Source organism: Streptomyces sp. NPDC058457 (assembly GCF_042720695.1).
In the GTDB taxonomy this organism is placed as follows: Bacteria; Actinomycetota; Actinomycetes; order Streptomycetales; family Streptomycetaceae; genus Streptomyces.
Genome location: NZ_JBHXLU010000045.1, coordinates 1 through 56745 on the forward strand (window position 1 = coordinate 1; position 56745 = coordinate 56745).

Sequence of the window (56745 nt, forward strand, 5' to 3'; positions counted from 1 at the left end):
GCTGACGGGACGCCGTCATAATGCGGGGGTGACTCACCCCTCCCCCCACACCAACTCCCCTTCCGAAGAACGCCGTACGGTCGTCGTCGTGGGCGCCGGGCCCGCGGGGCTGACCGTCGGCAACATCCTGCGGGCCGCCGATGTCGACTGTGTGGTCCTGGAGACCGAGAGCAGGGAGTTCATCGAGACCCGGCCACGGGCCGGGGTCATCGAGGAATGGGCGGTGCGCGGGCTTCAACGGCGCGGCCTGGCCGACAGCCTGGTGGCCCGGGCACAGGTGCACAGCGAGTGCGAGTTCCGCTTCTCCGGCGACCGGTTCCGGTTCGACTACAGCGAACTGACGGATCATCATCACTACGTCTATCCACAGCCGTTGCTGGTGACGGACCTGGTACGGGAGTACGCCGACGTACGCGGCGGGGACATCAGGTTCGGGGTGCGGGACGTCACCCTGCACGGCCTGGAGACGGACCGGCCCGCCGTGTCGTACCTCGACCCCGCCACCGGCGAACGACACCTCCTGCACTGCGAGTTCGTGGCGGGCTGCGACGGTGCGCGCGGGGTGACCCGGGACGCGATACCGGACGGGCGGGTACGGATCGCCCGGCAGGACTACGGCATAGCGTGGCTGGCCCTGCTCGCCGAGGCGCCGCCGTCCTCGGACTGCGTGGTGTTCGGCGTCCATCCGAACGGTTTCGCCGGGCACATGGCGCGCAGCCCCGAGATCACCCGCTACTACCTGCAGTGCCCGCCGGGCGACGATCCGGAGAACTGGTCGCACGACCGGATCTGGGACGAGCTGCGCGAACGCCTCGGCGCGGCCGGGGCGCCGCCGCTCAACGAGGGGCCGCTGATCGAGAAGCGCGTGCTGGACATGCACGACTACGTGGTCGAACCGCTGGTGTACGGCCGCCTCTTCCTCGCCGGTGACGCCGGTCACCTGACCGCGCCGATCGCCGCCAAGGGCATGAACCTCGCCCTGCACGACGCCTTCCTGCTGGGCGACGCGCTCGCCGCACACGCCACGAAGGACGACGACACCGGCCTGGAGGGCTACTCCCACGCCTGTCTGCGCCGGGTCTGGGACTACCAGGAGTTCTCGCGGTTCCTGTCCGGCATCTACCACGGCACGGCCTCCGGCGATCCGTTCCTCGCGGGCACCAGCCTGGCCCGGCTGCGCAGGCTGTTCACCTCGCGCGCGGCGGCGACGGCGTTCGCCGAGCAGTACCTCGGTTCGGCCGCGGCCTTCTGAGCGCCGATCAGGCGGCCACGGCAACCGGGGTACCGGCCCGGGCCGTGAACAGCGCCGTACCGGCGAGGGCGAGCAGGGTGGCCGGCGGCGCGGGCACGTGCCCCATCGCCTCGGTGGAGAGCGGGGCGATCATGCAGCCGGTGCCGAGGCCCATGAACATCAGCGGCACGGTGAAGACCGGCGCCGAGGCCGAGCCCTGTGCGAGCAGGATCACCGTAAGCAGACCGGCGCAGAAGGACAGCAGTCCGGCCAGCAGTACCCGGCGGCCGCCGATCCGGTCGCCGAGGCGTCCGGCGAACGGGGAGACGAGGAGGGAGACCAGCGGGGAGGGCGCCCACACCGCACTGGCCGCCGTGAACACCGCGACGCCGGCCGCGAACAGCGTCCGCCGCCCCCTCATGTCACCGAGCCGGGCGGCCGTCACCAGCAGCGCGGCCAGGACGAGCGTGTCACCGCCGACGGTCCACATGACCTGGTCGAGCCCGGTGTGCAGGTCGCTCGTGGTCGCCGAGCAGGGCGAGGACCTCGGCGGCCGGCGCGAACGGGCTCCTCGCCGGGGGTGCGCGGATGCGCATGATGCGCAGGTGATAGGTGCATGCGTGCGCTCATACGCACATAATGGCGTCGTGGGCGTCGGATGTCCACGTCCCGCGCACCGGAGAGGGGAGCCGCATGAGCGACCGGCACCACCACGAACACGCGACCGCGGACGACCGCCACCCCCACGAACACACCCACACCCCCGACCGGCACGGCGAGCCCGCTCACGGCCATGCCCATGCCCATGCCGATGCCCATGTCCATGCCGATGCCCATGAACACGGCCACGGCCACGACCACCACGGCCACCCGGACTCCAAGTCCCACTCCCACCCCGCGTCCGCCGGCCTCCGCCACCGCCTCACCCACCTCCTGACGCCCCACTCCCACGAGACGGCGGACAAGCTCGACCCCGCGCTGGAGTCCTCGGCACGGGGCATGCGTGCGCTCTGGGTCTCACTGGCCGTGCTCGGCGCCACGGCGCTCGTGCAGGCGGTCGTGGTGGTCCTGTCCGGCTCCGTCGCCCTGCTCGGGGACACCGTGCACAACGCGGCGGACGCACTGACCGCCGTACCGCTGGGGATCGCCTTCGTGCTCGGGCGCCGCGCGGCGAACCGCCGCTTCACCTACGGCTACGGGCGGGCCGAGGATCTCGCGGGGATCGCGATCGTGCTGACGATCACCGCGTCGGCCGCCTTCGCCGCGTGGACGGCCGTCGACCGGCTGCTGGATCCGCGCCCGGTAACACACCTCCCGGCGGTCGCGGTGGCCGCGCTCGCCGGGTTCGCCGGGAACGAGTGGGTGGCCCGGTACCGGATCCGGGTGGGCCGGGAGATCGGCTCGGCCGCGCTGGTGGCCGACGGGCTGCACGCCCGTACCGACGGATTCACCTCACTGGCCGTGCTGCTGGGGGCCGGCGGCTCGGCCCTCGGCTGGCAACTCGCCGATCCGCTGGTGGGGTTGGCGATCACCGCGGCGATCGTGCTGGTGCTGCGGGACGCGGCGCGCGAGGTGTTCCGGCGGGTGATGGACGCCGTGGACCCGGAGTTGACGGACCGGGCCGAGCGGGCGCTGCGCGAGGTGCCGGGGGTGCGTGCGGTGGGTGAGCTGCGGCTGCGGTGGATCGGGCACCGGCTGCGCGCCGAGGTGGCCGTCGTGGTCGACGGCGAGGCGACCGTACGGCAGGCCCACGCGATCACCGTCGGGGCCGAGCACGCGCTGCTGCACGCCGTACCGAGGCTGACGGCGGCCCTGGTGCACGCCGATCCGGCGCCGGCGCCGGGCCAGGCGGACCCGCATCTGGCGCTGGCGCATCACGCCGGGTCCTAGACCCCGAGCCCCTCCAGCACCACCGCGCCCGGCAGCTCGGCGAAGGCCTTCCCGGGGACGAGGAGTTTGCCGCGCCGACGGCCGCTGCCGACCAGGACGTAGGGCAGGTCGACCACGGCCGAGTCCACCAACAGCGGCCAGTCGTGCGGGAGTCCGATCGGGGTGATGCCGCCGTACTCCATGCCGGTGGCGCCGGTCGCGGTGTCCATCGACGCGAAGGAGGCCTTGCGGGCGCCGAGTTGGCGGCGCACCACGCCGTTGACGTCCACCTTGGTCGTGGACAGCACCAGACAGGCCGCCAGGGTGGTCTCGCCGCCGCGCTTGCCCGCCACCACCACGCAGTTGGCCGACCGCTCCAGCAGGTCGTGCCCGTAGTGCTCGACGAAGACCGCGGTGTCCGCCCACCGCGGGTCGGTCTCGACGTAGACGATCCGGTCGGCGGGCACTGCGCCGGTCCAGCGGCGTACGGCGTCGGCGACCGGCGTGGTCAGCTCGTCGAGGCAGTCGGGGGCGGGGACGGCGGTGTCGAAGTCTCCGATGGGTGCGCGCATGTCCGCACGCTAACAGCCCGGTCCGGGAGGCTCAGGACACGGGCGGCACGGAGACCGTCATCACCATCACCATCGGCACGTCCCCGGTGTTGCCGTACACATGGGCCGTGTTGGCCTCGAAGGAGGCGCTGGCACCCGTCGGCACGCGGTACTCGGTCCCGTCGACGGTGAGGGTGAGTTCACCGGCGGTGACATGGACGATCTCCACCGTGCCGGTCGGGTGGGGTTCCGACGGGCTGCTCTCACCCGGCATCAGGTGCCAGTCCCACATCTCCAGCGGGCCGGGCGCCTCGGTGCCGGCGAGAAGCCGGTTGAAGCTGCCGGCCTCGGTGTGCCACAGCCGTACGGCCTTGTCGGCGGGGATGATCTGGACCTTCGGGCCCTGTTCGTAGTCGAGCAGGGTCGTGATGCTGATGCCGAGCGCGTCACCGATCTTGACGACCGTGCCGATGCTCGGGTTGGTGCGGGCCTGCTCGATCTGGATCAGCATGCCGCGGCTGACCCCGGCCCGGGCCGCGAGCACGTCCAGGGTGAAGCCGCGCACCGCCCGCCAGTGCTTGACGTTGCGGGCCAGGGACTGGGTCAGCAGGTCGAGGTCCGACACGTTCCGTCCATCGTGGAGAGCAATGTGAAGAGCATTGCGGAGGTCATTGCGGAGAGCATCGTGGTCCAATATTTTGGATGACACAGTTCACCTTGATGAACTACGGTGGGGTGCACCTGATCGTTCACCGAACTGTACTGCGAGGCGGGTCGTGACAGCATTCTTCGCCCTGACCACCAGTCTCCTGTGGGGACTGGCCGACTTCGGCGGCGGGCTGCTCACGCGACGCGCCCCGGCGCTCACGGTGGTCGTCGTGTCGCAGGGCCTGGCGGCGGCGGTCCTGGGCGTGATCGTGGTCGCCACCGGCGGCTGGGGCGAGGCCGGGCCGCGGCTGTGGTTCGCGGTCGCGGCGGGCCTGGTCGGTCCGGTCGCGCTGTTCTCCTTCTACAAGGCCCTGGCGCTCGGCCCGATGGGGGTGGTCTCCCCGCTGGCCACGCTGAGCGTCGCCGTCCCGGTCGGGGTCGGGCTGTTCCTCGGCGAACGCCCGGGGCTGCTCCAGGTCGCGGGCATCGCGGTCGCCGTCACCGGAGTCGTCCTGGCCGGCGGACCGCAACTGCGCGGCGCACCCGTCCAGCGCCGGACGATCCTGCTCACCCTGGTCGCGGCGGCCGGCTTCGGCACCGTGTTCGCACTGATCACGGAGGCGTCCACCACGGTCACCGGGCTCTTCCTGGCCCTCTTCGTGCAGCGGCTGACCAGTGTCGCGACCGGCGGCGCCGCCCTGTGGCTGTCCGTGCGGCGGGGCGCGCCCGCGCTGCCGGAGGGCGGCTTCGCCCTCTCCGCACTCCCGGCGCTGGGCTTCGTCGGTCTCGCCGACGTCGCGGCCAACGGCACGTACTCGGTCGCCGCCCAGCACGGCCCGATCACCGTCGCCGCGGTGCTCGCCTCGCTCTACCCGGTGGTCACCGCGCTCGCGGCCCGCGGCTTCCTCAGCGAACGGCTGCGCGCGATCCAGGCGGCGGGCGCCGGGCTGGCGCTGGTGGGGACACTACTGCTGGCCACCGGCTGAACCGGCGGCCGACGGCCCGGCCGGTGGCTGCTCAGCTCTCGGTCTCCAGTGCGGCGAGCCGCGCCACGTCCTCCTCGTCCAGCTCCGCGAGCGCGCGCAGCTGCTCCGGTGTGGTGCCCGCCGGGATCGGCACCGGCGGGGGTGTGCGCAGCGGCGGCTGCCAGCCGGTCTCGGGCGTCCATCGGCGTACGACCCGGGCGGGCGCGCCGGCCACCACGGCGTGGTCGGGCACCGCACCCCGGACCACCGCGCCGGCGGCCACCACCACGTTCCGGCCGATCCGCGCGCCCGGCAGGATCACCGCGCCGGTGCCGATCCAGCAGCCCGGGCCGATCTCCACGGGCTCCATGCGGGGCCACTGCCTGCCGATGGGCTCGTGCGGGTCGTCGTAGGAGTGGTTGGTGGAGGTGACGTAGACGTACGGGCCGAAGTAGCAGTCGCTGCCGATGGTGACCGTCGTGTCCGCGATGACGTGGCTGCCGCGGCCGAGGACCACCCCGTCGCCGATGCGCAGGATCGGGTCGGGGCCGAGGTCGAGGTCGGGCATCAGGCCCGCGGTGAGGGTGACCTGTTCGCCGACGATGCAGTGCGAGCCGAGGTGGATCCACGGTTCACCGAAGACCGTGCCGAGCGGGAAGGCGAGGCGGGTGGCTTCGCCGAGGGCGCCGAATCGGAAACGGCCGGGGTGGTCGGCCGTGACGGATCCCGTGCGCTGCGCCCAGGCCCAGGCCGCGTGCACTGCGCGTTGGGCGAGGTGGCGGCGCCAGGACGAGAACGTGTTCTTGGGCTTCGGCACGCAGTCACGCTACTCAGCGGGCGCCGACTTAAAGAGGGTGGGCTGCTGTGATCTTCGCCCCAAGCGGTGGCGTAGGTTTCCGGGGAATCGATGACGACGGGAGACGGTGATGACTCAGCAGGCTCTGATCGTGGGGATCGGGGGGCGCGAGCCGAAGGTCGAGGCCGACGTGTTCGTGGCGCCGACGGCCTCGGTGATCGGGGACGTGACGCTGCGGGCCGGGGCCAGTGTCTGGTACGGCGCGGTGGTGCGGGGGGACGTGGAGAAGATCGTCGTGGGGGCGCAGGCGAACGTCCAGGACAATGTGACATTGCACGCGGATCCGGGGTTTCCCGTGACCGTCGGGGAACGGGTGTCGATCGGACACAACGCGGTCGTACATGGGGCGACCGTGGAGGACGACTGCCTGATCGGGATGGGGGCGACCGTGCTGAACGGCGCCGTGATCGGGGCGGGGTCGTTGGTTGCGGCGCAGGCTCTGGTGCCGCAGGGGATGGTGGTGCCGCCGGGGTCGTTGGTGGCGGGGGTGCCGGCCAAAGTGCGGCGCGAGCTCAGCCAAGAAGAGCGGGAGGGGGTGACCCTTAACGGGACCTTCTATGCGGAGTTGGCCAAGGCGCATCGCGGGGTGCACGAGTAGGTCGTCGGGCGAGTGCGGCGGAGTGGGGGCTGATCGCGCCCACGCGGCGGAGCCGCAAATTGATACAGCCCCGCGCCCCTAAAGATATTTACTCGCCGGCGTTTACCGGTTCGGCTTCCTTCTGAGTGACCTGGACCTTCTTCGCCTTGCGGCGGACGATCAGCATCGAGGCCAGGCCGAAGAGGACCGCTGCCGCCAGGCCCACGTACGAGAACCGCTTCAGCCAGTCCTCCGCGACGATGCCGACGTAGTAGACGACCGCCGTCGTGCCGCCCGCCCAGCAGATGCCGCCGAGGAGGTTGGCGGTCAGGAACTTCCAGTAGGGCATCTGGAGGACGCCGGCCAGCGGGCCCGCGAAGATACGGAGGAGGGCGATGAAGCGGCCGACGAAGACCGCCCACATGCCCCACTTCTCGAAGGAGCGCTCGGCGGTGGCGACGTGGCCCTCGCTGAAGTGGCTCGGGAACTTCTTCCCCAGCCAGGCCAGCAGGGGGCGGCCGCCCTTGCGGCCGATTGCGTAGCCGATGGAGTCGCCGATGACCGCGCCCGCGGTCGCGCAGGCGCCGAGGACGAACGGGTTGACGCCCGAGTGCTGGGAGGAGAGCAGCGCGGCGGAGACCAGGACGATCTCGCCCGGCAGCGGGATGCCCAGGCTCTCCAGCCCGATGACCAGCGCCACCACGGCGTAGACGGCGACCGCCGGTACCGAGTCGAGCCATTCCTGGACGTGCACGGCCGGATCCTCCCCTGTCGTGTGCTCCTTCCCCAGGAAGGCTACCGGGTCGCCGGGGTACGGCAGCGCCCGTGGCACCCACCCGCCCTCCCGCCTTCGGTTTTCGGACATCCGGGTGTCATTCGGAACGGGAAGGCTCCCCGCGGTCCCGCTCGCCCACGGCTCCCCACCGTGAGCACCCCCGTGGAAGGACAACGTCCCCGTGTCCTCTCTGTCCTCGCTCCGCTCCGACGCTCCCGTGCGTCCGCTGCCGACCCCCTCGATGGCGGGCCGGCCGCTCCGGCTGGCCCTGTGCCTGTCCCCGCTGCTCATCGCCGCGGTCTGGGGGCTGACCAACCAGTCGCTGCTGTACGAGGGCGTCACCCGGCTCGCCCGCGCCGAACCGGCGTGGCTGCTGGCCGCGGGCGGTTTCACCTGCCTGACCTGGGTGGTGGCCTCCTGCATGCGGCAGGGTGCCGTGCCCGACCGGCTGCCGCCGGGGCTGCTGCTGGCCTCCCAGTTCGCCGCCGGCGCCGCCAACCACGCGCTGCCCGCCGGACTGGGCGCGCACGCCGTCACCGTCCGCTTCCTGCGCACCCGCGGCGTCCCCCTGGAGCGGGCCACCTCCTCGATCGCGCTGTACTCGGTGGCCAAGTCGGGCGCGAAGACGGTCGTGCTGATCGGGTTCCTGCTCTCCTCGTCCGCCTGGCGGCGGCTGGGCGAGCTGGTCCCGGACGGCGTGGTGCTGATCCCGGTCGCCGCGGTGCTCACTCTGGTGGGCGTGGCGACGGCCGTCGTACGACCGCTGCGGCGGCCGGTCACCGGGCTGGTGCGCACCGCGCTCACCGACGCCCGCACGGTTCACGCGCAACCCTCCCGGGTGCTGGCCCTGTGGGGCGGGGCCACGGCGATGCCGCTGGTGCAGGCGAGTGTGCTGGCCTGCACCGGGGAGGCGCTCGGGCTCGGGCTGTCGTGGGGCACCGTGATCTTCGCGTACCTGGCGGCGGGCACGGCGGGGGGCGCCGTGCCGGTGCCCGGCGGGGTCGCGGTGGACGCGGCGCTGGTGATCACGCTGGTCGCGTTCGGCTCCCCGGTCGCGGTGGCCACCGCGACCGTGATCGGCTACCGCGTCCTGACCGACTGGGTGCCGCTGCTGCCGGGCGCCCTGGTGCTGTCGGCGATGATCCGCGCGAAGGCGCTGTGAGCCGTCCTCAGTCGCGGCGGGCCACGATCCGGTAGGCGTTGGAGACGCGGAGCCGGTGCGAGCGCGGCCGTACGGCGAAGCGGTCCAGGAGGGTGCCGGCGATCAGGGCCGGGATGCCCGCGAGGAGCAGGGCGGCGCGCAGGGTCTTCTGGAGTGCGCCGGGCGGTGTCGGCAGCCAGGGGGCGTCCTCGCGCGGGGCGGTGTGGTCCAGGGCGAGCCAGACGGCGGCCAGCAGGTCGACGGGGTCGTGGGCCTCGGCGTGCTGTTCGGCGACGACCGTGAAGCCCAGGTCGGCAAGGCGTGCGCGGAGGTTGGCGACCGGGATGAAGTGCAGGTGCTGCGGCTGGAGCCAGGGCAGCCACCAGCGGCCCAGCAGCCGGGCGTAGCGGCTCTCGGGGTCGGGGACCTCGATGAGGAGGTGGCCGCCGGGGCGTACCGTCTCGTGGGCGGCGCGCAGTTCGCGGTCGGGGTCGGTGCTGTGTTCCAGGTAGTGGAACATGCTGACGACGTCGTAGCGGGCGGTGAGGTCGGAGGCCAGGTCGGGGAAGGCGCCGTGGTAGGCGCGCTCCACGCGGCCCTCGCGGGCGGCGAGTTCGACGCCGTCGGTGAAGTCGAGGCCGTCGAAGGCGGTGCCGGGCAGTACCTCGCGGGCGGCCTCGCAGAAGTGGCCGTGGCCGGTGCCGACGTCGAGCCAGTTCTTGGGGGTCGGGTCGTGCGGGACCATGGACCGGGCGCGGCCCTGGTACATCTTGGTGCGGCCGCCGAAGGTGCCGCTCATCTTCTGCTCGCCGAGGCCGTCGTAGAAGTCCCGGTAGTAGAACTCCAGGCCGGTGTCGTTCAGGCGCGGGTTCTGGAAGGTGTGGCCGCAGTCCTGGCAGCGGTCGAGGACGAAGGCGCCGGGCTTGTGCTGGAGCAGGTCGGTGGTGCGCAGCCGGGTGGTCAGCCGGTCCGAGTCGCACCAGGGGCAGGTGGTGCGCCGGGGTTCGAAGAAGCGGTCGGTGCCCTCGGCGAGGTCCTTCTGATAGGCGGAGCGCAGCGCCTCGATCTCACTCTGCTTGCTCATCGGCTCTCCTTGGGTGCGGGTCGGCTGCGAGGCGTTCGAGGTGGGTCGCGGCGGCCGGCGCACCGCCGGCCGCGCGGAACGCGGTGCGGATCCGGGCGGCTGCCGTGCGCGGACCGGGTTCGTACAGGACGGTGTCGAGGGCCTCGCCCAGCCGTGGGGCGGTGACCCGGCCGAACCTGACCCGGACGCCCGCGCCGGCGTCGACGACCTGTCCGGCGATCACCGGTTGGTCGTCGCGGATGGGGGCGACGACCAGCGGGACACCGTGCCACAGGGCCTCGCACACGGTGTTGTGCCCGGCGTGGCAGACGACCGCGTCGACCCGCTCCAGGAGCGGGAGTTGGGGCAGGGAGGGCAGGATCAGGACGTCCTTGTCATCGAACGCGGGGGGCAGGGTGGAGCCCGGGTCGGCCACCAACGCCTGTACCCGGTGGGCCCGTTCGCGTACGGCGGCCACGCACTCGGCGAGGAACCGCCCGCCCACGTCCGCGTTGGCGGTGCCCAGGGAGACGAGGACCCGCTCCCGGCCCGGGTCCAGCCAGTCCCAGGGGAAGCCGTCGGCGACCGGCCGCTCGGAGATCGACGGGCCCACGTAACGGACCGCCGGCCGGTCGGTGGCACCCGCCAGTTCGGGGGTGGTGAAGGCGAGCGTCAGCAGGGGTGAGAAGCGCGGGTCGGCGGTGCCCGCCGGGTCGCCGATGCGGTCCCGTAGTTCCGTGAGCCGGTCCCGGAGCCACTCGGCGACCTTGGGGATGCCGTCGTAGGCGCCGCCGAACTCGGCCGAGGTGGTCGCGGAGGTCGCCCACGGGAGACCGAGCCGCTCGGCCACCAGGGCGCCGGCGAAGGCCTGTTGGTCGGCGACCACCACGTCGGGGCGGAAGTCGTCGACGGCCGCCCGCACGCCGGGCGCCATGGCGTCCGCCAGCGGCACCAGGAACCACTCCCAGAGGAACTTCAGCGCCTCCGCGCCGCGCAGGTCGGCGGGCCGCTCCCCCTCGGCGGTCCCCGCGCACCGGAACACCCGCGCCTGCGGCCCCGCCAGCCGGCGCACCAGCCCGGCGTCCGCGCAGACCCAGGCCACCCGGTGCCCGCGCGCGGCGAGCTCGGCCGCGACGCCGACGGCCGGGTTGATGTGCCCGACCAGGGGCGGTACGACGAACAGGAAGCCGCTCACCGGACCCCGGCCGCCCGCGCCCCGCCGACCGAGTGGATCAGCTCCAGGATGTGTCCGCCGACCGTGCCGGCCGCCTCGACCAGCACGGAGTGCTCATGCCCCGGCAGCACCACCGCCCGGTAGTCCGCCAGCAGGGCCTCCTTCAGCGGGACCACCCCGACCAGGTCGGAGTCACCGCCGTACACCCCGAGGACCGGGCAGCGTACGGCACTGATCTGGTCCTCGCTCAGGACCCGGCTGGCCGGGATGTCCCGGCCGAGGCTGGTCTCGCGGGCGAGCCGGGCCGCGCCCTTGGCGAGGCGGGCGGTGTTGTGGCTGCGGTTGGCGGTGATCCAGGCGATCGCGTCCGGCTCGTTGTGGGCGAGTTCGGTGACGACCCGGTGCAGGATGCCGCCGATCTTCGACGCCCAGGCGGCGGTCGCCGGTTCGGACTCGATGAGGGTCAGGCTGGCCGTGCGCTCCGGGTGGCGGGCGGCGTAGCCGAAGGCGATGGTGCCGCCGTAGGAGTTGCCCACGAGGTGGACCGGGCCGGTGATCGACAGCCGATCGAGCAGGGCCTCCAGGTCGTCGATGTTGTGGTCGAGGGTGTAGCCGCCGGTGGGGCGGCCGCTGCGGCCGTGGCCGCGCAGGTCGTACATGACCACGTCGAGGCCGGAGGCCGCGAAGGCGGGGCCCACGGTGAAGTAGTAGCTGGCGAGGCTGTCGGTGAGCAGCCCGTGGACGAGGACCACGGTGGCGACCGGGATCCGGCCCTCCCCCGGGCCCATTCTCTGCACGTGCAGCCGGACGTCTCCGGTGTCGATGATCGCCATGGCTCAGCCCGCCTCCGTGGCCTTCAGGCTCCACACCACGTACTCGACGAGCCGGCCGACGGTCAGCCCGATGATCTCGTCGAACTCCATCCCGGCCAGGAACTCGGCGAAGTTGACCCGCTTCCCGTACCGCTCCTCCAGGAGCCCGGCCAGGGTGACCAGGTCGATGCTCTCCAGCTCCAGGTCGCGGTTGAAGGTGGTGCTCATGCCGATCTCGGCGTCGTCGTCGCCGTACTCCTCCAGGAGGGTGCGGAGCATCCGCGCGAGGTCGGCGAGGACCGCCTCCTCGTCGGCTCGGACTTCGGGCTCGGTGGGATTCATCGCGGGTCCTCCTCGGGGTCTGCTGCTGCCGGTCCGGTCGTCCAGGCCACGACGTAGTCGCGGTCCGGCAGTGCGGGGGGATTGCGGACCGGCGCGCAGTGCACCGGGTAGGCGCGTTCCAGCCGGCCGGAGACCAGCAGCCGGCTGCCGTCCGGGGCCGCCTCCAGGACGGTGAAGTCCCGTGGCCGGCCGTCGAATCCGGTGCCCTCCGCCTTGGCGACGGCCTCCTTGGCCGCCCAGAACCGGGTGAACCACAGGGACCGGGAGCCGTCTTCGGAAAGGGCGTGCAGCAGCCGGAGTTCGTCGGCGCCGAGCGCGGCCTGCATGGCGGCCGGGTCGCGTTCGGTGACCTCTTCGAGGTCGATGCCCGGCCCGGGTCCGGGGGTGTGCGGCCGTACGATCGCCACCGCCGCCTCGGCCCGGTGGGCGAGGGAGACGTCCAGCGCGGGCAGCGTGCGGCCCTGCACGCCGACCACGTAAGGGCGGCCCAACGCGTCGTTGCGGACCCGGAGTTCGGCCGGGAACACCGGCCCCTCGCCGTGCTCCCAGAGCCACTGCCGTACCGCGTCCTTGGCGGCGATCCGGCCCAGCAACCACTGTCTGCGGCCGCGCGGCGGGCGCGCGGCGTACTCCGAACGCTCGGCTCCGCCGAGGGAGTTGCGCATGATCAGCTCGCGGGAGGCCAGGTCCGGCCAGCGTTCGTGGAGCAGGGTCCAGCCGCCGGGCCGGGCCTCGGAGAGGGTGTTGCGCTCCGGGAAGCGCTCGACGGGGCGGGTGTGCGGGTCGTTGTCGAAGCGGCGGTCCTGCCAGCCGTCGATCCGGGCCCAGACCCGGTCGCCGACGGTCAGCTCCACGTCCGCCTCGAGCACGGTGTCGGTGAGCGAGGTGATCCGCACCAGGCAGCCGACCTCGGTGCCGGGGGCGGGATGCGGGCCGTGGAAGCGCATCTCCCGCATCTGCACCGGGAAGACGACGGTCCGCTCGGTGCGGGTGGACATGATCCAGTAGCCGAGGATCTGCCCGACGTTGTCGAGGAGTGCGCCCGGGGCGGTGGGCGTGGTGATCACGCCGCGGACGTGCCGGTCGCCGATCGCGGTGAGTTCGGTGACGCCCTGGAACGCAGGGCCGTGGAACATCCAGCGCTCGGAGTACAGCTCGGCCGCGGTGTGGTCGGGGGTGCGTTCGGGGGCCGGGGGGTGCCCGGGTGCGCCGGGGGGTGCGGAGTGGTGGCGGGCGAGTTCGATCACCGCGCGGGCGGTGGGGCCGAAGGTGACCGAGACGCGGCCGGGCCCCTCGGAGGTGACGGTGACCGGGACGTCGACGGGGGGTGTGGCGGTGAGCCAGCGGTCGAAGCGGGCTCCGTGCACGGCGACCGCCCGCAGTCCGGTGGCGTCCTCGGCCGCGTCCATCATGTGCTGGACGATCGTGGTGGCCGGCACCACCGGCCAACGGTCCTCGGTGTCGGGCCAGTCGGGGCGTTGCGGGAAGAAGCAGTGGTCGAGGAGGTGGGGCATCGCCTCGGGGGACACCTGGAGGGTGGTGGTGCGGGAGTCGGGGGGCGGCGGTGTCACGGCGGCGGGGACGGGCGGCGCGGGACGGGGTGCGGTGGGCTGAGGTGCTGTGCGCTGGGGTGTCGTGCGCTGAGATCCCGTGCGATGAGGTCCGGTGGGCGCCGGGACGCGGGGCAGGGCCCGGGCGGCGGCGGGGGCCGCGGTGCCGGACGGGGTGCGGAGCGCGGTGAGGACGGCCGCTGCCGTGTCGGCCGTCTCCCGGAGCAGCGCGTCGAGTTCGGCGGCGGCCGGGATGCGGGTGGCGAGGTCGTCCAGCGGGGACGGCCCGGCGGGTGTCCGCCGGCTGCCGAGCGCCGCGCGGAGTTCGTGCAGTTCCGGGCCGTCCAGGGACACCAGTGCGCCGCCCAGGTCGAGCCGGACGGGCTGCCGCTGCCGAGAGGGCGCGGCGGTGCCGCCCGCCGTCGGGACGGCCGGTGCGACGGAGGCACCCGCCGTCCACAACGCGGTCGCCACGCGCCGGAGTTGGGCCATCCCCGAGCGGTGCGGGGAATTGGCGGCGACGGCGAGGTGGTCGCGGTCGCCGAGGGTGTCGCCGATCAGGGAGGCCAGCTGGCCGGGGCCGGTCTGGACGAAGACCCGGTGCCCGGCGGCGTACAGGCCTTCCACCAGCTGCCGGAACCGGACCGGCTCCAGCAGGTGCCGGACGAACAGCTCGCGTACCTCCGCCTCGGCCGCCGGGAAGGGGGCCGCGGTGGTGCCGGACCAGACCGGGACCGTCGGCCGGTGCAGCCGGAAGCGCTCGGCGGCCTCCTTGATGGGGGTCAGGTACGGCTCCAGCATCGGGGTGTGGAAACCGGACCGGAACGGCAGTACCTGGCACAGCACGCCGTCGGCCCGGAAGGCCCGGACGAAGTCCGCCACCGTCCGGTCCGGGCCGCAGACCATCGACTGGTTCGGCGCGTTGTCGTGGGAGAGGACGATCCCGGCGTCCGCCCAGTCCTCGTGGAGCGCGGCGAGGACGCGGTCGGCGGAGGCGCCGACAGCGGCGAAGGCGAGGCCCGGGACGGTGACCGCGTCGGGGTCGAAGTCGGCCATGAACGCGTCGACCTGGTCACCCGAGTAGAGCCCGGCGGCCGTCATCGCCGTCCACTCGCCGACGCTGTGCCCGGCGACCGCGTCCGGCACCACGCCCATCCGGCGCAGCGCCGAGTCGAGCAGCCGCCCCACGCCGACGACACCGAACCCATGACGGCCTACGTCCCCGACCCGCACGGCGTCCGTGGCCGGGCCGGTGACGGTGGGGAGGCCGAAATGCGCGGCGATGTCGTCGACGCGGGGAGTGAACTCGCCTTCCAGGCCCGGGAAGACGAAGGCCAGCCGGCCGGTCCGCAGCAGGGCGGCGGGCCGGAACCACACGTCGTTGCGGCCCTGCCAGGCGCGGCCCCTGCCGACCGCGCGCCGGGCGAGGGCGAGCCGTTTGGCGGTGGGGTCGACGATGCCCAGCCGGGCCGGACCCGCCTGCGGATGGGTCCCCTCGGGCGCGAGACCGGCGGCGAGGACGGCGGAGTCGTCGGCGGCGAGGGCGGCGGCCAGCTGTTCGGGGGTCTCGGCGGCTAGCAGGAGGATGCGCTCGGGTTCGGCGACCTCTGCGACGCGGGGTGCGGTGACCGATGTGCCGCGGGGTTCCGCGACCTCTGCGACGCGCGGTGCGGTGACTGACGTGCCGCGGGGTGCGGTGAGCCCTGTGCCGCGGCCGACGGCGGTGGCGCGGTTGCCGGGGGCCTCCTCCAGCACCACGTGGGCGTTGATCCCGCCGAAGCCGAAGGCGTTCACGCCGGCTCTGCGGACCGGCTGTCCGGGAGCGGTCTCCCAGGGCGCGGCCCGGTCCAGGGTGCGGAAGCGGGTGGCGGCGAGCGCCGGGTTCGGGTCGTCGCAGTGCAGGGTGGGCAGCAGGGTGGCGTGATGCAGCGCGAGGGCGGCCTTGACCAGCCCCGCGACTCCGGCGGCCGGCATGGTGTGGCCGATCATCGACTTCACCGAGCCCAGCACGGCCCGCTCGTCGCTGATCCCGCTGGGTCCGAAGACCTCGGCCAACGTGGTCAGTTCGGCCGCGTCGCCGGCCGGGGTGGCGGTCCCGTGCGCCTCCAGGAGGCCGACCGAGTGCGGTGCGGCTGGGTCGAGTCCTGCGGCCCGCCAGGCCTGGCGTACGGCGTGGGTCTGGCCGCCGGGGTCGGGGTTGACGAGTCCGGCGGTACGGCCGTCGCTGGCCACGCCGGTGCCGCGGATCACGGCGTAGACGCGGTCGCCGTCGCGTTCGGCGTCGGCGAGGCGTTTGAGGACGACGACTCCGGTGCCCTCGCCGATGAGGATGCCGTCGGCGTCGCGGTGGAAGGGGCGGATGCGCTGGCTCGGGGAGAGCGCGCGCAGCTGGGAGAAGACGCTCCACAGGGTGATGTCGTGGCAGTGGTGCACTCCCCCGGCGAGCATCAGGTCGCAGCGCCCGGCGGTGAGTTCGGTGACGGCCTGGTCGACGGCGACCAGGGAGGAGGCGCAGGCCGCGTCCACGGTGTAGGCGGGGCCGCGCAGGTCGAGGCGGTTGGCGATCCGGGAGGCGGCGAGGTTGGGCACCAGGCCGATCGCGTGCTCGGGGCTGGCGGGGCCGAGCCGCTCGGTGAACGCCTCGCGTACCCGGGCCAGTTGACCGGGCGTGAGGTCGGGCACCAACTCGCCCAGGGTGCGCACGAGTTGCCCCGCGGTGCGGACCCGCTGGTCGAGCCGGACCAGGCCGGGGGTGAGATAGCCGCCCCGGCCCAGGACCACCCCGATCCGGTGCCGGTCGGGCAGCCGGTCCGCGCCGCCCGCGTCGGCGATCGCGGCGGCGGCCACGTCGAGGGCGATCAGCTGGTCGGGTTCGGTGCCGGACACGGAGCTCGGCATGATCCCGTACCGGGTGACCTCCACCTCGGCCAGTCCGTCCACGAAGCCGCCGCGCCGGCAGTAGACCTGGTCGGGGACGGCGGGCCCGGTGGCCGAGCCCGGCCGGTAGTAGTCCGCGTCCCAGCGCCCTTCGGGCACCTCGCCGATCGCGTCCACGCCGTCGCGCAGGTTTCTCCAGTAGGCGTCGAGGCCTGCGGCGCCGGGCAGCAGCACCGCCATGCCCACGATCGCGACCGGTGTCTGACGGTCGTCGGTCATGTCACCAGCCCGAGGCGGTGTAGACGACGGCCCGCACGGACTCCTCGCCCCAGGCGAGCTCGCGCAGCAGGGCGGCGGTGCCCTCGTCGGGGTCGATCAGCTTCACCCCGCGCCGGGCGTACTCGCGCCCGAGTTCCGGGCTGACCATGCCGGTGTGGCCGCCGGTCGGCGCCCACGGTCCCCAGTGCACGGTCAGCGCCCGGTTCCCGGTGCGCTCCGCCCAGCCGGCGCCGAGGCTCTCCAGGGCGTCGTTGGCGGCGGCGTAGTCGGCCTGGCCGCGGTTGCCGAGGACGGCCGAGATGCTGCCGAACAGCACCGCGAAACCGGGCCCGTTGGGCAGTTCCTCCAGGGCGGCGAGCAGGGTGGCCGCGCCGGTCGTCTTCGTCCCGTACACCCGCTGGAAGGACTCCGGGGTCTTCTCGGCGATCAGCCGGTCCTCGATCACCCCGGCGGCGAAGACGACCCCGTCCAGGCGGCCGTGGTCGGCATGGATCTCCTTGACGGCCTGGAGTGCGGCGTCGCGGTCGCGGAAGTCGACGGCGTGGTAGCGCGCCTCGCTGCCGAGCGCGGCGAGTTCGTCCAGGGTGGCGGTGATCTCCCGCTGGGCCAGGATCAGTTCGGCCTCGCGGTTGATCTCGGCGGGCTTCAGGCCGCCGCGGGCGGCGAGGGCGGCGCGGAGTCCGGCCGGGGTGTCGGCGGCGGCGGTGTCCGGGGACTCCGGGCCGGTGGGCGCGGGGGTCCGGCCGAGCAGCTCGATCCGGCAGCGGCAGGCGGCGGCGAGGGTGGCCGCGAACTTCGCGGTGATGCCCCTGGCCCCGCCGACCAGCAGCACCACCGAGTCCCGGTCGAGGCCGAGGGCGGCGGCCTCGGCGGCCCCCTCCCCGGCCGGTCCGGCCCCGGTGCCGGCGAGCGCGCCGGGCGCCACCTCGACCAGTTCGAGGCCCTGCCGGCCGGCGGCCGTGCGCAGCACGACCGGAGCCGGTTCCGGTGCGAGCAGCTCGGCGACGAGGGCGTCGGCGACCGCCTCCGGTGCGGTGTCCCCGAGGGTCACCACCCGGGCGACGGTGTCCGGGTACTCCCGGGCCACGGTACGGAACAGCCCGTGCAGCCCGGCCGAGCGTGCCGCGTCCGCGCCGTCGGCGGGGCGGGCGGCCAGCAGCCAGCGTGGGCTCCTGGCCAGGGCCGCCCGCAGGACCGGGAAGGCGTCGGGCAGCACGGGTGCGTCGCTGCCCGGCAGCGCGCCCAGGTACAGCACGCCGTCCACGGCGCCGTCCGCCTCCCCGAGCAGGTGGTCCGCGCCGACGTTGACGGCCTCGGCGCCGTACCCGGCGAGCCGTGCGGCCACCTGCGCGCCGTCCCCGAGGACGAGGAACCGCCTGCCCGCCAGCACGGTGGCCGCATCGGCCAGGGCGTCCGGCTGTGGCAGGGCCACGGGCCGCATCTCGAACCGCTTCGGCGCCTCGCCCGAGGGGACCTCGTCGGCCGCGGCGGGCCGGGACGCCGGTACGCCCGCGCCGGGCGCCGTCGCCGGCAGGGCAGCGGTCGCGGCCAGTCCCCCGGACCCGGCGGCGGTCGCGGCCACCGGTTCGGGCGCGGCGGTCGTCCGATCGGTCGTGTCCGGGGCCGGTCCCGTCGGAGCCGGGGCCGTCTCCTGCTCGCCCGGGCCGACCCGCGCCCTCAGCCATCCGGTGACGGCCGCCGCCGTCCGCGCCTTGGCCAGGTCCTCCAGTTCGGCGTCGTCCAGGGTCTCCGCGCCGCCCGCGATGCCGAGTCGCTTCGCCAGCTCCCCCGCGATCTCGGCCCGTTTGATCGAGTCGATGCTCAGGTCCGCCTCCAGGTCGAGGTCGGGCTCGATCATGTCCACGGGATAGCCGGTGCGTTCGCTGATGATCTCCAGAACGACCCGCTCGACGTCGGCCGCAGCCTCGGGCTCGGCCGCCACCGGGGCGGGCGCGGGTGCCAGTGCGAGTGCGGGCTCCGCCGACTGCGGCTGTGCCACGACCACTTCGGCGGGCACCAGCTGCTGGAGCACCGGCGCGGCCGGCACCTGCACCTGGGTCGCACCGAAGTAGGTGAGCAGTACGTCGCGCTGGGCCGCGATCATCTCCCGGCTGGTGCGCAGGAACTCGGAGATCAGCGCGTCCCGGTCGGCCGGGGCGCCGTGCGGCTGGTTCGTCGTCACAGTCGTCGTCTCCACGACTCGTCGGGCCGGTGCGAGGGCACCGGGCAGGAGGTCTCCGGCGGCGGTGCGCACGAGCTGTCCGTCTACCGTCCAGCCCGGCCGCTTCGGCACCGGGGTGCGGACCGCGTCCACGGCGTCACGGCCGCGCAGCAGCCAGGCGGTGCGTACCGGGGCGCCGGCCACGGCCAGCCGGGCGAGCGCGTCGAGCCAGCCGCGCAGTCCGCTGCCGGCACGCGGCTCACAGGCCACGGTGGTGTGCGGGCGGTCGCCGAGGATCTGCCCGACGAGCCGGGTGAGGACGGTCCCGGGCCCGGCCTCCACGAAGACACGGGCCCCGGCCTCGTACATCGCCTCGATCTGGGCGGCGAAGGCGACGGGCGAGCCGATCTGGGCGGCGAGTTCGGCGCGTACGGCGTCGGCGTCGGGCCGGTAGGGGGCCGCGGTGCGGTTGGACCACACGGGGAACTCGGGCGGTCGTACGGCCGTGTCCGCGAGGACTTCCGCGAACCGGTCGCCCGCCCCGGCCACGACCGGGCTGTGGAAGGCGCAGGCCACCGGGATCCGCTTGGCGCCGAGGCCGGCCTCGCGCAACAGCCGTACGGTTTCGGTCACTTCTTCGGTCGGGCCGGAGACGACCGTCTGCCGGGGCGAGTTGTGGTTGGCCACGACCACGGAGGGCGGGGCTCCGGCCGTCCGCAGCGCACGCTCGACGTCGTCCGCCCCCGCGGACACCGCGGCCATGGTGCCGGGTTCGTCGCCCGCGGCGGCCAGGATCGCGGCCGCGCGTTCGGCGCTCAGTTCCAGGAGGGTCTCGGGGGTGAGGGCGCCGGCCGCGCTGAGGGCGACGAGCTCGCCGTAGCTGTGTCCGGCGGCCATGTCGGGGCGGACGCCGGCCGCCGTCAGGAAGGCGTGGGCGGCGAGGCCGGTGATGCCGAGGGCGGGCTGGGCGGCCCGGGTGTCGGTGAGGGCGGCCCGGCGGCGCTCGCGGGTGTCGTCGTCGAACGCGGCGGGCGGGTAGAGGGCGTCGGCGTGGGCGCGGCCGAGCTGGAGGTAGTGCTGGAGCTCGGGGAAGGCGATGAGGAGGTCGGCGAGCATGCCGGGGCGCTGGCTGCCCTGGCCGGGGAAGAGGAAGGCGACCTTGGCGTCGGGGCCGGCTTCGATGCCGGCGTCGGCGTCCGGCTGCGGGTCGGCCAGGTGGATGCCGGCGGCCGGGTCGTGCTCCCCCGCGAGGACGCGCCGCAGTTGTCCGGCCAGCTCGGCCACGTCGCCCGCGACCACCGCGGCCCGTACCGGTTCGTGCGAGGCGTCCGCGCGGCGGGCGGCGGCGAGCGCCAGGTCGCGCAGCCGCCAGGATCCGGTCCCGGCGGCCCGCAGGATCTCCTCGACGCTCCGGTGGGCGGCCTGCTCGTCCCGCCCCCGGAACACGAAGAGCTCGGCGGGCCAGGCGTCCAGCCCCTGCTCCGGCGGTACCGCACTGTCGTAGGCGGCCAGCACCACGTGGAAGTTGGTGCCGCCGAAGCCGAACGCGCTGACCCCGGCGACCCGTTCGGCGGGCGGGGTGGCCCAGGGCCGGGCCTCGGTGTGGAAGGCGAACGGGCTGCCGTCCTCCTGCCAGGCCGGGTTGGGGTGGTCGAGGTGCAGGGTGGGCGGCTTGACGCCGGTGTGCAGGGCGAGGGTGGTCTTGATCAGCCCGGCGAGTCCTGCGGCGCACTTGGTGTGTCCGATCTGGGACTTGACCGACCCGAGCGCGCAACCGCCGTTCTCCGCGCCCGCCTCCGCGAACACCTCGCTGAGGATGCCGAGTTCGGTGCGGTCACCGACGACGGTCCCGGTGCCGTGCGCCTCGACCAGGCCGACCCGTGCCGGGGAGATCCCGGCGCTGCGGTACGCCCGCAGCAGCGCGGCCCGCTGGCCCTCGGGGCGCGGGGCGGTCAGGCCCAGGGAGCGGCCGTCGCTGGACGAGCCAAGCCCCTTGATCACGCCGTAGATCCGGTCGCCGTCGCGCTCGGCGTCCGCCAGCCGCTTGAGGACGACGCAGGCCACGCCCTCACCGAGCGCGATGCCGTCGGCGGAGCCGTCGAAGGCGCGGGACCGGCCGGTCGGGGACAGGGCATGGACGGAGGAGAACAGGACGTAGTCGTTGATGCCGTTGTGCAGGTCGGCTCCGCCGCACAGCACGACGTCGCTGGTGCCGGCGGTGAGTTCCTTGCAGGCGACGTCGACGGCGGCCAGCGAGGAGGCACAGGCGGCGTCGACGGTGTAGTTGGCGCCGCCCAGGTCGAGGCGGTTCGCGATCCGCCCCGAGATGACGTTGGCCAGCATCCCCGGGAAGGAGTCCTCGGTGAGCCGGGGCAGCTGGTCGTCGAGGCCGTCGGGCACCTTGCCGTAGTAGGAGGGCAGGACGGCGCGCAGGGTGGCCGCGTTGGAGAGGTCGCTGCCGGCCTCGGCGCCGAAGACGACGGAGGTGCGCGAGCGGTCGAACTCCCGTCCCCGCTCGCCGTATCCGGCGTTGTCCAGGGCGCGCCGGGCGGCCTCCAGGGCGAGCAGCTGCACAGGCTCGATGTGGCCGAGGGAGGCGGGCGGGATGCCGTAGCCCAGCGGGTCGAAGGGGATCGGCGGCAGGAACCCGCCCCACTTGGACGTCGTGCTGCCGTCGGCGTGGTGCACTGCGGGATCCCAGCGCTCCACCGGCACCTCGGTGACCGCGTCGTGTCCGGCGACCACGTTCGCCCAGAAGGCGGCGAGGTCGGGGGCCTGCGGGAACATGCAGGCCATGCCGACGATCGCGATGTCGAGCGGGGCGGGGGCGGGGGGCTCGGCCTGCTTCGCCACCGCCGTCCGCTGCGCCAGGAAGCCGGCGGCCCCGTCGGTCACGGCGTGGTGCAGGGCGGCCACGGTGGTGGTCGCCGAGCGCAGCACGGCGACCTCTCCGGCCATGAACATCCCGTCGGAGAACTGTCGTTGCTCGTCCACGGCCGTCAACTCGCCGTCGCCCGCACGGTCGACGCCCTTGCTGGCGATGCGCAGCCGGCCGACGTTGAGCCGCTCCAGCTCCTCCCACACCCGCCGGTCGGGCACCCCGCTGTCCCGCAACTCCGCCTCACGCTCGCGGTAGTTGAAGGTGAACGGGCTGGGGACGCAGCGGGTGGCGTGGCCGGGTGCGGTCTCCAGGAGGGCGGTCGAGGCGGCCGCCACGACCTGGCGCTGGAAAAGGGGCTGGATCGCGCCCCGGTCCACGGCCTCCTCGGTGAAGAGGTAGGCGGTGCCCATGAGCAGGCCGACGGCCGCGCCCCGGGCGGTGAGCGGTGCGGCGAGCGTGGCGACCATCGCCGCCGAGCGTTCGTCGTGGATGCCGCCCGCGAAGAACACCTCCACGTTCTCCGCGTCCGGGAAGTCCTCCAGTACGGCGAGCTGGGCCTCCCAGAGCGGGAAACTCGCGCGGGGTCCGACGTGGCCGCCGCACTCGGAGCCCTCGAACACGAACTTCCGGGCCCCGGCGTCCAGGAACTGCCGCAGCAGCCCCGGCGAGGGCACGTGCAGGAAGGTGCTGATCCCGGCCCGCTCCAGGGCCTCCGCCTGGGCGGGGCGGCCGCCCGCGACGATCGCGTGGCTGGGCCGCAGCTCGCGCACCGCTTCGAGCTGGGCGTTCCTGAGTTCCTCGGGCGCGAAGCCCAGCACGCCGACACCCCAGGGGCGTCCGTCGAGGGCGGCCTTGGCCTCGGTCAGCATCTCCCGGGTGCGGGTGCCGTCGGCGAGGGCCAGCGCCAGGAAGGGCAGCGCCCCGTCCTCGGCGACGGCCGCGGCGAAGGCGGCCCGGTCACTCACCCGGGTCATCGGGCCCTGGGCGACGGGCAGCCGGGTGCCGAGGGCCCGGCTCATGGCGGAGGTGGCGGGCCGCAGCGCGTCGGCGGCCGTACCGGCGGCAGGCAGCGCGTCGGGCACGGCACCGGAAGCCGAGTCTGCCGGGCGCAGCGCATCAGCGGCACCGTTCCCGCGGATGGCCGCCGTCAGTTCCCGTACGGTCCGCCGCACGTTCCCCCACCGCCCGGCGAACCGGGCGGCGAGGAAGCCGTCCTGGCCCACCGGGAGCAGCTGGGTGCGCAGTTCCTCGGCGCCGAGCAGCGCGGCGACCGCGGCCGGGTCGTCGGCGGGCGGGCGCACGGCGTCCGGGCCCCGGCGGTGCAGGACCCGGTATCCGGCCACGACGGCGGTCTCGGAGCCGTCCAGGGAGCGCAGTGCGGCCGCCGTCGCCTCGGGCAGCCGGGACTCGGCGAGCAGGGCCAGTTGGCTGTCCAGGACCACCCCGGCCGCGCCGCCGGCCACCGCGGCCGCCGCGGTGTGCGGTCCGATGCCGCCGGCGGCCCAGACCGGAACCGCCAACTCGGCTTCGGAGAGCAGCTGTTGGAGGAGGACGAAGGTGCTCAGCTCGCCGACCCGGCCGCCGCTCTCGGCGCCCCGGGCGATCAGCCCGTGCGCGCCGGCCACGACCGCCGCACGCGCCCCGGCGAGGTCGGTCACCTCGGCCAGCACCCGCGCGTACGGGGCGAGTTCGGCGACGGTCCAGGGTGCGTCGGCGGCCCGGACCACGGTGTCGGGGGCCGGGCCGGGACCGTCCGGGGCGAGATCGTCCGGGGTGAGGGCGCAGCCGGCGGCGATCCGCACGCCGTACGGTCCCGGCGCCGCCCGTCTCAGCCGGGCCAGCGCCTCCCGGGTTCTTCGGTCGCCGCGGCCCAGGTCGAGGACGCCGAGTCCGCCGGCCGCGCAGACCGCTGTGGCGAGCCTGGCATCGGGTTCTCCGAAAGGGGTGATGCACATGATCAGGTCGACGGCACGCACAGGGGACGTCATGACGCTCCGAATAATCGGGAGGACAGCACGGTGGGGGATGTGTGCGGCGGAAATCTCGTGGTGAGGCCACCGGAAACTAGCGAGTTCGTTACTCGCGGGTCAATAACGGAGCTTGCCTATCGCGTCCGGTAGCATTGATTCGGCCAGCGGGAGGAATTCACCGCAAGAGCCGAAAATCCGAGCAATCCACTTCGGTGCGGCCGTCGCGCGACGCTCGGATCACTGACGGCACACCGCCACAAGCCCGTCAAAGCACCCTGGCCATTCACCCGGCACTCACCGCGGCGCAACGCGGCGTGCGACCGCACCGAGCTCTGTAAATTCGGGATGACTTCGGTCCGCTGGCTCGATCGTGGCACACCGGAAACCCAGGCTGAACGCCTCCGCGTCAACCCTCACCCAATCCTGACAAAAACCTGCCGTCAACCGCATTACTTCAAATGAAACACACAGCGGGGAAAATTCTTGTAAACCCTTGAAGTAAAGGGCCGGAGAGCCCCTGGCTCCCCGGCCGCTCATTGACAGGAGTTCAGCGGTCGCCGTCGCCCACCCGCGCGCCGGTGCGCAGCCTCAGGTCGCCCGACGAGGCACCGATCCAGACGGTCCGCCGTCCGGTGCCGAGTGTCCAGCGGTGGTGCCGCGCGTCCCAGGACGACAGGGTGCGCGCGGCCACCCGCACGGTCACCCGCCGCCGCTCCCCGGCCCGCAGCACCAGTCGCCGGTAGCCGCCCAACACCCGTACCGCCTGGTCGAGCCGGAGCTCCGGGGAGGGTCCGACGTACACCTGCGGCACGTCGGTCCCGGCACGGCGCCCGGTGTTGTGCACGGTGAACGTCACCTCCAGCCCGTCATGCGTCCAGCGTGCCCGAGGGTCGGAGTACGCGAAAGAGGTGTACGACAGACCGTGCCCGAAGGGGAAGAGGGGCCGCACGCCCTGCGCGTCGTACCAGCGGTAGCCGGCGTGGATGCCCTCGGAGTACTCCTCCACACCGTCGGCGCCGGGGTAGCGGCTCGGGTCGCCTGCGACCGGGTGGTGGTCGTCGTCGGCCGGGAAGGACTGGGTGAGGCGGCCGCCCGGGTCGCTGTCGCCGTAGAGAACGGCGGCGGTGGCGGCCGCGCCCTCCTGGCCTGGGTAGTACATCTGCAGCACGGCCCCGGTCTCCGCCAGCCACGGCATCGAGGTGCACGACGAGGTGTTGAGGACGACGGTGGTGCGCGGGTTGGCCGCGGTCACCGCGCGGATCAGCTGTTCCTGGTGGCCTGGCAGGGCGACGGTCGTGCGGTCCAGGCCCTCGGTGGCGTCCTCGTAGGCGAACAGCACGGCGTGCCGGGCGGCCCGGGCGGCGGCCACCGCGTCGGCGACGTCCCTGGCGCGGGTCGCGCCGGTGCTGCGCCGCAGCCGGAACAGCAGACCCGCGTCGCCGCCGTCCGCCGTGATCTTCAACGTGTGGGCGCCCCGGGCGAGTTGAAGCGTCTTCCGGCGGACGCCGAGGCCGTCGGGGGCGACGGCGACCAGGCCGCCGGAGAAGTACTCGCCGTATCCGGCCGCGAGCGGGAAGAGTTCCTCGCCGTCGAGCAGGACCTTGGGGCGGGCGATGGCCGCGGAGGAGAAGTGGAGTACGAAGGTCCACTCGTCGCCCTCGGCGACGGTGAGCGTGCCGTCGTACTCCCAGGTCTTCCCGGCGGCCACCTGCTGCCCCTCGCTCTTGAGGGCGGGACTGAAAGCGGACGCGGGTACGGCCTTGCCGAACAGGTCCTCGCCGAGGGTGTAGGTGACCGTGGAGCGGGTGCGGGCCCTGATGGCGTCGAGGGGGCTGTCGGCATGGTCGGGGACGACATGGGCGCTGCCGCCGCCGCTGACGAAGGGCAGTGAGCCGGTCGGTCCGATCACCGCGACGCTGCCGCCGTCCAGCGGCAGGGTGCGGTGCTCGTTGCGCAGCAGGGTCGCGCCGGCCTTGGCGACCTCCAGCGCGACGGCGGCGCCCGCCGCGGCGTCGCGTCCGGGGCGTGGCGGGGCGCTGCCGTCGAGGAGGCCGAAACGGTCCAGCACGGTGAGGATCCGCCGTACCGCCCGGTCGACGTACCGCTCGGGCACGCTGCCGTTCTGTACCGCCGACTTGAGGGCCGTACCGAAGTAGGTGCCGTCGGGCATCTCCATGTCGAGGCCGGCGGTGATCGCGGCGGCGGTGCTGTGGGCGGCGAACCAGTCGGTCATCACCCAGCCCCCGAAGCCCCACTGGTCGCGGAGGATGTCGGTGAGCAGGGTCCGGTTCTCGCACGCGAAGGTGCCGTTGACCTTGTTGTAGGAGCCCATGACCGCGCCGGTGCCGGCGTCCACCGCCGCCTCGAAGCCGCGCAGTTCGAGTTCGTGCATGGTCTGTTCGTCGGCGTGCACGTCGATCGAATTGCGGTTCTGCTCCTGGTTGTTGAGGGCGAAGTGCTTGACGGTCGCGATCAGGCCCTCGCCCTGGATTCCCCCGATCTCGGCGGCGACCAGGTCGGCGGCGAGCAGCGGGTCCTCGCTGAACGTCTCGAAGTTGCGCCCCGCGTAAGGGGTGCGGATGAGGTTGACCATCGGGGAGAGCAGCACGTCCTGGCCGAGGGCGCGGCCCTCGCGACCGATCACCTGGCCGTAGCGGCGGGCCAGTTCGGGGTCGAAGGCGGAGGCGAGCAGGACGGGGGCGGGCAGGGCGGTGGCGTGCTCGGTGATGCGGACACCGGCCGGGCCGTCGGCGAGTCTGAGGGGCGGGATGTCCAGCCGGGGGACGCCGGGCACGTAACCGGCCTGGCCCAGCGAGCCGGGGTCGTCGGCCCCGTGCAGCAGGGAGATCTTCTCGTCGAGCGTGAGTCTGGCGAGCAGCCCCTCGACGCGGGGGCCGGCCCCGGCCCCGGGTCTGTCCGCCGCGGCGGCGGGCGTGGGCGGGACGAGTCCGCCGGTGGCCGCGGCGGCGACCGCGACGGCCGTCAGTCGCAGGGCGGATCGCCGGGAGACGGTTTCGGACATGAGCCGTCACTCCTTCGGTGTGCGGGCACGACGATGTGGACCGCGAAGGCGCCGGGGCCGCAGGACCGCGTTCGACCTGTGAACGCAACGACCGCCACCGGACCTTGACGATCAGTCAGCCGCACCACCGGCGTTCCGGAAACGTAGATCCGGTGGTGACTCGTGTCAACGATCTGAACAAAAGACGGTCGGAAGCCGACAAGAACCGAAAACGGAGAGCCTGCTGTCAGACCTGGTCCGTACCGGCCCGCTTGCGCGCACGGTAGTTACGCAGGTTGGCCGCGTTGCCGCAGACGTGGACGTCGTGCCAGACGCCGCTGTTGTTGCGGGAGCGGTCGTAGAAGGCGACCAGGCAACGGGCGTTCCGGCAGGACTTCAGGCGGCGCAGGGTGTCCGTGCACTGCGCCCGGTAGACCTCGACCAGGGCGAGCGACGCCACCTGCCGCCATCCCGTGCCGCGGGGCTCCGCATGGACGGCCCCGTGCTCGTCCAGCCGCAGCGCAGTGGGCAGGGTCATCAGCGAAGCCGCCGGGCCGGGCTCCGTCGCCGGGTCACCGGACCGGGCCTGAAGGCTCTGGACCAGGTCGTCACGGAAGCCGCGGAGGCCCTGTACGTCCTCGGGGATCAGTTCGATGCCGGGTGCGGGACGGCGGGTCGCCCCGCTCCAGCTCTCCCGTGCCTGGTCGAGCCAGGCACGGGCAGCCTCGTCGGTCTGCAGGAGGTCGGGCTCGCGCGGCCTGCCGGCGGACCGGGTGTTGAGCAGGTCCTGCACGAAGGCCAGCCCGCCCGGGGCAGGCTCCAGGCCGTATCGGACTGTCGCGGTCCAGGACATTCGCGGATCTCTCTCGGTGACGGCAGCGGTAGGAACATGCCCATAGCCTGTTCACTTATTACTTTTCACAGTTTCACACCCGGCGGGGTGCATCGCCCGGGCGAGTCACGGACAGAGGCATCACCCCTTGGCCGACCTCGCCGCGGTCCTGCCGGTCTTGCGCACCGCCGGACAGGGCCCGGCATTCGCCGTGCCGCAGAAGGCGCCCCTGGCGATCGCCGGAAGTTCCGACTGGCGCTCGGCGGACGACGAGTTTGATCTACTACTGCTCGGAGCGCAGATCAACGAGGAACCGAGGTCATGACCAACCACTGCTGCGAGGCGATGAACAGCCGCGTCAACGTGTCCTGCGACCGGCACGATGACCCCCTCGCCTGCCCGGACGCGCTCATCGCCTTCAGCGCCGAGTTCCAGGAGTACGGCCTGGTCGTCCATGACGGCGGCACATCGAGCATCACCATCGCGTTCTGCCCCTGGTGCGGCCGGCGTCTCCCCGAGTCGCAACGGGACCGGTGGTTCGACGAACTGGAACGCCGCGGCATCGATCCCTGGGAGGACGAGATCCCCGCCGAGTTCCGCGACGACCGCTGGCTGGCTTCGCTCCCCCGGGAATGACACCCCTCGCCGCACGACCGCGTCCCGGGGGCCGGTTCGCACCGTCCCCCCGGGGCCGGCCGGGCAGGAAGGAGACGCGGGGCCCGGCGCTAGCCGAGCAGGCCGCCCACCCCGCTCACGGCGTCCGGAACGGAGCCCAGGACGTCCGTCACGGTGGCCGGTACCGAGTCCAGGACATCACCGACCGCCTCGGTGAGCGGGCCCACGGGCTCGCGGGGCGCGGTCGGGGTGACGGCGACCGGACGCTCACGGGTGCCGGCCTGCGCGACCCGCGTGCCGTACGGCTCCTGCGGTTCACCCGTCTGCGGCTCCGGAACGGGCGGGGGCTCGGGGATTCCCGTCGGCTCGGCCTTCCCGGGCGCGGGTGGTGCGGAGTGCGTGGCCCGAGGCGTCGCCGCCGCACCGCCGCTCCCCGACTCCAGGTCCCACCGCTGCCGCACCGCCCCGTTCCGCCGGGCCACGACCACCCGCGTGCCGTCCGCGGCCAGCACGAGGTCCTTGTCCCAGCGCAGCAGGAGTTCGCCGCGCACCGTCAGGTCGTACGACACCTCCCCCGCGTGCACCAGACAGCCGGAGACCACGACGCTGTGCGGACCGGGGTCGGCGGCGAGGCAGAGGGTGGGGTCGAGCGCGCTGCGCAGCAGGCCGTCGTCCTGGTACGACCACTGCTGGGACCCGGTGTCCGAGCAGCGGCCGAGCCTCAGTTCCGCCCCGGTCCGCACCTGGCCCCCGCGCACGTCCAGGCAGAGCCCGGCGTCGAGGCTGCGCAGCCTGCCGTGGGCGATCTCGACGGGCTCGTCCACCGAGGCCGGGGACGGGGAGGCCTCGGAGGGCGGGTTCGCGGCGGGGCCGGGCCGGGTGGTGCCGCCGCTGGGGGCTCCCCAGGTGGTGGTGCCGGGGTGCGGGACACCGTTGTCATCGGACCAGCCCTTGGCCACGAGCACGGTGGCGAGCAGCACGAGGGAGACCAGACCGGCACCGGCCAGCACGGCCTTGCGCCGTCCGCTCTCGGAGCCGATGCGGTGCCGTGCGCCGGGCACCCCCGCGGGTGCGGGTTGGCCGCCGGCCGGCCAGGCCTCGACGGCCGCGCCGTGGCCGGGCCGCGTGTCGAGGTAGCGGCGGGCGCCCCAGCCGAGCACGGTCTCGGCGAGCAGCACCTCCAGGCCGCCGTCGAAATGGCTGAGCTGTTCGGCGGCGAACCGGCAGTACCGGCATTCGGTCAGATGCCGTTGCACATCGGGGAGCAGAGATCCGCCCCTGCGAATGGGGACGTCGAGGAGCCGGTTGTAGAAGCGGCATTCCTTCGAGGGCGCGAGTTCCCGGTGGGCGCGCACCAATCCGGTCCTGAATTGTTCACGGGCCTGGTCGAGGGCGGCCGTCGCGGTTGCGGTGTCGACACCCAGCAGACCAGCGGGTATGTTTATGGGTTCGGCTTCGGCCTCGGAGTGCCAGAGGAGGCATTGCGAGGCTCCCGGAAGAGCCTGGAAAGCGCGTTCGGCGAGTTGCCGCCTTTCGGGGGTTCCGGGTCTCGCGGCGCTGAGCCCACGACCGCCGGTGGTCTTGCGCAGTTCCGGTGCGACCACCGAAATGGCTTCGTCGGCGGCCCAGGCGCGGACCGTCTCCCGTACCGCCACCAGGAGCTGGGGGCGCAGGGCGCCGCCCACCGCGCCGCCGGCCAGTCTGCCGAGGACCCGCTCGAAGGCGGCGCTGGCGACGAGCTGGGCGGTGGGCGTGGCGGCGGCGAGACAGACGACGGCGTAGTCGCAGGTGGCGCGCCAGTGCCGGGCGAGCAGCAGGGCGACGGCATGATGCCTGGCCGCGGGGGCCCCGGTGAGCTGGGCGATGAGATCGCGGTCGGACTCCCCCGGGGTCGAACCGGGGCGAGGCGGGTAAGGCGGGCGTGGGGGGTAGGGGGATTGCACTGAACCATTTCCTTCCGAGCCGCAGGACGGCATGCGAAATGGCGCCCTGACGGAATGCAGTGCTGATTGGTGCGTACCTTTAGGGTCCATAACGGCCGGCCTGCCGGCCGTGCCGTTCTGCAACCCCTCCCGCGGGGTGGCTCACCTTTGCACACAGGCCTCACAGGAAACAAGAAGTTGAGGTGACCTAAGTTCAAAGAGACGGGAATTCAGATAAGTTACCGGCGGTATCCTGGCCCGGCCGGGATTCAGCGGTCGCACAGGTTCAACTTGTGTGCGCCACGGACCCGATGGCACACGAAATCTTCAACTCCCGGACGGCCGGGGTCACCCGCGGCGGAACGTGGAGTTCCACAGCCGCCTCCCACGTTTCTCCCGGCGCTCTCTCATCCCGGCGGGCCAGCATGTGGCGCATGATCGCCCCCCACTCCTCCCCCGCTCCCACGTCCCCCCGGCCGGTCCGAAAGGCCGTCGTGCCGGCCGCCGGGCTCGGCACCCGGTTCCTGCCCGCCACCAAGGCGACACCGAAGGAGATGCTGCCGGTCGTCGACAAGCCGGCCATCCAGTACGTCGTCGAGGAGGCCGCCAAGGCCGGGCTCGACGACATCCTCATGGTCACCGGCCGGCACAAGCGGGCCATCGAGGACCACTTCGACAACGCCTTCGAGCTGGAGCAGGCGCTGGCCGCCAAGGGCGACACCGTGCGCCTTGACGCCGTACGCGATCCCGCGCGGCTCGCCGACATCCACCACATCCGCCAGGGCGACCCGCTCGGCCTCGGCCACGCGGTGCTGTGCGCCAAGCACCACGTGGGCGACCAGCCCTTCGCGGTACTCCTCGGCGACGACCTGATCGACGCCCGCGAGACCCTGCTCAGCCAGATGCTGGACGTCCGCGACCGCTACCAGGGCAGTGTCGTCGCGCTGATGGAGGTAGACCCGTCCCAGGTGCACCTCTACGGCTGTGCCGCCGTGGCGCCGACCGGCGAGGACGGCGTGGTGAGGGTGACCGGTCTGGTGGAGAAGCCGTCCCCGGAGAAGGCACCGAGCAACTACGCGGTCATCGGCCGCTACGTCCTGGACCCGGAGGTGTTCGACGTCCTGGAACAGACCGCGCCCGGCCGCGGCGGCGAGATCCAGCTGACCGACGCGCTGCAGGATCTGGCCGCGGCCGGCACGGTGCACGGGGTGGTCTTCGACGGACTGCGCTACGACACCGGCGACAAGGCCGACTATCTGCGCACGGTGGTCCGGCTCGCCTGCGAACGCCCGGACCTGGGGCCCGAGTTCACGGCGTGGCTCAAGGAGTTCGTGGCGGGACTGGAAGAGGACGGGGCCGGGCGCGAAGAAAGCCGCGCCGCCTGAGCGGCCCCTGTTCAGGACGGGGTGAGGGCTCGGCGGCCCTCGCCCCGTCCGGCGTTCGCACAGCCGGTCAGCCGTTGGGACGCAGCGTCCAGACGACCGTCATCTCACCGGTGACCGCCCCGTCCTCGCGCGTGATGGCGACGGCGACCGGGAACTCGGGGCGCTTGCCCTCGTCGAGTTCGGCGACGACGTCGGCGATCGGGCGGCCCAGCGTCGCGGTGGCCCTGACCGGGCCGAGGGCGACCTTCTTGTAGGCGATCTCGGCGCTGACGGCGAGCGGTACGGCCCGGGCGAGCTGGTCGCCGAAGGCGGCCAGCACGATCGCGCCGCTCGCGGACTCGGCGAGGGTGAACATCGCGCCCGCGTGCGGACCGCCGATGTGGTTGTGGAAGTCACCCTGGTCCGGCAGGGACAGCACGGCCCGCTCCGGAGTGGTCTCCAGGTACTCCAGGTTGAGGGTCCGCACCATCGGGACCGTGGCGGCGAGCATCTCGCCGATCGACATCTGGTCAGTGCTCATGACGGGCATGTTACTTACGAGTAGCAGAATCTGGCCAGAGTCGATGCAATGACCGTTGTCACGCCTCTCGCCTTCGGGGATTCGGGCGGCGACCTCCGCGGCAGGCTGAACGACATCCCGGGCGGCACTAGGGTTACGAGCCATGTGGCCAGAACAGCAGCCGCCAGGGGGCGAGCAGTACCCGCAGAACAACCCGTATCAGCAACCGGGTTACCAGCAGCCGAATCCGTATCAGCAGCCCGGCTACCAGCAGTATCCGCAAGCGGGCGGGTACGGCCGGCAGCCGCAGTGGGGCCCGCCCGGGCCCGCCGGCGCTCCGCAGGCACCACAGGGCGGCGGCGGGGGCGGCGGCGACCGCACGAAGCTGGTCGCGATCATCACGGCGACGGCCGTCGTGGTGGCGGCCGGGGTGACCGGGTTCCTGGTCCTCGGCGGCAAGAAGGACGACAAGGCGGACACCGGCAAGAACCAGCAGGCGACCCGTTCGCCGGCCGTCTCCGCCCCGGCCTCCGCCTCCGCGTCGACGGACGACGATCCGCGCGGTGCCGACGGGACCGAGAAGCCGACGGTCGCGGGCTGGAAGACCGTCGTGAACCCCAAGTGGGGCACGGCCTTCGACGTGCCGGCCGACTGGGAGGTCCTCACCTCGGGGACGTCCGTCGGCTTCGAGGACAAGGACGGCAAGCCGATCATCACGATGTCGGCGCCCGCCCAGTACAAGTCGAAGTGGTGCACGAGCGACGACGACAAGGACGGCAGGACCGAGGACACGGCCCTGGCGGCGGTGGGCACCAAGGGCGAGAGCGGCGCGAAGACCGCGGGTGACGCGGCCGTCCGGGAGGTCCCCTGGTGGGTGTACGGCGGCTACACGTACCCGGACAAGAAGACCATCACCTACGACAAGAAGGCCACCGCCTACACCACCGCGTCGGGCCTCAAGGGCGCCTACGCCTGGGCGCGTTCGACGAACAGCCCGCAGAAGGGCAAGTGCGCGGGCGACGGCAAGGCGATCACCTTCGGCTTCGAGAACTCGGCCGGCGACCTGGTGTCGTGGGACTTCTACGGCGCCAGGGGAGTCAACGGCGAGGTCCCGACCGCGACGATCATGAAGATCCTCGGCACGGTCAGGCTGCACGGCACCCCGACGGGGGGCTGACGCCGGCCGCGGACCGGATACCCGGGCATCCGACACCGGCGGACCGGAGGACGGGGGACTGGATACCGGGGGACTGGATGCCCGGGAATCGGATTGGCAAGGCGGACTTCCGGCGGGGATAGTCGGTCGGTGACCTCCACCCCCGACTCCCCCGGCGCCCCCATCCGCCTGCGCAGACCCGCCTGGGCGGGCCGCAACTACAGCCTGCTGACCGCGGCGGCGATCGTGACGAGCCTGGGCGCCAACGGCTCACTGATCGCCGCCGCGTTCGCGGTGCTGGACGCGGGCGGCGACGGCGGGGACGTCGGTCTGGTGGCCGCCGCGCGCACCTTCCCGCTGGTGCTGTTCCTGCTCGTCGGCGGCGCGGTGGCGGACCGTCTGCCCCGTCATCGCGTGATGGTCGCGGCCAACGCCCTCAACTTCCTCTCCCAGGGCACCTTCGCCGTCCTCGTGCTCACCGGCGAGCCCCGGCTGTGGCAGATGATGCTGCTCACCGCGCTGGGCGGTACCGGCCAGGCGTTCTTCAGCCCGGCGGCGGAGGGCATGCTGATGTCCTCGGTGAGCGGCGAGCAGGCGGGCCGTGCGTTCGCCGTGTTCCGGATGGCGATGCAGAGCGCCGCCCTCGGGGGTGCGGCCCTGGGCGGCGCGCTGGTGGCGGCGGTGGGCCCCGGCTGGGTGCTGGCGGTGGACGCGGCGGCGTTCGCGGTCGCCGGTGCGCTGCGCTCGTTCCTCGACGTCAGCCATGTTCCGCCGCGTGCGCCCGGCGAGGGGATGCTGGCCGATCTCCGTGAGGGCTGGCGGGAGTTCGCGGGCCGTCCCTGGCTGTGGGGGATCGTCGTCCAGTTCTCGATAGCGAACGCGATGGTGGGCGCCGCCGACGCGGTGTACGGCCCGCTGGTCGCCCGCGACAGCCTCGGCGGCCCGGGACCCTGGGGCCTCGCCCTCGCCTGCTTCGGCGCGGGCACGGTGGCCGGTGCCCTCCTGATGACCCGCTGGAAACCCCGCCGGCTCCTGTTCGTCGGCACCCTCTGCATCTTCCCGCTGGCGCTCCCCTCGGCGGCGCTGGCGGTACCCGTCCCCGTGGGAGCCCTCTGCGCGGTGATGTTCCTGGCCGGGACCACGGTCGAGGTCTTCGGCGTCTCCTGGATGACCGCCCTGCACCAGGAGATCCCCGAGGAGAAGCTCTCCCGGGTCTCGGCCTACGACTGGTTCGGCTCCGTCTCCCTGCTGCCCCTGGCGACGGCGCTGGCGGGCCCCGCCGAGCAGGCCTTCGGCCGGGGCCCGGCCCTGTGGGGCTGCGCGGGTGTGGTCGTCGCGGTGACGGCCGCGGTGCTGGTCGTCCCGGACGTACGCAACCTCACCCGCCGCACCGTCCCGGTCACCACGCAGCCGTCGGCCGCCTCACCCGATCCCGAACGCTCCGCCGGGGGGCTCGGGTGACGGTACGGCGTCCGCGTCCCCGACCGGCCGGGCCGCGCCGACGAACTCCCGCAGCGCGGGCCCGTGTTCGACCCGCGCCGGGAAGGCGTCGGCGGCCGTACGACGGGCCAGCGGGCCGGCGTCGATCGGCCGGTGCGAGGCGATGAGCACCGCGTTCCCGAACCGTCGCCCGCGCAGCACGCCCGGCTCGGCGATGAGCGCCAGCTCCTCGAAGACGACGGCGAACGTGGCGAGTTGAGCACGCAGGAAGCCGAAGGGGGCGGAGTCCGCGAGGTTGGCCAGGTAGACCCCGTCAGCCCTCAGCACCCGCTCGGCCTCCCGCGCGTAGCCCAGCGAGGTGAGATGCGCGGGAATCCTGGACCCCCCGAAGACATCGGCGACGATCACGTCGGCGGAGTCCCCGGGCGCCGCTTCCAGCCAGCCCCGCGCGTCGGCTGCGTGCAGGGAGATCCCGGTGCCGTCCGTCAGCGGCAGATGCTCGGTGACCAGCTCAAGGAGCTCCCGGTCGGCGTCCACGACATCCTGCCGGGACCCCGGCCGGGTCGCCGCCACATACCGGGGCAGCGTGCAGGCGCCCCCGCCGAGATGCAGCACGTCCAGGGGCGCACCGGCCTCCGCCACGGCGTCCAGCACATACCCCAGCCGCCGGGCGTACTCGAACTCGAGATGCGTCGGCTCGTCGAGATCCACGTACGACTGCGGCGCCCCGTCGACGGTCAGCAACCAGGCCCGCTCCCGATCGACGTCGGGCATCAGCTTGGCGGTCCCGTGCTCGGTGACCCGGACGACGGGTATGGATTCACTCACGCCACCATTGTCGCGCCCCCAAAGAGACCCACCGCACCCCGAAAGGGGCCCGCCACAGCGCCCGACGACCACTGCGACACCCCGAAAGAGGCCCGCCGCACCACCCGACGACCACTGCGACACCCCGAAAGAGGCCCGCCGCACTGCCCGACGATCACTGTGGCGCCCCGAAAGGGGCGCGGGGAACTGCGCGACCAGCCCCCACCGGCCCGCAGTCCCCCACACACCGCAACCTCACTCCACCGAGGTCACGGTCCCCGCCCCCACCGTCCGGCCGCCCTCACGGATGGCGAACCCGAGGCCCGCCTCCAGCGGCACCTCCCGTCCCAGCTCCACGGTCATCTCCACCGTGTCCCCGGGCCGGGCCACCGCCGTCTCACCGAGGTCGACGTCCCCGACCACATCCGCCGTACGGATGTAGAACTGCGGCCGGTACCCCGTCGAGACCGGAGTCGTACGACCCCCTTCGCGCCCCGACAGGACGTACACCCGCGCCGAGAACCGCCGCGCCGGCACCACACTCCCCGGCGCCGCCACCACCTGCCCCCGCCGCACCGCGTCCCGCGGCACGCCCCGCAGCAGCAGCGCCACGTTGTCCCCGGCCTGCGCCTCGTCCATCGGCTTCCCGAAGGTCTCAAGCCCGGTGACGACGGTCTCGACATCCGCGCCGAGCACCTCCACCCGGTCCCCGACCCGCACGGTCCCCCGCTCCACGGCCCCGGTCACGACAGTGCCCCGCCCGGTGATGGTGAGCACATTCTCCACCGGCAGCAGGAACGGCGCGTCCAGATACCGCTCCGGCATCGGCACGTACGTGTCCACCGCGTCGAGCAGCGCCTCGATCGACGCCGCCCACCGCGGGTCCCCCTCCAGGGCCTTGAGCCCGGAGACCCGTACGACGGGCACGGAGTCGCCCCCGTAGCCGTGCGCGCTGAGCAGCTCCCGCACCTCCAACTCCACGAGCTCGACCAGCTCCTCGTCGGCCGAGTCCGCCTTGTTCAGCGCCACCACCACGTGGTCGACGCCCACCTGCCGGGCGAGCAGCACGTGTTCGGCGGTCTGCGGCATGATCCCGTCGAGCGCGGAGACGACGAGGATCGCCCCGTCCAGCTGCGCTGCCCCGGTGACCATGTTCTTGACGTAGTCGGCATGGCCCGGCATGTCCACGTGGGCGTAGTGCCGGGTGTCGGTCTCGTACTCGACGTGCGCGATGTTGATGGTGATGCCGCGAGCGGCCTCCTCGGGGGCCCGGTCGATGCGGTCGAACGGCACGAACGTACCGGTGCCGCGGTCGGCGAGGACCTTGGTGATGGCGGCGGTCAGGGTGGTCTTGCCGTGGTCGACATGGCCCATCGTGCCGATGTTGAGATGCGGTTTGGTGCGGACGTACGCCGTCTTGGGCATGGCTGTACCTCGAAGCCTGGTCAGCGGTGATGCGTCTCGTCAGGGCGGGACGCGGGGACCCCGGGGAACCGGCCGACCCTCCCCCTGCGGGGTCCGCCGGACTTTCCGGGGAGGGTCAGCTTCGGGCGCCGTCGACAGCGGCCGCGAGAACGGGGACGGCAGCCTTCGGCGCATCCGCGACTGCGGATGCTGCGACGAGGAAGGCGAACCGGAACATGACACAGATCATGTCCGACACGTCGCCCCACGTCGAACGGTTTTCCATGAGGCCGGTTTCACTCAATGGACCGCATCCATACGGCGATCACACATCCGCTTCGGTTACTGTCGCCGAATGCTCGATGCCAACCGCTCTGGCACCGCCACGGCCCCTCCCCGGGTCGCCGCCCAGGAGCTGACCATCGCCGTGCCCGCTCCGGTGACCTTCGGCGCGCGCTGCACGCGCGTGCTGCTGTCGCCGTGGTCCCGGCTGTCCCTGCTCGTCGCCCTGCTGGCGGCCGCCCTGTCCTCGGTGCTGCTCTTCGAACCCCAGAAGCTGTTGACGCAGGGCTGGCCGCCACAGGTGGCGGGCGCCACCGCGGTGGCGATCTTCGCCGTGGCGTACGGGCTGATCACGGTGGCGTTCGTGCCCCGGCCGATCCTGAACCTCGCGGCCGGCGCGCTGTTCGGCTCGGCGACGGGCATGGGCGCGGCCATGGTCGGCACCGTGCTCGGGGCGTGGATCTCCTTCGCGCTCGGCCGGATGCTCGGCCAGGAGGCACTGCGCCCGCTGCTGCGCGGCCGGCTGCTGAAGGCGGCGGACAACCAGTTCAGCAGGCACGGCTTCCGCTCGATGCTGGCGGTACGCCTGTTCCCCGGCGTCCCGTTCTGGGCCGCGAACTACGCCGCCGCCGTCTCCCGCATGCGGTACACCCCGTTCCTGGTCGCAACCGCCCTCGGCTCCATCCCGAACGTGGCCGCCTATGTCGTGGCAGGCGCCCGGGCCTCGACACCGACGTCCCCGGTGTTCCTGATCTCGGTGGCGGCCATCGTCGTACCGGCGGTGGCAGGAGCAGTGGTGGCATGGCGAAAGCGCCACCACCTACGCAGCGCCCCGTAACTACTGCGCCGTCAGGGGCGCAGGGAACTGCGCGCCCAGCCCCCACGGCCCGCAGCCGCCCAACGACACCACGCGGCACCCCATGGGGCGCACAGTCCCTACCGAACCGCCTCCAGAACCATCGCGTTGGCCAACCCACCCGCCTCGCACATGGTCTGCAGGCCGAAGCGAGCGCCACGCTCCCGCATCGCATGCACCAGCGTCGTCGTCAGCCGAGTCCCGCTCGCCCCCAGCGGATGCCCGAGAGCGATCGCCCCGCCGTTCACGTTCACCTTGGCGAGATCCGCCCCGGTCTCCTGTCGCCAGGCCAGCACCACGCTGGAGAACGCCTCGTTCACCTCGAACAGGTCGATGTCCTCGATGCCGAGCCCGGCCCGCCGCAGCACCTTCTCCGTCGCCGGGATCACGCCGGTCAGCATGAGCAACGGGTCGGAGCCGGTCACGGCGAACGAGTGCAGCCGGGCCAGCGGCCGCAACCCGAGCCTCGCCGCAGTCTCACCGGAGGTGATGAGCACCGCGGACGCGCCGTCGTTGATCGGGCTCGCGTTGCCCGCCGTGACGTTCCACTCGATCTGCGGGAACCGCTCGGCGAACCCGGGGTCGTAGTAGGCGGGCTTGAGCCCGGCGAGGATCTCGGCGGTGGTACCGGGCCGTACCGACTCGTCACGGGCGACGCCGTCCAGCGGAGCCACCTGCGCGTCGAACAGCCCCGCCGCCCACGCGGCCGCCGCCTTCTGGTGCGAGGAGACGGCGAAGGCGTCCATCTCCGCGCGGCCGAGCGACCACTTCGCGGCGATGAGCTCGGCGCTGATGCCCTGCGGGACCAGGCCCTCCGGGTAGCGCGCGGCGACCCCGGGGCCGAAGGGATCCTTGCCGGCCGGCACGTTGGACCACATCGGCACCCGGCTCATCGACTCGACGCCGCAGGCGACGACGATGTCGTAGGCGCCGGACATGACCCCCTGCGCGGCGAAGTGCACGGCCTGCTGGGAGGAGCCGCACTGGCGGTCCACCGTGGTCGCCGGGACCGTCTCGGGGAAGCCGGCGGAGAGGACGGCGTACCGGGTGGTGTTCATGGCCTGCTCGCCGACCTGGTCGACGGTGCCGCCGATCACGTCGTCGATGAGGGCGGGGTCGACGCCGGAGCGCTCGACAAGGGTGCGCAGGGTGTGGGCGAGGAGTTCTACGGGGTGGACGTGCGCCAGGGACCCGTTCGGCCTGCCCTTCCCGACGGGGGTGCGTACGGCTTCGACGATGACTGCGTCACGCATCACGGGGACCTCGATTGCCAGTCTCGACTACCGGTGAGTAGGAAATCCGAACCCACCATAACTCTGCGAGTTTGAAAATCCAACCCTCCACTAGAATGACCCCATGGCCGCCTCCAAACACCCCCGCCCGTGCTCGATCGCCGACGCACTGGCACTCGTCGGCGAGAAGTACTCCCTGCTGGTCCTGCGGGAGGTGTATCTGGGCAACGGCCGCTTCGACCAGCTGGTGCGCAACATCGGCGCCCCGCGCGACATCCTGGCCACCCGGCTGCGCCGGCTCGTCGACGCCGGGATCCTCACCAAGCGCGTCTACAGCGAGCGGCCGCAGCGCTTCGACTACCGGGCCACCCAGGCGGGCCTCGAACTGGAGCCGGTCCTGATGACCCTGATGGCCTGGGGCGACCGCCACCTCCACCCGGACGGCGACCGCCCCATGGTGATCGAGCACAGCTGCGGCCGGACCCTCGCCCCGGTCGTCGTCTGCACGGCGTGCGGCGACCCGGTGCGGCACGAGGACCTGACGGCCCACCCGCAGGCACCGGGCTGGACCGTCACCGGACCGGAAGCCGCCTGAGCGTCCCACTCCCCCCGGCGGAGGACGCCGGGCCGCCCGGCAGTCACGCGAACGCGGCCTCCCCGTCGCTCACCAGGGATGCGCCTCCAGGTACTTGGCGATGTCCGCGCGCTCCCAGGCACCGTCGCCGATGACGATCCGGTAGCGGCGCCGGAGGGTGTCACCGGGGGCCAGTTCCAGCTCGTCGTGGAAGGCCCAGGAGGGGGCGATGCCGGCGAACGGGTCGTTGCGCACGAACCAGTGGGCGGGGTGGCTGCCCTGGGCGCCCGAGTGGTCGTTCTCCGGGGCGTGTTCGAAGACGACGGTGGCATGGCCGTCGGCGCCGTCGTGCTCGCCGGACAGGGCGAGCCAGGCGGACCGGGAGCCCATGAGTTCCGGCCCCTCCCCCTCGGGGCCGATGATCCGGCCGTCCCGGAAGGCGCGCGGGCCGCGCCAGAACAGGCCGGTGTAGCCCGCCTGTTCGCGCCCGGCCGTGGTCGGGCTGCCGAACAGCAGCGGTTCGGCACGGCGGTTGGTGATCGCGCTGGTCCAGGTGAGCGCCCAGGAACCGGAGTCGGGGTCCACGTCGTGGACCTCCACCCGCCGCTGCTCTTCCGCCCACAGCGTCCCGTCGTACGGATGCCAGGTCAGCCGCTCCGCGACCACCAGACGGCCGTCGGCCGAGGACAACTCGTCGAAGCCGACGTGCCGCATCGAGCCGACACGCTCCGGGATGGCGAGGTAACCCTGGCCGTGGACATAGGAGTTGCCGCCCCACAGGTTCGCGCCCGACAGGTGCGAGGCGGTCAGGGAGAGACCCTTGTGCCAGCGGTGGTCGTTGGGCCGGTAGTCGGTGACGACGTCCCCGGCGAGGGTACGGATCGGGTGCAGGTAGGGCCTCGGGGCCTCCCAGGCCGCCTCGGGCCGGTAGACGTACGAGAAGAGCTGCACGCCGGTGACCGGCTCGGTCACGGTGATCCGGTCGCCGTGGGTGTGCGTGATCCGCAGCTCGCCGCTCACGCGGACACCTCCTCGCGCACGGACGGCGCCCAGCCCGGGGCACCCCCGTGCAGAGCCGTGTAGTAGGGGTCACCGGGGCCGATCTCGCCCGCGCGGACGGTCGTGTCGGTGAACGCCGCCTTGTACAGCGCGGTGATCAGCTCCAGACTGGTGCGCCCGTCCGCACCGCTGGCGCGCGGCCGCTCCCCCGCCCGCATGGCGGCGACCAGCTCGCGCAGCTGGGCCAGGTGCGAGCTGGGCACGTCCGGGCCGAAGTCCCGCCAGGCCGCCGCCTCGTCGGCGGGGACGCCCGGGGCCGGGGTGATGCGCCAGTTCTCGTTGCCGTGCCCGTACAGATGGGTCAGTTCGACCGTCGCGCGCTCGCAGTCGATGCGGATGCCGCTGACCTCGTCGGGGCTGAGCACGCTGTTCACGACCGTGGCCAGGGCGCCGTTCGCGAACCGGACCAGGGCGGTGGAGACGTCCTCGGTCTCCACGTCGTGCACCAGCCGGCCGGCCATCGCCCGTACCTCGCTCCACGGCCCGAGCAGGTCGAGGAGCAGATCCGTCTGATGGATGCCGTGGCCCATCGCCGGGCCGCCGCCCTCGGTCGCCCAGCGGCCCCGCCAGGGCACCGCGTAGTAAGCGGTGTCCCGGTACCAGGTGGTCTGGCAGTGGGCGACCAGCGGACGGCCCAGCGCCCCCTGGGCGAGCAGCCGCCGTACATGGGTGGACGCGGAGCCGAACCGGTGCTGGAAGACGATGGAGGCGTACGGCCCGCCGTCCGTGCCCTCCTCCGCCTCGACCGCGTCGAAGTCGGCGAGGCTCGGCACCGGCGGCTTCTCGCACCACACCCAGGCGCCGGCCCGCAGCGCGGCCACCGTCTGGTCCCGGTGCAGGGTCGGCGGGGTGCCGATGGTGACCAGGTCGGGGCGCTGTTCGGCGAGCATCCGGTCCAGGTCGGTGTAGGCGTGCGGGATGCCGGCCTCGGCGCAGAAGGCCTGGACCGCGGTGCCATCGATGTCGACGGCGGCGACGACCTCGGTCTCGCCCTCCGCGGCCAGCCGGGCCAGGGCAGGCAGATGGGAGCCGCGCCCGATGGCGCCGGAGCCGACGACGGCGGCTCTGATGCGCCGCCCGGCGAAGGGGGCTGTCGAGCGGGGGGAGCGGGGCATGGACGTGATCAGCACTCCTCGGGCGTGTACCGACGATGGGCGAAGTCCCGCCCGACGCGCGCCGCACACGCACTCCGATGTGCAGGAGCAAGCGCTTTCTCCTGCAGAAACGTAAGCGGCGGCACCTTGACCGGTCAACACCCCGTGGCCGGCCGTCCGTCTGCCGAACCCCCTGTGTCCCCGCTGTCACCCCGGCCCGATACGCTGCCGCTGCACGCGCATGATCACGTGCACCCGTGCGATTCACGTGTGCCCGCGCGACCGTCAGCCCCTTCCTCACCCCTGGGACGCCGTACCTTCATGTCTTGGTTTGAATCGCTGGTCCTCGGCCTCGTCCAGGGGCTGACCGAGTTCCTGCCCGTCTCCTCCAGCGCGCATCTGCGGCTGACCGCGGCCTTCTCCGGCTGGGAGGATCCGGGAGCCGCCTTCACCGCGATCACCCAGATCGGCACGGAGACCGCGGTGCTGATCTACTTCCGCAAGGACATCGGGCGGATCGTCTCGGCCTGGTTCCGGTCGCTGTACACCAAGGCGATGCGGCGGAACCACGACGCGCAGATGGGCTGGCTGGTGATCGTCGGCTCGATCCCGATCGGTGTGCTGGGCATCACGCTCAAGGACCAGATCGAGGGCCCGTTCCGCGATCTCCGGATCACCGCGACCATGCTCATCGTCGTCGGCGTCGTCATCGGCGTCGCCGACCGGCTCGCCGCCCGCGACGAGACGGGGGGCAAGCACCGGGCGCCCAAGCAGCGCAAGACGCTTGAGAACCTCGGGGTCAAGGACGGCCTGATCTACGGCCTCTGCCAGGCCTGCGCCCTGATCCCCGGCGTCTCCCGCTCCGGTGCCACCATCAGCGGCGGCCTGTTCATGGGCTACCGGCGCGAGGCGGCGGCCCGCTACTCCTTCCTGCTCGCCGTCCCGGCGGTGCTGGCCTCCGGCGCCTTCGAGGTCAAGGACTCGGTGGGCGAGGGCGAGGTGGCCTGGGGCCCGACCCTGTTCGCCACGGTGATCGCGTTCGCGTCCGGATACGCGGTGATCGCGTGGTTCATGAAGTGGATCTCCAACAAGAGCTTCATGCCGTTCGTCTGGTACCGCATCGCCCTCGGCGTCGTCATCATCGCCCTGGTCTCGGCGGACGTCCTCAGCCCGCATGCGGCGGAGTCGGCGAGCTAGGCGCTGCCGGGAAGGGCCGCGCCGGGTCGTCGACTGTCTGCAGCGCTGTGGGGGCTGGTCGCGCCCACGCGGCAGTAGCCGCAGATCTAATACAGCCCCGCGCCCCTTCGGGGAGCTGTCGGCCGCGCGGCCGGGGTCCCCTGGTGGTAGTACATGCGCCAGCCCGTCTCCGTGCGGCGCCACAGGGAGCTGCGCCAGGCCCGGCGACCCTGGTTCTCCGCGAAGTACGTCAGGTGCACGATGCCCGGGGCCAGTTCGGTCCCGGACATCCCGGTCACCTCGACCGGTGACTCCGGGGACACCGATCCCCCGCTGGTCACCGTCAGGATCGACGTCGCGTCCCAGCGCCGGCCGGACACCCCGACCTCGGTGAACGCCGGATCGAGCAGTTCCAGGACGAGGTCCGGGCGGGCGCGCACCTCGGGATCGAGAAGCCGCAGCTCCGCGTCGATGGCCGCCTGTACCGCCCGCTGGTCCTCGTCCCCCGCCCGCTGGTCCTCGTCCCCCGCCCGCTGGTTCTCGTCCGTCATACGCCGACCCTATGGAAGCGCCGCTGCCGGGCCCGGCGAATATCCGCTCGGGATCAGCCCAGCTTGAGCAGCAGGTCCGCGAGTCCGGCCGGCATGGTGATCATGCAGTCGTGGCCGGTGGGCAGTTCCCAGACCTGCTGGGTGGCGGGGACCGGTCGGCGCACGACGCCCTCCGGGACGTTCGCCACACAGTGGATGTGGGTCCGGGGGATGGTGCGAACGGCCGGATCGTCCAGGCGCACCGGCTGCTGGAAGCTGCGCACCGACTGGTCGGACAGCATGCTGCGCAGCCACGCCACGTCCGCCGCCTCGGTCACCCCGAACAGCCCGTAGGGCGGCGGCAGTTTCGGCAGCGGCGGGACCCGCCAGCCGCTGTCGGAGGCGAGGGCACGGTCGATCAGGGCCCGGGTCACGGGCTGGATGTCGGCCGCGGTCTCGCCGTGCTCCGGGACCATCGCGTCGAGGTAGACCAAGTGCCCGACACGCTCCGGGACTTCGTTGGCCGCGGACGAGACCACGAGCCCCGCGTAGCTGTGCCCGACGAGGACGACGTCGGTGAGGTCCTCGTCCCTGATCAGCCCGACGACGTCGGCCACATGGGTGTCGAGGCCGACGTCCGGGCCGAGCAGAGGGGCCTTCTCGCCGTGACCGGTCAGGGAGGGTGCGTCCACCCGGTGCCCGGCCGCCGTCAGCAGGGGGACCACCCGCTCCCAGCACTCCCCGCTGTGCCAGGCACCGTGTACCAGCAGATACGTCGACATGATCGGGCTCCTTCGTTGCAGGTCGCTGTCACCGGCCACGTTCGCGGCCCGGCTCGGGCCATGGCAGAGCCCCGGTGATCCTGGGGGTGACAGGACCAGGCACGGGCACGGGGACCGCATTACGGTGGCGGGATGGCCGACGAACCGAACCTGCTGGGCGCCTACGTGCGCGCCCGCCGCGAGCTGGTCACGCCGGAGCAGGTCGGCATTCCCGTGCTGGGGGTACGGCGGGTGCCGGGGCTGCGCCGGGAGGAGGTCGCGATGCTGGCCGGCATCAGCTCCGACTACTACCTGCGCCTGGAGCAGGGCCGCGACCGCAACCCCTCCGTACAGGTCCTGGAGTCCCTCGCCCGCGTCCTGCGGCTCGACGAGGACGCGACGGCGTATCTGCTCCGCCTGGGCGCCGACCGGCCCCGCCGACGCCGGCGCCGGGCCCGGAGGGAGACCGTCCCGGCAGGCGTCACCCAGCTCGTCGCCGCGCTGCCGCTCCCCGCCCTCGTCGAGGGCCGCTACTTCGACGTCCTCGCCGTCAACGCCCTGGCGACGGCGCTGTCACCGCGGTTCTCGGTCGGCGCCAACCGGCTGCGGGACATCTTCCTCGACCCCGCCGAACAGGCCCTTCACCCCGGCTGGGAGGAGGCCGGTGCCGGTATGGTCGCCGGCTTCCGCCGCTCCGTCGGGACGGACACGGACGACCCCCGCGTCATCGACCTCGTCGGCGAACTCTCCGTCGCGAGCCCGCACTTCAGCCGACTCTGGGCCCGGCACGACGTGGCTTCCTGCGACGGCGCGGCCAAGGTCATCGACCACCCCCAGGTCGGCCGCCTGCGGCTGAACCGGGAGCGGCTGAGCGTCAGCGGCACGGCGGGGCAGACGCTCGTCGTCTACCACCCGGACCCGGGCAGCGGCAGCGCCGAGAAGCTGGCGATGCTCGCGTCGGCGACGACCATGGCGTGAGCAGCGGGCCCGGGGCGCGGAAACGGCTCCCGCGACGTGAGCGCGGGGCGGTCGTCCGCGGTGTGGGCGCGGCTGGGCGGCGTATCTCGGCCAACCCCCGACACCCCCCGCTTTCACGGGAGTTGGCGCCATCGCAGCGGCTCCGGCGAGGGGGAAGGCCAGGGCAGGGGCACCCGGCCGGATCCGCGTCGCGACCATCCGCCGGGCAAATACCGAGGCTTGGCGCCCTGCCCGCCGTCTCGCCCGTGACCAACCCCATACGGTCTGCGTAGTGGCCCGGTGGCGCAGGGTCAGTTCTTGCCCCTACGCTGTTCGGTATGTCCCCCGATTCCCGAACCCCTGGTTCCGTGCGGTCTGCTGCCGAGGTCAACGAGCACATCCGGGCGCTGTGGCTGCGTGCGGGCGGAACACTGTCGGCCCAGGAGCGGACGGAGTACGAGCTGCTGGTGGTCGAGTGGGCCGAGGCGGTCCGCGAGCAGATCATCGAGGCGGCCTGACCGGCTGAGGGTTCAGCGGCCCCCGGAGACCCGCAGCACCGTGCCCGTCGTGTAGGAGGCCTCGGGCGACAGCAGCCAGGAGATGGCGGCCGCGATCTCCTCGGGATGTCCCGCACGGCCCAACGGCGTGGTGGCACCGACCCGTTCGGCCCGGCCGGGGTCGCCCATCGCCGCGTGGATCTCCGTCTCGATCACACCGGGCGCCACCGCGTTGACCCGCACGCCGTCCGGGCCGAGTTCCTTGGCGAGGCCCACGGTGAGGGCGTCGACGGCCGCCTTGGTCGCCGCGTAGTGGACGTACTCGCCGGGGCTGCCGAGGGTGGCCGCCGCCGAGGACACGTTCACGATCGCACCGCTGCCGCGCGGTCCCATCAGCCGGGCCGCCCGGCGTGAACACAGCAGTGTGCCCAGCAGGTTGACCTCCACGACCCGGCGCAGGTCCGCGGTCTGCGCGTCGGCCAGCCGACCGAACGGCCCGGTCACGGCGGCGTTGTTCACCAGCCCGGTGACGGCCCCCACTTCCCGCTCCGTCCTGTCGAACAGCCGCTCCACATCGGCCTCCACGGCCGTGTCCACCTGAAGGACGGCACACCGCGCCCCGGCCTTCCGCACCCTCTCCGCGACCGCCTCGGCGGCATCCCCGTCCCGGACGTAACCGATCACCACATCGTGCCCGTCGGCGGCGAGCCGCAGACAGGTCGCGGCGCCGATACCCCGGCTGCCACCGGTGACCACTGTGACGGGACGTGGCATTGCAAACCTCCTGGAACCGGCCGGACAGCGATCTTACGACCGCAGATACGCGAGCATGCCGCCTGCCGCCGGGTACGGCCGCGCCTCGGGCAACAGGCCGGCTGCCAGGCCGCGCGTTGAAGTGCGGGTCCCGCTCGGAATCCCACTGCACCCGCGCGGGCGCGCGCCGCAACTCCCGTTGCCGGGCGACCTGGTTCATCCGGGGGAAGGACGGCTTGATCGCGCCGAGCCGCCTTCACAGGGAAGCGCGGCCAGAATCCCTCAGTCGGCATTGCGTGTTTCAGTCGGCCGCTCGGCGCCCAGCGTCGGGTGTGGCGCCGAGGTGATCAGGCGGGGCTTCGTCGTCAGGAGCGGGCGAGGCGCGGGATCAGGCGTTCCGCGTTGCCGCGATTGACGGCATGCAGCTCTTCCGGGCCCCAGTGCGGACAGTCGTCGAGTCCGGTGTCGAAGCCGGTGCCCCAGTCCTCCGGGAGCATCGGGAAATCGCTGCCGTAGAGGACGTGCCCGGGCAGGGCGAAGGCGAGCAGTGACGGCAGGGAGGCCGGACCGGCGGAGACGGCGGTGTCGAAGTAGAAGCGCCGCAGCTCGCCCAGCAGCCCCGCGGGGGTGGCATCGGGATCGAGCCGGGCGGCGACGGCGAACCGGTCGGCGGCGTACGGGAGGAAGCCGCCTGCGTGCGGGAGGACCAGCCGGAGCCGGGGGTAGCGGCCGGGGACACCGTGCACGGCCAGGTGCAGGGCGGTGCGGGCGGTGTCGTACGGGAAGTCCACCAGAGGACTGGGCAGGCCCGGGACGGGCGCGACAGGTGGCGCGGTGGGGTGGACCAGGACGACGGCGGAGCGGGCGTCCAGCTCGGCCCAGAGGGGTTCGAACGCCGGGTCGCCCAGATAGCGGCCGTAGATGTTGGACAGCACCAGCACGCCGTCGGCGTTCAGGACGTCCAGGGCGTGGGCGGTCTCGGCGAGCGCCCCGTCCATGTCCGGCAGGGGGAGCACGGCGAAGTGGCCGAAGCGGTCGGGCCGGTCCTTCACGATCTCGGCCGTGTACTCGTTCACGCTCCGGGCGCCTGTGCGGGCTTTGGCGGGGTCGTCCGGGGGCGCGACGGGCGCGGGGAACGACAGGATGCCGGTCGCGATCGAACGACGGTCCATCATCGCGAGCGCGCTCGGTTTGTCCCATGCGGGCGCGGGCCAGCCCAGGGCCGCGGCACGCTCGGCCATCGGGCCGCTGCGGTCCGGCGGGATCAGGTGCTGGTGGACATCAATGCGTGCGGGGTCGGTCATGCCGGTCCGAGCCTTCCTCCGGTGGGGGTGAGGGTGCGGTGGGGCAGCCCACATCTGGATCGGTACCCACGCGAGGGACGGCGAGCGGCCGGCCTACGGCCTGGCCCCGGACAGCGGACGGATCGGGCCGCGAGACCGCCCGGGCGGCCCAGCCGTCGGCGCGCCGGCAGGCAGTCGGACCGAGGTGGGCGAGCCAGCATGATCGCTCGCCTGCACGCTGCGAGGCGGCCCTGCTGTTCGCCGGAGCCAGGAGCGGGTGCGGGATCCGCCGGCGGTGATCTCCTCGCAGCGGCTGGTCAGGCGCGCGGGCGCCCCTGACCTGCCCGGTTCGCGGCGAGTTGTCTTGATCACGAAGTGGGGCGTTGCTAAGCCTTTGGCACTCGACTCCAGTGAGGACGACGTGTATCAAGAGCCCCCTTTCCCCGTTCCTCCGCGTTCACGTGTCCGGGGATTCATCTGCGCCGTCGCGGCCCTTGCCCTCGTGACGGTCACCGCCGCGACAAGTCCCCCCGACGCGGACACCCGGACCACGGCGGACCCGGCAGCCGTGGTCCGAGAGTGGAACGCCGTCGCCATCGACACGATCAAGACCAGTCTCGGCCCACGCCCCTCCGGGCAGGCAGCGATCTGGGAGGGTTTCGTCTCCGTCGCCGTGTACAACGCCGTGGTGGGGATCGAAGGCGGCTACGCCCTGTACAAATGGCGCGAGCACGGTCCGGCCAGGGCATCCTCCGCGGCTGCCGCCGCCACTGCGGCCCACGACGTGCTGCTCGCCTGCTTCCCCGCCTTCAAGGAGCGGCTCGACACCGCCTACGCGGACTCGCTCGCCGCTCTTCCGGCCGGTCAGGCCAGGGACAGGGGCGTCGGCTACGGAAAGCGCGCCGCCGCCCGCATCATCGAACTCCGCGAAGGCGACGGAAGGTTCGCGGACGTTCCTTTCACCGCTTCCCCGGCACCGGGGGTCTGGCGGCCCACCCCGCCCGCGTTCCAGCCCTTCATCGACACCTGGCTCGCGAGGCTCCGCCCCCTCCTGCTCGCCTCCCCGCAGCAGTTCCGCCCCGGCGGACCACCCGCCCTCTCCTCGGCCGCCTACGCCGCGGATGTCCAGGAGTCGAAGGCCATGGGCGCGAAGACCGGCTCGGGCAGGAGCGCGCAGCAGACCGAGACCGCCCTCTTCTTCAGCGGCAACCTGGTCGAACAGGTCCAGGCGGCCGTACGGGACCACGCCGCCCGGCACCGGCTCGGCATCGCCGAGACGGCCCGGCTGTTCGCCGCGGTCAACGCGTCGGCGACCGACGCCGTCGTCACGGCATGGGACGCCAAGCTGCACTACGGCACCTGGCGGCCGATCACCGCCATCCGCCTCGCCGACACCGACGGCAACCCCGCGACGACGGCGGACCCGGCCTGGGAGCCGCTGCTCCTCACCCCACCGCACCCGGACTACGTCGCCGGCCATACGACCGTCGCGGCTGCCGTGGCACGCGCGCTGACCGGCGTCCTCGGCACCTCGCGCATCGACCTCCGCGTCCCCTCCGAGGTCACCGGCACCACGCGGTTCTACGGGTCCGCCGACGACCTCGACCGGGACGTCGTCGACGCCCGGGTGTGGGGCGGCGTCCACTCCCGCACGGCGGACGTGGCCGGCTGCCGGGCCGGCACCCACGTGGCCGCCTGGGCGCTGGACCACTACTTCCAGCCGGTCGCCAGGAACGGCACCCGGCCGTCCCCGCGGACACGACCCGATCGGCAGGACAGACTCGCCGAGCCGAAGTGCGGCGACGACACGGCCTGAACCACGGAGCCGAAGAGAACCGGGCGTCGAGCCGGGCTTCCGATCCTGCCTTGAGCACCGGATCAGCGGGGAGGCCTTGTGGCGAGCACGGATACGGAAGGTGGATTCCTGTTCGACTGACCGGCGTTCATGTGCTCAGGGGCGGGGGTGCCTCGGTTCGAACACCACCGAATATCGCCCGTGCCCCTTGGCTCTGCCCGCCCCGTGCCCAACACTGAGCCGATGACGCAGCGTGTGGAGCTCGCGACCGTGATGGACCGGCTGGCCGTGGACGAGATGGTCACCGAGTACGCGGCGGCCGTCGACGACGGTGACTGGACGGCGTACCGGAGGCTGTTCGCGGCGGACGGGCGGGCCGACTACCGCTCCGCCGGCGGGATCGAGGGCGATGCCGGGCAGGTGGCCGGATGGCTGGCGGAGAACCTGACCCTCTTCTCGATGCGACAGCATCTGATCGTCAACCGCCGGGTACGGTTCGGGATCCTGGACCAGGACACCGGCGACACCGCCCATCTGCGGGCCGACTACGTCAACCCCATGCGTTTCGCAGGCGGCGACGCCACCTCCACCGCCCCGGACTTCGTGTGCGGCGGCCGCTACTCCTTCGCGTTCGTGCGCACCGGGGACGGCTGGCGGCTGCGCCAGGTGGTCGTCGAGGAGAGGTGGCGCCGACTGCCCGACCCGCGCGTGCTCGCCGTCCCCGACTGAGCCCGCTCCCATGCCCCCTGTCGGAGATCCCACCGGGTCCCGCACACTGGAAGGACCCGGGGGCAGGAGGCGATGGATGAGGACCGTCGAGCGCTGGCTCACCTCCCCGTGGCGGCGTTCCTGCGTCGGGGCACTGACGGGCGCCCTGCCGGTGCTGGCCTTCCCGGCGCCGTCGCTGTGGTGGTTCGCCTATGTCGCGCTGGTCCCCTGGCTGCTGCTGGCCCGCTCGGCGCCGACCGGGCGGCGGGCGGCGTACGACGGCTGGTGCGGCGGGTTCGGGTTCATGGTCGCCGTGCACCACTGGCTGCTGCCGAGCCTGAGCGTCTTCATCTTCCTGATCGCCGGACTGCTGAGCGTGCTCTGGGCACCCTGGGGCTGGGTGACGCGCCGGCTGCTGGGCGGGGTGCCGTCGCCGGGGCGGGCCGCGGTCGCGGTGCTGGTGCTGCCGTCGGGCTGGCTGATGGTGGAGCTGGCGCGGTCCTGGCAGGGGCTCGGCGGGCCGTGGGGCATGCTCGGCGCGACCCAGTGGCAGGTGACGCCGGCGCTGCGGCTGGCCTCGGTCGGCGGGGTGTGGCTGCTGAGCTTCCTGGTGGTGGCCGTCAATGTCGCGGTCACCGTGCTCATATCCGTGCGGGAGGCACGCGTGCCCGCGGTGGCCTCGCTGGTGGCCACGGCCGCCGCGACCTCCGCGGCCTGGGTGTGGTCGCCGCGCCCGGACGTCGACGGTCACGTCCGCATCGCCGTCGTACAGCCCGGTGTCGTCGACGGCACCGACAGCGGCGACCGGCGGTTCGACAGGGAGGAGCAGCTGACCCGGCAGCTGGCCGGGCGGCATCCGGACCTGATCGTCTGGGGGGAGAGCAGTGTCGGGTACGACCTCGGGGACCGGCCCGATCTGGCGCGGCGGATCGCGGCCCTCTCGCGGGAGACCGGCGCGGACATCCTGGTCAACGTCGACGCCCGGCGCTCCGACCGGCCCGGCATCTACAAGAGCTCCCTCCTGGTGGGTGCCGACGGCCCGACCGGGGAGCGGTACGACAAGATGCGCCTGGTCCCGTTCGGCGAGTACATACCGGCGCGCTCCCTGCTCGGCTGGGCCACCTCGGTCGGCAAGGCGGCCGGCGAGGACCGGCGGCGCGGCACCGAGCAGGTGGTGATGAACGTCGGCCACGGGCTGCGGGTCGGCCCCATGATCTGCTTCGAGACGGCGTTCCCCGACATGAGCCGGCATCTCGCCCAGGACGGTGCGCAGGTGCTGATCGGCCAGTCGTCGACGTCCACCTTCCAGGGCAGCTGGGCCCCCGAGCAGCATGCCTCGCTGGCCGCGCTCCGGGCCGCCGAGACCGGCCGCACGATGGTGCACGCCACGCTGACCGGGGTGTCCGCCGTCTACGGCCCGTCCGGCGAGCGCATCGGCCCCTGGCTCGGCACCGACGCGAGCACCGCCCGGGTCTACGAGGTGCCGATCGCCCGCGGTGTCACCCCGTTCGTGCGGTACGGCGACTGGCCGGTGGACGGCGCGCTGCTGGTGCTGGCCGCCTACTGCCTGGCCGAGGGGCTGCGGACGGTCAGGCTGCGCCGGGGTGCCGCCGAACCTCTCGTACCACCTGCTCGCAGAGTTCATGAGTCGCCAGTGCGTCCCGGGCGCTGAGCACCTTCCCGGCGCGGACGGCGTCGAGGAAGGCGAGTACGGCCTGCTCGATGCCGCGTTGCCGGGCGACCGGCACCCAGTCGCCGCGCCGCCGGACCGTCGGCTGCCCCTTGTGGTCGATCACCTCGGCGAGGTTGAGGACCTGGCGCTTGGTGTCCTGCCCGGAGACCTCCAGGATCTCCTCGGCCGAGCCGCTGAGCCTGTTCATCACGCCGAGCGCGGTGAAGCCGTCCCCGGCGAGCTGGAGGACCACGTGGTGCAGCAGGCCGTCGGCGACCCGGGCGCGGACGGTCACGTCCTCGACGGGGCCGGGGGCGAGGAAGCGCAGGGTGTCGACGACGTGGATGAAGTCGTCGAGGATCATCGTGCGGGGTTCCTCGGGCAGCCCGATCCGGTTCTTCTGCATCAGGATCAGCTCGCGCGGGTGGTCGGCGCACTGCACGTAGCCGGGGGCGTGGCGCCGGTTGAAGCCGACGGACAGCGACACGTTCCGCGCCTCGGCCAGGGTCACCAGGCGCGCGGAGTCTTCCAGTCGGTAGGCGAGGGGCTTGTCGACGTACGTCGGTACGCCCGCCTCCAGCAGCCGGGTGACGATCTCGGGGTGGGCGACGGTGGCCGCGTGCACGAAGGCGGCGTCGAGGTCCTGGGCGAGGAGGTCGTCGAGGGTCGCGTGCCGGTGGCCGGCGGGCAGGCGGAGGCTGTCGGCGACCCGGGCGAGGGTGGCGGGGGTGCGGGTCTGCAGATGGAGTTCGAGCCCCGGCTGCATGGCCAGCACCGGCAGGTAGGCCTTCTGCGCGATGTCGCCGAGTCCGATGCAGCCGACCTTCACTGGCGCTCCCCTAGCGGTTGCCTACGCGTGCCTGTGCGGAAGCATACGGGCCGATAATCCGTGGTGGGATCGGCCGGGGTGGGCCAGGATGCCGGGCATGACCACCGAACGCCGTATGCCCGCCGTCGACGCCGACGAACGCTCCATGCTGGAGGGCTGGTTGGAGTTCCACCGGCAGACCCTCGCGGTGAAGTGCGAGGGCCTGACCGACGCGCAGCTCAGGACCGCCTCCGTGGCGCCGTCCCCGTTGTCCCTGATGGGACTGGTGCGGCACATGGCCGACGTGGAGCGGTCCTGGTACCGCAGGGTCCTCGCCGCGGAGGAGGCGCCGCCGCTGTACTTCAGCGACGAGGACCCGGACGGCGAGTTCCACCTCACCGAGGCGGACACCTGGCAGGAGGCGTACACGACCTGGCAGGCCGAGATCGAGGCCGCCCGGCAGGCCGCGGCCGGCTTCGGTCTCGACGACCTCTCCAAGGGCCGCCACCGCCGCACCGGGCAGCAGATCAACCTGCGCTGGATCCACACCCACATGATCGAGGAGTACGCCCGGCACAACGGCCACGCCGACCTGATCCGGGAGCGGATCGACGGCGCGACCGGCGACTGACGTCAGCCTCGCACCCACCCGCCCCTCGTACGGGGCGCGAGATCACCCGTGCGGGGCACCAAACTCCCGTCGGCGGTGTCAACGCCCGCGCCGACCCAGCAGAGTTGCGCGGGTGCATCGAACGACGACCACCGCAGCGCTCCTGGTCACCGTGACCGTCTCGGCCCTCTCCGGCTGTGTGACGGTCCAGCGCCCGGCAACGCCCGGCCCGCCTCCGGGTGCGGCGCCCTCACTGCCGTCGGTGCCCCGCCCGGACGGCAGCGCCGAGCCGAGAGTGGTGCAGGCGCCGGCCAAGGAGGCCCTGGAGATGGTCGGCCCGTCCCGTCCGGCCCACCCGGCCGCACCGACCGCCTCCCAAGCCCCCGCGCCCCCTCCCCCGGCCCACCACCGCGCCCCGGCGGCCCCGCGCGCCGCCACCCCGCACCCCCGCACCGCTCACCGGTCGCACCGCCCGGAGGCCGACGTCCCCGGCCTCTCCCGCTCCGTCCCGAAGGCCCCGGACGTGTGCGCACTCGGCAAGCAGTACGGCGGCTGGGCCGCGGACAGCCCGCAGGCCCGGATCTGCGAGCAGACGTACGGGCGGTGAGACGCCGGCCGGGCGCGCTCCGGGTGCCTGGGCCGGCCCGGGCACCCGGAGCGGAATGACGGCGCGTGGGGCCGCCGGGGGCGGGGACCCACCGGTGGCCCGGGTCGGCCCAGGCCCTACTTCGGCCGCTGTCGCGGCGGGCCCCAGGATTCGCCGCCCGGGCCTTCGTCGTCGCCGAGTCGCAGCTCCAGGCGGGTGATCGCGGCCCGGACCCCGTGGCCGTACCCGTCGTCGCCGAGTGCGGCGGCCGCGCCGCGAGCCCGGTGCAGATGGCTGCGGGCGGCCTCGGTGCGGCCGAGCTTCACGTAGTCGGCGGCGAGGTTCAGATGCAGGGAGGGATAGAAGCCGCGCAGCCCCACGGCTCCCTCCGCCTCGTCCGCCGCCGACAACGCCCTCAGATCCCAGGCGAGTTCGTCGGACGGGTCGTCCTGGGTGTCGGCCAGGTAGTGGGCCAGGGTGCAGCGGTGCAGCGGCCGGCCGTGCTCGCCGATCTCCGTCCACAGGTCGAGCAGGCGCCGGCGGGCCTCCTCACGGTCCCCGGCGTGGTGCAGCATCACGACCTGCCCGATCCGCGTGAGCACGGCATCGGGCGCCGTACGCTCCTGTCGCTCCGCCACGGGGCCCTCCGGGCTGTAGGCCGGTTGTGTGTTACCGACGTTAAGTGGAGCCGCCTGCTTTTGTGGTCAGGCGACGCCGTTTCGCTGCGGGCCGGTGGGCGACTGCAGGCCGTGGGGGCTGATCGCGCCCACGCGGCGGAGCCGCACATCGACAGAGCCCCGCGCCCCTAGGGGGTTGCGCCCCCGCCGGTTCTCAGCCCAGGTCGGGAATGCACCAGTCGATCGGCTCGTGGCCCTGGGCCGCGACCGCCTCGTTGATCTTGGTGAACGGGCGGGTGCCGAAGAACTTCGCGGCGGAGAGCGGGGACGGGTGCGCGCTCTGGATCACCACGTGGCGGGTCCCGTCGATCAGCCGGGCCTTCTTCTGCGCGTAGCCGCCCCAGAGGACGAAGACCGCCGGGTCGGACCGCTCGGCGACGGCACGGATCACCGCGTCCGTGAACTTCTCCCAGCCCTTGTTCTTGTGCGAGTTGGCCTCACCGGCGCGGACCGTGAGGACCGCGTTGAGCAGCAGCACGCCCTGCCGGGCCCACGGCATCAGATAGCCGTTGTCCGGCGCCTTCTCCCAGCCCAGCTCCTCGCGCATCTCCTTGTAGATGTTCCGCAGGGACGGCGGGATCTTCACCCCGGGGCGGACGGAGAAGCACAGGCCGTGGCCCTGGCCCTCGCCGTGGTACGGGTCCTGGCCGAGGACGAACACCTTGACCTGGTCGTACGGCGTCGCCTCCAGCGCGGCGAAGACCTCCTCGCGCGGCGGGTAGACGGGGCCCTTCGCCCGCTCCTCCTCGACGAACTCGGTCAGCTCCTTGAAGTAGGGCTGCTGGAGCTCGTCACCCAGAACCCCGCGCCAGGACTCGGGCAGCATGGCGATGTCGGTCACGTCAACGTCCTCACGAATTGCGGTCACTTGCAGATCCTGCTGATATCGAAAAACCTACAGGCGACCACTGACAACCGGTGCCGGACGGCCGTTTCACCAGCTGGTCTTGCGGTGCAGCTCCCACATCATCATGATCGTAGACGGGTCGAGCGCCTGTTCGCCGCCGGAGATGTCGTCGCTGGCCGCGACGTACTGGCGCCCCTGCCACAGCGGGATCAGCCGAGCGTCGTTGACGAGGATCCGCTGGGCCTCCTCGAAGTCCTTGACGGTCTCGCCGCGGTCGCTCTCGCTGCGCGACTCGGGCAGCAGCTTGCCGGTGATCACGGGTGACGGGTAGGGCGTGCCGAGGGCGTTCTGCTCGCCGACGAAGGGGGCGATGAAGTTGTCGGCGTCGGGGAAGTCCGGGAACCAGCCGCGGCCGAACACCGGGTACTCGCCCTTCTGGTAGCCGACGACATAGGTCTTCCAGGGACGGCTCCTGAGGGTGATCGTGAACAGCCCGGAGTCGTCCAGCTGCTGCTTGAGCTCCTGGAACATCTGGCCGGTCTCGGAGCCGTAGCGGTCGGTGGTGTACCAGAAGGTGAGCGGGACGCGCTGGGTGATGCCGGCGTCGGCGAGGATCTTGCGGGCCTTGGAGGTGCTGGGGTCGCCGTAGTCGTCGAAGAAGCCGGTGGTGTGGCCGGTCAGGCCCGCCGGGACCATGGAGTACAGCGGGTCGACGGTGTCCTTGTAGACCGTGTGGGCGATCGCGGCGCGGTCGACGAGCTGGGCGACGGCCTTGCGCACGGCGGGCACCTTGGCCCACGGGTCCTCGGGGTTGAACACCAGGTAGCTGATGTCGGTGCCGGTGCCGTCGATCAGCTGGAGGTCGGTGCTGCGGTGCGCCTCCAGGGCGACGATGTCGGAGGCGGCGAGGCCGCGGTAGGTGACGTCGATGTCCCCGGACCGCAGGGCCTTGACCATGGTGGCCGAGTCCTGGAAGTAGCGGATGGTCACCGCGTCGTTCTGCCGGTCGGCGAAGCCCTGGTAGGTGTCGTTGCGGACCAGTTCGGCCCGCTTGCCGTCGTCGTAGGACTTGAGGGTGTACGGCCCGGAGCCGCGCACGGAGTCGTCCTTGCGCAGCGAGTGGGCGGGGTAGTCGTCGGGGTCGACGATCGACATGGCCGGGGTGGCGAGCACGAACGGGAAGGTGGTGTCGGCCTTGTTGAGGT

Annotated in this window: 48 protein-coding genes and 1 pseudogene (1 of these 49 only partly in view); 20 read left to right on the top strand and 29 right to left on the bottom strand. The window is 72.9% G+C overall.

The genetic code is table 11. The features are described 5' to 3' along the window. Positions 1–28: 28 nt before the first annotated feature. Entirely contained in the window at positions 29–1252 is a 1224-nt protein-coding gene (locus ACFWPS_RS29950) for a 4-hydroxybenzoate 3-monooxygenase (protein WP_383710299.1), read from the top strand. A 7-nt stretch (positions 1253–1259) separates the two neighbouring features. Here ACFWPS_RS29950 and ACFWPS_RS29955 read toward each other — a convergent pair whose 3' ends face one another. Next, positions 1260–1721 carry an MFS transporter gene (locus ACFWPS_RS29955; protein ID WP_383710301.1) on the bottom strand — a complete coding sequence of 154 codons (462 nt, stop codon included), beginning with the start codon at positions 1719–1721 and terminating at the stop codon, positions 1260–1262. Between the two features lie 25 nt (positions 1722–1746). Further along, positions 1747–1861, bottom strand: a pseudogene (locus ACFWPS_RS29960) (transcriptional regulator); the annotation flags it as partial. A 63-nt stretch (positions 1862–1924) separates the two neighbouring features. Between ACFWPS_RS29960 and ACFWPS_RS29965 the strand changes: the two are divergent. Then, positions 1925–3121: a cation diffusion facilitator family transporter gene (locus ACFWPS_RS29965; RefSeq protein ID WP_383710304.1), complete on the top strand. Its 1197-nt coding sequence runs from the start codon at positions 1925–1927 to the stop codon at positions 3119–3121. Here the strand turns inward: ACFWPS_RS29965 and ACFWPS_RS29970 are convergent. Together ACFWPS_RS29970 and ACFWPS_RS29975 are read right to left on the bottom strand one after the other, a co-directional pair. Continuing rightward, entirely contained in the window at positions 3118–3672 is a 555-nt protein-coding gene (locus ACFWPS_RS29970; RefSeq protein WP_383710306.1) for a YbaK/EbsC family protein, read from the bottom strand. The genes ACFWPS_RS29965 and ACFWPS_RS29970 overlap by 4 nt on opposite strands. A 31-nt stretch (positions 3673–3703) precedes the next feature. Then, the gene (locus ACFWPS_RS29975) at positions 3704–4276 is read right to left on the bottom strand and encodes an XRE family transcriptional regulator (protein WP_383710308.1); all 573 of its coding nucleotides are present in this window, start codon (positions 4274–4276) and stop codon (positions 3704–3706) included. Between the two features lie 151 nt (positions 4277–4427). Here ACFWPS_RS29975 and ACFWPS_RS29980 point away from each other — a divergent pair, with 151 nt between their 5' ends. Beyond that, positions 4428–5285 (top strand): DMT family transporter, encoded by an 858-nt coding sequence (locus ACFWPS_RS29980; RefSeq protein WP_383710311.1) that lies wholly within the window; start codon positions 4428–4430, stop codon positions 5283–5285. Positions 5286–5316: 31 nt separating this feature from the next. Here ACFWPS_RS29980 and ACFWPS_RS29985 read toward each other — a convergent pair whose 3' ends face one another. After that, positions 5317–6081: an acyltransferase gene (locus ACFWPS_RS29985; protein WP_383710313.1), complete on the bottom strand. Its 765-nt coding sequence runs from the start codon at positions 6079–6081 to the stop codon at positions 5317–5319. A gap of 109 nt (positions 6082–6190) precedes the next feature. On the opposite strand from ACFWPS_RS29985, the gene ACFWPS_RS29990 reads away from it, so the two are divergent. Continuing rightward, on the top strand, positions 6191–6718 hold the full coding sequence (locus tag ACFWPS_RS29990; protein WP_383710490.1) for a gamma carbonic anhydrase family protein: 528 nt from the start codon (positions 6191–6193) through the stop codon (positions 6716–6718). An 88-nt stretch (positions 6719–6806) separates the two neighbouring features. Here ACFWPS_RS29990 and ACFWPS_RS29995 read toward each other — a convergent pair whose 3' ends face one another. Next, a complete protein-coding gene (locus ACFWPS_RS29995) occupies positions 6807–7451 on the bottom strand; it encodes a DedA family protein (protein ID WP_383710493.1) in 645 nt (214 codons plus the stop codon). Positions 7452–7653: 202 nt separating this feature from the next. Between ACFWPS_RS29995 and ACFWPS_RS30000 the strand changes: the two genes are divergently transcribed. Then, positions 7654–8634, top strand: coding sequence for a YbhN family protein (locus ACFWPS_RS30000; protein ID WP_383710315.1), 981 nt, complete (start codon positions 7654–7656; stop codon positions 8632–8634). Between the two features lie 7 nt (positions 8635–8641). On the opposite strand, the gene ACFWPS_RS30005 is transcribed toward ACFWPS_RS30000, so the two are convergent. The 8 genes from ACFWPS_RS30005 to ACFWPS_RS30040 form a co-directional block, all read right to left on the bottom strand. Further along, positions 8642–9697, bottom strand: a complete 1056-nt coding sequence (locus tag ACFWPS_RS30005; RefSeq protein WP_383710318.1) for a class I SAM-dependent methyltransferase — start codon at positions 9695–9697, stop codon at positions 8642–8644. Then, positions 9681–10871, bottom strand: a complete 1191-nt coding sequence (locus ACFWPS_RS30010) for a glycosyltransferase (protein WP_383710321.1) — start codon at positions 10869–10871, stop codon at positions 9681–9683. Before ACFWPS_RS30010 ends, ACFWPS_RS30005 begins: the two co-directional genes overlap by 17 nt. Continuing rightward, positions 10868–11683 (bottom strand): alpha/beta fold hydrolase, encoded by an 816-nt coding sequence (locus ACFWPS_RS30015; protein ID WP_383710324.1) that lies wholly within the window; start codon positions 11681–11683, stop codon positions 10868–10870. Before ACFWPS_RS30015 ends, ACFWPS_RS30010 begins: the two co-directional genes overlap by 4 nt. Positions 11684–11686: 3 nt before the next feature. Beyond that, positions 11687–12004, bottom strand: coding sequence for an acyl carrier protein (locus ACFWPS_RS30020; RefSeq protein WP_383710326.1), 318 nt, complete (start codon positions 12002–12004; stop codon positions 11687–11689). Next, on the bottom strand, positions 12001–16710 hold the full coding sequence (locus ACFWPS_RS30025; protein ID WP_383710329.1) for a beta-ketoacyl synthase N-terminal-like domain-containing protein: 4710 nt from the start codon (positions 16708–16710) through the stop codon (positions 12001–12003). Before ACFWPS_RS30025 ends, ACFWPS_RS30020 begins: the two co-directional genes overlap by 4 nt. Position 16711: 1 nt before the next feature. Further along, positions 16712–23740 carry an SDR family NAD(P)-dependent oxidoreductase gene (locus ACFWPS_RS30030; protein WP_383710331.1) on the bottom strand — a complete coding sequence of 2343 codons (7029 nt, stop codon included), beginning with the start codon at positions 23738–23740 and terminating at the stop codon, positions 16712–16714. Positions 23741–24269: 529 nt separating this feature from the next. Then, positions 24270–26744, bottom strand: a complete 2475-nt coding sequence (locus ACFWPS_RS30035; RefSeq protein ID WP_383710333.1) for a beta-glucosidase — start codon at positions 26742–26744, stop codon at positions 24270–24272. Between the two features lie 226 nt (positions 26745–26970). Then, entirely contained in the window at positions 26971–27576 is a 606-nt protein-coding gene (locus ACFWPS_RS30040; protein WP_383710335.1) for a CGNR zinc finger domain-containing protein, read from the bottom strand. A 127-nt stretch (positions 27577–27703) separates the two neighbouring features. Here ACFWPS_RS30040 and ACFWPS_RS30045 point away from each other — a divergent pair, with 127 nt between their 5' ends. Continuing rightward, positions 27704–27880, top strand: coding sequence for a hypothetical protein (locus tag ACFWPS_RS30045; RefSeq protein WP_383710337.1), 177 nt, complete (start codon positions 27704–27706; stop codon positions 27878–27880). Then, positions 27877–28191, top strand: a complete 315-nt coding sequence (locus tag ACFWPS_RS30050) for a DUF6980 family protein (RefSeq protein WP_383710339.1) — start codon at positions 27877–27879, stop codon at positions 28189–28191. Before ACFWPS_RS30045 ends, ACFWPS_RS30050 begins: the two co-directional genes overlap by 4 nt. Positions 28192–28280: 89 nt before the next feature. Here the strand turns inward: ACFWPS_RS30050 and ACFWPS_RS30055 are convergent, their stop codons facing one another. After that, positions 28281–30113: a ricin-type beta-trefoil lectin domain protein gene (locus ACFWPS_RS30055; protein ID WP_383710342.1), complete on the bottom strand. Its 1833-nt coding sequence runs from the start codon at positions 30111–30113 to the stop codon at positions 28281–28283. Positions 30114–30526: 413 nt separating this feature from the next. On the opposite strand from ACFWPS_RS30055, the gene galU reads away from it, so the two are divergent. Further along, positions 30527–31477 carry a UTP--glucose-1-phosphate uridylyltransferase GalU gene (gene galU / locus ACFWPS_RS30060; protein WP_383710344.1) on the top strand — a complete coding sequence of 317 codons (951 nt, stop codon included), beginning with the start codon at positions 30527–30529 and terminating at the stop codon, positions 31475–31477. Between the two features lie 67 nt (positions 31478–31544). Here galU and ACFWPS_RS30065 read toward each other — a convergent pair whose 3' ends face one another. Further along, positions 31545–31982: a DUF4442 domain-containing protein gene (locus ACFWPS_RS30065; protein ID WP_383710496.1), complete on the bottom strand. Its 438-nt coding sequence runs from the start codon at positions 31980–31982 to the stop codon at positions 31545–31547. A 157-nt stretch (positions 31983–32139) separates the two neighbouring features. Between ACFWPS_RS30065 and ACFWPS_RS30070 the strand changes: the two genes are divergently transcribed. Together ACFWPS_RS30070 and ACFWPS_RS30075 are read left to right on the top strand one after the other, a co-directional pair. Continuing rightward, positions 32140–33153 (top strand): hypothetical protein, encoded by a 1014-nt coding sequence (locus ACFWPS_RS30070; RefSeq protein ID WP_383710346.1) that lies wholly within the window; start codon positions 32140–32142, stop codon positions 33151–33153. 129 nt (positions 33154–33282) lie between these two features. Next, the gene (locus ACFWPS_RS30075; RefSeq protein ID WP_383710349.1) at positions 33283–34593 is read left to right on the top strand and encodes an MFS transporter; all 1311 of its coding nucleotides are present in this window, start codon (positions 33283–33285) and stop codon (positions 34591–34593) included. Here the strand turns inward: ACFWPS_RS30075 and ACFWPS_RS30080 are convergent. Together ACFWPS_RS30080 and tuf are read right to left on the bottom strand one after the other, a co-directional pair. Next, a complete protein-coding gene (locus tag ACFWPS_RS30080) occupies positions 34555–35400 on the bottom strand; it encodes a spermidine synthase (RefSeq protein ID WP_383710352.1) in 846 nt (281 codons plus the stop codon). The genes ACFWPS_RS30075 and ACFWPS_RS30080 overlap by 39 nt on opposite strands. A gap of 234 nt (positions 35401–35634) precedes the next feature. Continuing rightward, positions 35635–36804 carry an elongation factor Tu gene (gene tuf / locus ACFWPS_RS30085; protein WP_383710354.1) on the bottom strand — a complete coding sequence of 390 codons (1170 nt, stop codon included), beginning with the start codon at positions 36802–36804 and terminating at the stop codon, positions 35635–35637. Between the two features lie 334 nt (positions 36805–37138). On the opposite strand from tuf, the gene ACFWPS_RS30090 reads away from it, so the two are divergent. Continuing rightward, positions 37139–37903 carry a TVP38/TMEM64 family protein gene (locus ACFWPS_RS30090; protein WP_383710356.1) on the top strand — a complete coding sequence of 255 codons (765 nt, stop codon included), beginning with the start codon at positions 37139–37141 and terminating at the stop codon, positions 37901–37903. Between the two features lie 98 nt (positions 37904–38001). On the opposite strand, the gene ACFWPS_RS30095 is transcribed toward ACFWPS_RS30090, so the two are convergent. Beyond that, a complete protein-coding gene (locus tag ACFWPS_RS30095) occupies positions 38002–39174 on the bottom strand; it encodes a thiolase family protein (RefSeq protein ID WP_383710358.1) in 1173 nt (390 codons plus the stop codon). A gap of 103 nt (positions 39175–39277) precedes the next feature. Here ACFWPS_RS30095 and ACFWPS_RS30100 point away from each other — a divergent pair, with 103 nt between their 5' ends. Then, positions 39278–39748, top strand: a complete 471-nt coding sequence (locus ACFWPS_RS30100; RefSeq protein WP_383710361.1) for a winged helix-turn-helix transcriptional regulator — start codon at positions 39278–39280, stop codon at positions 39746–39748. A 69-nt stretch (positions 39749–39817) separates the two neighbouring features. Here the strand turns inward: ACFWPS_RS30100 and ACFWPS_RS30105 are convergent, their stop codons facing one another. Continuing rightward, the gene (locus tag ACFWPS_RS30105; RefSeq protein ID WP_383710363.1) at positions 39818–40747 is read right to left on the bottom strand and encodes a PmoA family protein; all 930 of its coding nucleotides are present in this window, start codon (positions 40745–40747) and stop codon (positions 39818–39820) included. Continuing rightward, entirely contained in the window at positions 40744–41901 is a 1158-nt protein-coding gene (locus tag ACFWPS_RS30110) for a Gfo/Idh/MocA family protein (protein ID WP_383710365.1), read from the bottom strand. The genes ACFWPS_RS30105 and ACFWPS_RS30110 overlap by 4 nt, the downstream gene beginning before the upstream one ends. A gap of 300 nt (positions 41902–42201) precedes the next feature. Here ACFWPS_RS30110 and ACFWPS_RS30115 point away from each other — a divergent pair, with 300 nt between their 5' ends. Then, positions 42202–43077, top strand: a complete 876-nt coding sequence (locus tag ACFWPS_RS30115) for an undecaprenyl-diphosphate phosphatase (RefSeq protein ID WP_383710367.1) — start codon at positions 42202–42204, stop codon at positions 43075–43077. 86 nt (positions 43078–43163) lie between these two features. On the opposite strand, the gene ACFWPS_RS30120 is transcribed toward ACFWPS_RS30115, so the two are convergent. Beyond that, positions 43164–43607, bottom strand: a complete 444-nt coding sequence (locus ACFWPS_RS30120; RefSeq protein ID WP_383710370.1) for a DUF4440 domain-containing protein — start codon at positions 43605–43607, stop codon at positions 43164–43166. A gap of 53 nt (positions 43608–43660) precedes the next feature. Next, positions 43661–44368 (bottom strand): alpha/beta fold hydrolase, encoded by a 708-nt coding sequence (locus tag ACFWPS_RS30125; RefSeq protein ID WP_383710373.1) that lies wholly within the window; start codon positions 44366–44368, stop codon positions 43661–43663. Between the two features lie 132 nt (positions 44369–44500). Between ACFWPS_RS30125 and ACFWPS_RS30130 the strand changes: the two genes are divergently transcribed. Then, on the top strand, positions 44501–45325 hold the full coding sequence (locus ACFWPS_RS30130) for a helix-turn-helix domain-containing protein (protein WP_383710375.1): 825 nt from the start codon (positions 44501–44503) through the stop codon (positions 45323–45325). Positions 45326–45642: 317 nt separating this feature from the next. Beyond that, positions 45643–45822, top strand: coding sequence for a hypothetical protein (locus tag ACFWPS_RS30135; protein WP_383710378.1), 180 nt, complete (start codon positions 45643–45645; stop codon positions 45820–45822). Between the two features lie 12 nt (positions 45823–45834). Here ACFWPS_RS30135 and ACFWPS_RS30140 read toward each other — a convergent pair whose 3' ends face one another. Further along, complete coding sequence (locus tag ACFWPS_RS30140) at positions 45835–46575, bottom strand: SDR family oxidoreductase (protein ID WP_383710381.1); 741 nt, start codon at positions 46573–46575, stop codon at positions 45835–45837. 344 nt (positions 46576–46919) lie between these two features. Beyond that, entirely contained in the window at positions 46920–47858 is a 939-nt protein-coding gene (locus ACFWPS_RS30145) for an amidohydrolase family protein (RefSeq protein ID WP_383710384.1), read from the bottom strand. Positions 47859–48339: 481 nt separating this feature from the next. Between ACFWPS_RS30145 and ACFWPS_RS30150 the strand changes: the two genes are divergently transcribed. From ACFWPS_RS30150 to lnt, 3 genes are all read left to right on the top strand, one after another. Further along, on the top strand, positions 48340–49653 hold the full coding sequence (locus ACFWPS_RS30150) for a vanadium-dependent haloperoxidase (RefSeq protein ID WP_383710387.1): 1314 nt from the start codon (positions 48340–48342) through the stop codon (positions 49651–49653). Between the two features lie 222 nt (positions 49654–49875). After that, positions 49876–50361: a nuclear transport factor 2 family protein gene (locus ACFWPS_RS30155; protein ID WP_383710390.1), complete on the top strand. Its 486-nt coding sequence runs from the start codon at positions 49876–49878 to the stop codon at positions 50359–50361. A 76-nt stretch (positions 50362–50437) separates the two neighbouring features. Further along, positions 50438–52012 carry an apolipoprotein N-acyltransferase gene (gene lnt, locus ACFWPS_RS30160; RefSeq protein WP_383710392.1) on the top strand — a complete coding sequence of 525 codons (1575 nt, stop codon included), beginning with the start codon at positions 50438–50440 and terminating at the stop codon, positions 52010–52012. Here the strand turns inward: lnt and ACFWPS_RS30165 are convergent. Then, a complete protein-coding gene (locus ACFWPS_RS30165) occupies positions 51930–52841 on the bottom strand; it encodes a Gfo/Idh/MocA family protein (RefSeq protein WP_383710394.1) in 912 nt (303 codons plus the stop codon). The genes lnt and ACFWPS_RS30165 overlap by 83 nt on opposite strands. Positions 52842–52938: 97 nt before the next feature. On the opposite strand from ACFWPS_RS30165, the gene ACFWPS_RS30170 reads away from it, so the two are divergent. After that, entirely contained in the window at positions 52939–53451 is a 513-nt protein-coding gene (locus tag ACFWPS_RS30170) for a DinB family protein (protein WP_383710397.1), read from the top strand. Positions 53452–53563: 112 nt separating this feature from the next. Next, a complete protein-coding gene (locus ACFWPS_RS30175) occupies positions 53564–54037 on the top strand; it encodes a hypothetical protein (RefSeq protein WP_383710400.1) in 474 nt (157 codons plus the stop codon). A 116-nt stretch (positions 54038–54153) separates the two neighbouring features. Here the strand turns inward: ACFWPS_RS30175 and ACFWPS_RS30180 are convergent, their stop codons facing one another. From ACFWPS_RS30180 to ACFWPS_RS30190, 3 genes are all read right to left on the bottom strand, one after another. Further along, positions 54154–54654, bottom strand: a complete 501-nt coding sequence (locus ACFWPS_RS30180; RefSeq protein WP_383710403.1) for a hypothetical protein — start codon at positions 54652–54654, stop codon at positions 54154–54156. 193 nt (positions 54655–54847) lie between these two features. After that, positions 54848–55534, bottom strand: coding sequence for a uracil-DNA glycosylase (locus ACFWPS_RS30185; protein WP_383710405.1), 687 nt, complete (start codon positions 55532–55534; stop codon positions 54848–54850). Between the two features lie 93 nt (positions 55535–55627). Beyond that, positions 55628–56745 carry the 3' portion of an ABC transporter substrate-binding protein gene (locus ACFWPS_RS30190; protein WP_383710408.1) on the bottom strand. It continues 460 nt past the right edge of the window, so only the last 1118 of its 1578 coding nucleotides appear in the window; the start codon falls outside the window, past its right edge — the gene reads right to left on this strand; it ends in the stop codon at positions 55628–55630.

Bases quoted from the DNA above. Each gene is read 5' to 3' on its own strand.
- ACFWPS_RS30050 (WP_383710339.1), top strand. From the start codon at position 27,877: ATGACCAACCACTGCTGCGAGGCGATGAACAGCCGCGTCAACGTGTCC.
- ACFWPS_RS30130 (WP_383710375.1), top strand. From the start codon at position 44,501: ATGGCCGACGAACCGAACCTGCTGGGCGCCTACGTGCGCGCCCGCCGC.
- ACFWPS_RS30030 (WP_383710331.1), bottom strand. From the start codon at position 23,740: ATGACGTCCCCTGTGCGTGCCGTCGACCTGATCATGTGCATCACCCCT.
- ACFWPS_RS30120 (WP_383710370.1), bottom strand. From the start codon at position 43,607: ATGACGGACGAGAACCAGCGGGCGGGGGACGAGGACCAGCGGGCGGGG.
- ACFWPS_RS30020 (WP_383710326.1), bottom strand. From the start codon at position 12,004: ATGAATCCCACCGAGCCCGAAGTCCGAGCCGACGAGGAGGCGGTCCTC.
- tuf (WP_383710354.1), bottom strand. From the start codon at position 36,804: ATGCCCAAGACGGCGTACGTCCGCACCAAACCGCATCTCAACATCGGC.
- ACFWPS_RS30065 (WP_383710496.1), bottom strand. From the start codon at position 31,982: ATGTCGATCGGCGAGATGCTCGCCGCCACGGTCCCGATGGTGCGGACC.
- ACFWPS_RS30125 (WP_383710373.1), bottom strand. From the start codon at position 44,368: ATGTCGACGTATCTGCTGGTACACGGTGCCTGGCACAGCGGGGAGTGC.
- ACFWPS_RS30100 (WP_383710361.1), top strand. From the start codon at position 39,278: ATGGCCGCCTCCAAACACCCCCGCCCGTGCTCGATCGCCGACGCACTG.
- ACFWPS_RS30140 (WP_383710381.1), bottom strand. From the start codon at position 46,575: ATGCCACGTCCCGTCACAGTGGTCACCGGTGGCAGCCGGGGTATCGGC.
- ACFWPS_RS30145 (WP_383710384.1), bottom strand. From the start codon at position 47,858: ATGACCGACCCCGCACGCATTGATGTCCACCAGCACCTGATCCCGCCG.
- ACFWPS_RS30040 (WP_383710335.1), bottom strand. From the start codon at position 27,576: ATGTCCTGGACCGCGACAGTCCGATACGGCCTGGAGCCTGCCCCGGGC.
- ACFWPS_RS30025 (WP_383710329.1), bottom strand. From the start codon at position 16,710: ATGACCGACGACCGTCAGACACCGGTCGCGATCGTGGGCATGGCGGTG.
- ACFWPS_RS30110 (WP_383710365.1), bottom strand. From the start codon at position 41,901: ATGCCCCGCTCCCCCCGCTCGACAGCCCCCTTCGCCGGGCGGCGCATC.
- ACFWPS_RS29970 (WP_383710306.1), bottom strand. From the start codon at position 3,672: ATGCGCGCACCCATCGGAGACTTCGACACCGCCGTCCCCGCCCCCGAC.
- galU (WP_383710344.1), top strand. From the start codon at position 30,527: ATGATCGCCCCCCACTCCTCCCCCGCTCCCACGTCCCCCCGGCCGGTC.
- ACFWPS_RS30015 (WP_383710324.1), bottom strand. From the start codon at position 11,683: ATGGCGATCATCGACACCGGAGACGTCCGGCTGCACGTGCAGAGAATG.
- ACFWPS_RS29965 (WP_383710304.1), top strand. From the start codon at position 1,925: ATGAGCGACCGGCACCACCACGAACACGCGACCGCGGACGACCGCCAC.
- ACFWPS_RS30135 (WP_383710378.1), top strand. From the start codon at position 45,643: ATGTCCCCCGATTCCCGAACCCCTGGTTCCGTGCGGTCTGCTGCCGAG.
- ACFWPS_RS30090 (WP_383710356.1), top strand. From the start codon at position 37,139: ATGCTCGATGCCAACCGCTCTGGCACCGCCACGGCCCCTCCCCGGGTC.
- ACFWPS_RS30070 (WP_383710346.1), top strand. From the start codon at position 32,140: ATGTGGCCAGAACAGCAGCCGCCAGGGGGCGAGCAGTACCCGCAGAAC.
- lnt (WP_383710392.1), top strand. From the start codon at position 50,438: ATGAGGACCGTCGAGCGCTGGCTCACCTCCCCGTGGCGGCGTTCCTGC.
- ACFWPS_RS30005 (WP_383710318.1), bottom strand. From the start codon at position 9,697: ATGAGCAAGCAGAGTGAGATCGAGGCGCTGCGCTCCGCCTATCAGAAG.
- ACFWPS_RS29955 (WP_383710301.1), bottom strand. From the start codon at position 1,721: ATGTGGACCGTCGGCGGTGACACGCTCGTCCTGGCCGCGCTGCTGGTG.
- ACFWPS_RS30035 (WP_383710333.1), bottom strand. From the start codon at position 26,744: ATGTCCGAAACCGTCTCCCGGCGATCCGCCCTGCGACTGACGGCCGTC.
- ACFWPS_RS30170 (WP_383710397.1), top strand. From the start codon at position 52,939: ATGACCACCGAACGCCGTATGCCCGCCGTCGACGCCGACGAACGCTCC.
- ACFWPS_RS30095 (WP_383710358.1), bottom strand. From the start codon at position 39,174: ATGCGTGACGCAGTCATCGTCGAAGCCGTACGCACCCCCGTCGGGAAG.
- ACFWPS_RS30155 (WP_383710390.1), top strand. From the start codon at position 49,876: ATGACGCAGCGTGTGGAGCTCGCGACCGTGATGGACCGGCTGGCCGTG.
- ACFWPS_RS29990 (WP_383710490.1), top strand. From the start codon at position 6,191: ATGACTCAGCAGGCTCTGATCGTGGGGATCGGGGGGCGCGAGCCGAAG.
- ACFWPS_RS30115 (WP_383710367.1), top strand. From the start codon at position 42,202: ATGTCTTGGTTTGAATCGCTGGTCCTCGGCCTCGTCCAGGGGCTGACC.